Annotated in this window: 58 protein-coding genes, 1 tRNA gene and 1 pseudogene (1 of these 60 cut by a window edge); 30 read left to right on the forward strand and 30 right to left on the reverse strand. The window is 61.1% G+C overall.

The genetic code is table 11. The features are described from left to right. The first annotated feature begins 28 nt into the window (after positions 1 to 28). Together A6U87_RS26880 and A6U87_RS26885 are read left to right on the forward strand one after the other, a co-directional pair. Complete coding sequence (locus A6U87_RS26880) at positions 29 to 970, forward strand: electron transfer flavoprotein subunit alpha/FixB family protein (protein WP_065694385.1); 942 nt, start codon at positions 29 to 31, stop codon at positions 968 to 970. Between the two features lie 147 nt (positions 971 to 1117). Next, complete coding sequence (locus A6U87_RS26885) at positions 1118 to 1999, forward strand: 3-hydroxybutyryl-CoA dehydrogenase (protein ID WP_065694386.1); 882 nt, start codon at positions 1118 to 1120, stop codon at positions 1997 to 1999. Between the two features lie 19 nt (positions 2000 to 2018). Here the strand turns inward: A6U87_RS26885 and A6U87_RS26890 are convergent, their stop codons facing one another. After that, positions 2019 to 2294, reverse strand: a complete 276-nt coding sequence (locus A6U87_RS26890) for a DUF4242 domain-containing protein (protein WP_065694591.1) — start codon at positions 2292 to 2294, stop codon at positions 2019 to 2021. Positions 2295 to 2384: 90 nt separating this feature from the next. Between A6U87_RS26890 and A6U87_RS26895 the strand changes: the two genes are divergently transcribed. Beyond that, a complete protein-coding gene (locus A6U87_RS26895; RefSeq protein ID WP_065694387.1) occupies positions 2385 to 3773 on the forward strand; it encodes a tetratricopeptide repeat protein in 1389 nt (462 codons plus the stop codon). Positions 3774 to 3783: 10 nt separating this feature from the next. On the opposite strand, the gene A6U87_RS26900 is transcribed toward A6U87_RS26895, so the two are convergent. Further along, on the reverse strand, positions 3784 to 4446 hold the full coding sequence (locus tag A6U87_RS26900; RefSeq protein ID WP_065694388.1) for a TlpA disulfide reductase family protein: 663 nt from the start codon (positions 4444 to 4446) through the stop codon (positions 3784 to 3786). A 41-nt stretch (positions 4447 to 4487) separates the two neighbouring features. Between A6U87_RS26900 and argH the strand changes: the two genes are divergently transcribed. The 6 genes from argH (at position 4488) to A6U87_RS26930 (ending at position 11319) form a co-directional block, all read left to right on the forward strand. Next, on the forward strand, positions 4488 to 5888 hold the full coding sequence (gene argH / locus A6U87_RS26905; protein ID WP_065694389.1) for an argininosuccinate lyase: 1401 nt from the start codon (positions 4488 to 4490) through the stop codon (positions 5886 to 5888). Between the two features lie 79 nt (positions 5889 to 5967). Continuing rightward, positions 5968 to 6162 carry a lipoprotein gene (locus A6U87_RS26910; protein WP_065694390.1) on the forward strand — a complete coding sequence of 65 codons (195 nt, stop codon included), beginning with the start codon at positions 5968 to 5970 and terminating at the stop codon, positions 6160 to 6162. 12 nt (positions 6163 to 6174) lie between these two features. Beyond that, positions 6175 to 7443, forward strand: coding sequence for a diaminopimelate decarboxylase (lysA, locus tag A6U87_RS26915; RefSeq protein ID WP_065694391.1), 1269 nt, complete (start codon positions 6175 to 6177; stop codon positions 7441 to 7443). Positions 7444 to 7606: 163 nt separating this feature from the next. Beyond that, positions 7607 to 10255: a TIGR02302 family protein gene (locus A6U87_RS26920; RefSeq protein WP_065694392.1), complete on the forward strand. Its 2649-nt coding sequence runs from the start codon at positions 7607 to 7609 to the stop codon at positions 10253 to 10255. A gap of 126 nt (positions 10256 to 10381) precedes the next feature. Next, positions 10382 to 10690 carry a hypothetical protein gene (locus A6U87_RS26925; protein ID WP_065694393.1) on the forward strand — a complete coding sequence of 103 codons (309 nt, stop codon included), beginning with the start codon at positions 10382 to 10384 and terminating at the stop codon, positions 10688 to 10690. Between the two features lie 176 nt (positions 10691 to 10866). Further along, positions 10867 to 11319 carry a hypothetical protein gene (locus A6U87_RS26930; protein WP_065694394.1) on the forward strand — a complete coding sequence of 151 codons (453 nt, stop codon included), beginning with the start codon at positions 10867 to 10869 and terminating at the stop codon, positions 11317 to 11319. Positions 11320 to 11354: 35 nt separating this feature from the next. Here the strand turns inward: A6U87_RS26930 and A6U87_RS26935 are convergent, their stop codons facing one another. The 3 genes from A6U87_RS26935 to A6U87_RS26945 form a co-directional block, all read right to left on the reverse strand. Continuing rightward, on the reverse strand, positions 11355 to 11714 hold the full coding sequence (locus tag A6U87_RS26935; RefSeq protein WP_007789408.1) for a response regulator: 360 nt from the start codon (positions 11712 to 11714) through the stop codon (positions 11355 to 11357). 118 nt (positions 11715 to 11832) lie between these two features. After that, on the reverse strand, positions 11833 to 12375 hold the full coding sequence (hpt, locus tag A6U87_RS26940) for a hypoxanthine phosphoribosyltransferase (protein WP_065694395.1): 543 nt from the start codon (positions 12373 to 12375) through the stop codon (positions 11833 to 11835). A gap of 62 nt (positions 12376 to 12437) precedes the next feature. Further along, on the reverse strand, positions 12438 to 13094 hold the full coding sequence (locus A6U87_RS26945) for a hypothetical protein (RefSeq protein ID WP_244499577.1): 657 nt from the start codon (positions 13092 to 13094) through the stop codon (positions 12438 to 12440). Positions 13095 to 13275: 181 nt separating this feature from the next. On the opposite strand from A6U87_RS26945, the gene ftsE reads away from it, so the two are divergent. The 4 genes from ftsE to A6U87_RS26965 all read left to right on the forward strand — a co-directional run bounded on the left by ftsE (position 13276) and on the right by A6U87_RS26965 (position 16601). After that, the gene (gene ftsE, locus A6U87_RS26950) at positions 13276 to 13935 is read left to right on the forward strand and encodes a cell division ATP-binding protein FtsE (RefSeq protein WP_065694396.1); all 660 of its coding nucleotides are present in this window, start codon (positions 13276 to 13278) and stop codon (positions 13933 to 13935) included. Then, positions 13928 to 14938, forward strand: coding sequence for an ABC transporter permease (locus A6U87_RS26955; RefSeq protein ID WP_065694397.1), 1011 nt, complete (start codon positions 13928 to 13930; stop codon positions 14936 to 14938). Before ftsE ends, A6U87_RS26955 begins: the two co-directional genes overlap by 8 nt. An 84-nt stretch (positions 14939 to 15022) precedes the next feature. Continuing rightward, positions 15023 to 15724: a YdcF family protein gene (locus A6U87_RS26960; RefSeq protein WP_244499578.1), complete on the forward strand. Its 702-nt coding sequence runs from the start codon at positions 15023 to 15025 to the stop codon at positions 15722 to 15724. A gap of 79 nt (positions 15725 to 15803) precedes the next feature. Then, a complete protein-coding gene (locus A6U87_RS26965; protein WP_065694399.1) occupies positions 15804 to 16601 on the forward strand; it encodes a 1-acyl-sn-glycerol-3-phosphate acyltransferase in 798 nt (265 codons plus the stop codon). A gap of 2 nt (positions 16602 to 16603) precedes the next feature. Here the strand turns inward: A6U87_RS26965 and A6U87_RS26970 are convergent, their stop codons facing one another. Further along, on the reverse strand, positions 16604 to 17134 hold the full coding sequence (locus A6U87_RS26970; protein WP_065694400.1) for a gamma-glutamylcyclotransferase: 531 nt from the start codon (positions 17132 to 17134) through the stop codon (positions 16604 to 16606). Between the two features lie 51 nt (positions 17135 to 17185). On the opposite strand from A6U87_RS26970, the gene A6U87_RS26975 reads away from it, so the two are divergent. Then, entirely contained in the window at positions 17186 to 18187 is a 1002-nt protein-coding gene (locus A6U87_RS26975) for a DUF2125 domain-containing protein (RefSeq protein ID WP_065694401.1), read from the forward strand. A 3-nt stretch (positions 18188 to 18190) separates the two neighbouring features. On the opposite strand, the gene A6U87_RS26980 is transcribed toward A6U87_RS26975, so the two are convergent. From A6U87_RS26980 to A6U87_RS26990, 3 genes are all read right to left on the reverse strand, one after another. Continuing rightward, on the reverse strand, positions 18191 to 19120 hold the full coding sequence (locus A6U87_RS26980; protein ID WP_065694402.1) for a prephenate/arogenate dehydrogenase family protein: 930 nt from the start codon (positions 19118 to 19120) through the stop codon (positions 18191 to 18193). Then, on the reverse strand, positions 19117 to 20226 hold the full coding sequence (gene hisC, locus A6U87_RS26985) for a histidinol-phosphate transaminase (protein WP_065694593.1): 1110 nt from the start codon (positions 20224 to 20226) through the stop codon (positions 19117 to 19119). Before hisC ends, A6U87_RS26980 begins: the two co-directional genes overlap by 4 nt. A gap of 90 nt (positions 20227 to 20316) precedes the next feature. After that, on the reverse strand, positions 20317 to 21093 hold the full coding sequence (locus A6U87_RS26990) for a class I SAM-dependent methyltransferase (RefSeq protein WP_065694403.1): 777 nt from the start codon (positions 21091 to 21093) through the stop codon (positions 20317 to 20319). Positions 21094 to 21146: 53 nt separating this feature from the next. Between A6U87_RS26990 and gloB the strand changes: the two genes are divergently transcribed. Together gloB and A6U87_RS27000 are read left to right on the forward strand one after the other, a co-directional pair. Continuing rightward, positions 21147 to 21917: a hydroxyacylglutathione hydrolase gene (gene gloB / locus A6U87_RS26995; protein ID WP_065694404.1), complete on the forward strand. Its 771-nt coding sequence runs from the start codon at positions 21147 to 21149 to the stop codon at positions 21915 to 21917. Next, positions 21917 to 22333: a cupin domain-containing protein gene (locus tag A6U87_RS27000; RefSeq protein ID WP_065694405.1), complete on the forward strand. Its 417-nt coding sequence runs from the start codon at positions 21917 to 21919 to the stop codon at positions 22331 to 22333. The genes gloB and A6U87_RS27000 overlap by 1 nt, the downstream gene beginning before the upstream one ends. 3 nt (positions 22334 to 22336) lie before the next feature. Here A6U87_RS27000 and A6U87_RS27005 read toward each other — a convergent pair whose 3' ends face one another. Beyond that, entirely contained in the window at positions 22337 to 23233 is an 897-nt protein-coding gene (locus A6U87_RS27005) for a DMT family transporter (RefSeq protein ID WP_065694406.1), read from the reverse strand. A 30-nt stretch (positions 23234 to 23263) separates the two neighbouring features. Beyond that, positions 23264 to 24040 (reverse strand): DUF3108 domain-containing protein, encoded by a 777-nt coding sequence (locus A6U87_RS27010; protein WP_065694407.1) that lies wholly within the window; start codon positions 24038 to 24040, stop codon positions 23264 to 23266. A gap of 239 nt (positions 24041 to 24279) precedes the next feature. Here A6U87_RS27010 and rpmB point away from each other — a divergent pair, with 239 nt between their 5' ends. The 3 genes from rpmB (at position 24280) to A6U87_RS27025 (ending at position 26931) form a co-directional block, all read left to right on the forward strand. Beyond that, positions 24280 to 24579 (forward strand): 50S ribosomal protein L28, encoded by a 300-nt coding sequence (gene rpmB, locus A6U87_RS27015; protein WP_065694408.1) that lies wholly within the window; start codon positions 24280 to 24282, stop codon positions 24577 to 24579. Between the two features lie 114 nt (positions 24580 to 24693). Then, positions 24694 to 25329: a queuosine precursor transporter gene (locus A6U87_RS27020; protein WP_065694409.1), complete on the forward strand. Its 636-nt coding sequence runs from the start codon at positions 24694 to 24696 to the stop codon at positions 25327 to 25329. 153 nt (positions 25330 to 25482) lie between these two features. Continuing rightward, positions 25483 to 26931, forward strand: a complete 1449-nt coding sequence (locus tag A6U87_RS27025) for an amidohydrolase family protein (protein ID WP_065694410.1) — start codon at positions 25483 to 25485, stop codon at positions 26929 to 26931. A gap of 21 nt (positions 26932 to 26952) precedes the next feature. On the opposite strand, the gene A6U87_RS27030 is transcribed toward A6U87_RS27025, so the two are convergent. Then, positions 26953 to 27906, reverse strand: a complete 954-nt coding sequence (locus tag A6U87_RS27030) for an AraC family transcriptional regulator (protein WP_065694594.1) — start codon at positions 27904 to 27906, stop codon at positions 26953 to 26955. A gap of 127 nt (positions 27907 to 28033) precedes the next feature. Between A6U87_RS27030 and A6U87_RS27035 the strand changes: the two genes are divergently transcribed. Continuing rightward, complete coding sequence (locus A6U87_RS27035) at positions 28034 to 28924, forward strand: SDR family oxidoreductase (RefSeq protein WP_065694411.1); 891 nt, start codon at positions 28034 to 28036, stop codon at positions 28922 to 28924. Between the two features lie 33 nt (positions 28925 to 28957). Here A6U87_RS27035 and A6U87_RS27040 read toward each other — a convergent pair whose 3' ends face one another. The 5 genes from A6U87_RS27040 to A6U87_RS27060 all read right to left on the reverse strand — a co-directional run bounded on the left by A6U87_RS27040 (position 28958) and on the right by A6U87_RS27060 (position 34600). Next, the gene (locus tag A6U87_RS27040) at positions 28958 to 29650 is read right to left on the reverse strand and encodes an LssY C-terminal domain-containing protein (RefSeq protein ID WP_244499580.1); all 693 of its coding nucleotides are present in this window, start codon (positions 29648 to 29650) and stop codon (positions 28958 to 28960) included. A 116-nt stretch (positions 29651 to 29766) separates the two neighbouring features. After that, entirely contained in the window at positions 29767 to 30759 is a 993-nt protein-coding gene (locus A6U87_RS27045; protein WP_065694413.1) for an esterase-like activity of phytase family protein, read from the reverse strand. 6 nt (positions 30760 to 30765) lie between these two features. Continuing rightward, entirely contained in the window at positions 30766 to 32667 is a 1902-nt protein-coding gene (gene cobT / locus A6U87_RS27050; RefSeq protein WP_065694414.1) for a cobaltochelatase subunit CobT, read from the reverse strand. A gap of 12 nt (positions 32668 to 32679) precedes the next feature. Beyond that, positions 32680 to 33672: a cobaltochelatase subunit CobS gene (gene cobS, locus A6U87_RS27055; RefSeq protein WP_065694415.1), complete on the reverse strand. Its 993-nt coding sequence runs from the start codon at positions 33670 to 33672 to the stop codon at positions 32680 to 32682. 313 nt (positions 33673 to 33985) lie between these two features. Beyond that, a complete protein-coding gene (locus tag A6U87_RS27060) occupies positions 33986 to 34600 on the reverse strand; it encodes a J domain-containing protein (RefSeq protein ID WP_065694416.1) in 615 nt (204 codons plus the stop codon). 105 nt (positions 34601 to 34705) lie between these two features. On the opposite strand from A6U87_RS27060, the gene A6U87_RS27065 reads away from it, so the two are divergent. Beyond that, positions 34706 to 34987, forward strand: coding sequence for a BolA family transcriptional regulator (locus A6U87_RS27065; RefSeq protein ID WP_065694417.1), 282 nt, complete (start codon positions 34706 to 34708; stop codon positions 34985 to 34987). Between the two features lie 59 nt (positions 34988 to 35046). On the opposite strand, the gene A6U87_RS27070 is transcribed toward A6U87_RS27065, so the two are convergent. From A6U87_RS27070 to A6U87_RS27085, 4 genes are all read right to left on the reverse strand, one after another. Next, complete coding sequence (locus tag A6U87_RS27070) at positions 35047 to 35526, reverse strand: DUF2938 domain-containing protein (protein WP_065694418.1); 480 nt, start codon at positions 35524 to 35526, stop codon at positions 35047 to 35049. Between the two features lie 125 nt (positions 35527 to 35651). Next, positions 35652 to 36962 (reverse strand): HlyC/CorC family transporter, encoded by a 1311-nt coding sequence (locus A6U87_RS27075; protein ID WP_065694419.1) that lies wholly within the window; start codon positions 36960 to 36962, stop codon positions 35652 to 35654. Further along, positions 36959 to 38086 (reverse strand): 3-dehydroquinate synthase, encoded by a 1128-nt coding sequence (gene aroB, locus A6U87_RS27080; RefSeq protein WP_065694420.1) that lies wholly within the window; start codon positions 38084 to 38086, stop codon positions 36959 to 36961. The genes A6U87_RS27075 and aroB overlap by 4 nt, the downstream gene beginning before the upstream one ends. Then, positions 38086 to 38673 carry a shikimate kinase gene (locus A6U87_RS27085; protein ID WP_065694421.1) on the reverse strand — a complete coding sequence of 196 codons (588 nt, stop codon included), beginning with the start codon at positions 38671 to 38673 and terminating at the stop codon, positions 38086 to 38088. The genes aroB and A6U87_RS27085 overlap by 1 nt, the downstream gene beginning before the upstream one ends. A 146-nt stretch (positions 38674 to 38819) precedes the next feature. Between A6U87_RS27085 and A6U87_RS30275 the strand changes: the two genes are divergently transcribed. From A6U87_RS30275 to A6U87_RS27105, 5 genes are all read left to right on the forward strand, one after another. Then, positions 38820 to 38996: a hypothetical protein gene (locus A6U87_RS30275; protein WP_198928773.1), complete on the forward strand. Its 177-nt coding sequence runs from the start codon at positions 38820 to 38822 to the stop codon at positions 38994 to 38996. 4 nt (positions 38997 to 39000) lie between these two features. Then, a complete protein-coding gene (gene xerD / locus A6U87_RS27090) occupies positions 39001 to 39954 on the forward strand; it encodes a site-specific tyrosine recombinase XerD (protein ID WP_065694422.1) in 954 nt (317 codons plus the stop codon). A 63-nt stretch (positions 39955 to 40017) separates the two neighbouring features. Then, positions 40018 to 40971, forward strand: coding sequence for an acetyl-CoA carboxylase carboxyltransferase subunit alpha (locus tag A6U87_RS27095; RefSeq protein WP_065694423.1), 954 nt, complete (start codon positions 40018 to 40020; stop codon positions 40969 to 40971). Between the two features lie 196 nt (positions 40972 to 41167). Next, the gene (locus tag A6U87_RS27100) at positions 41168 to 42421 is read left to right on the forward strand and encodes a murein L,D-transpeptidase family protein (protein WP_065694424.1); all 1254 of its coding nucleotides are present in this window, start codon (positions 41168 to 41170) and stop codon (positions 42419 to 42421) included. A 4-nt stretch (positions 42422 to 42425) separates the two neighbouring features. Next, complete coding sequence (locus tag A6U87_RS27105; protein ID WP_065694425.1) at positions 42426 to 42650, forward strand: sulfurtransferase TusA family protein; 225 nt, start codon at positions 42426 to 42428, stop codon at positions 42648 to 42650. Between the two features lie 6 nt (positions 42651 to 42656). Here A6U87_RS27105 and A6U87_RS27110 read toward each other — a convergent pair whose 3' ends face one another. Continuing rightward, positions 42657 to 43871, reverse strand: coding sequence for a GTP-binding protein (locus A6U87_RS27110; protein WP_065694426.1), 1215 nt, complete (start codon positions 43869 to 43871; stop codon positions 42657 to 42659). Positions 43872 to 43883: 12 nt separating this feature from the next. After that, a complete protein-coding gene (locus A6U87_RS27115; RefSeq protein WP_065694427.1) occupies positions 43884 to 45008 on the reverse strand; it encodes a D-alanyl-D-alanine carboxypeptidase family protein in 1125 nt (374 codons plus the stop codon). Between the two features lie 153 nt (positions 45009 to 45161). Here A6U87_RS27115 and A6U87_RS27120 point away from each other — a divergent pair, with 153 nt between their 5' ends. Together A6U87_RS27120 and A6U87_RS27125 are read left to right on the forward strand one after the other, a co-directional pair. After that, positions 45162 to 46325, forward strand: a complete 1164-nt coding sequence (locus A6U87_RS27120; protein WP_065694428.1) for a M20 aminoacylase family protein — start codon at positions 45162 to 45164, stop codon at positions 46323 to 46325. 70 nt (positions 46326 to 46395) lie between these two features. Next, positions 46396 to 46472: transfer RNA gene (locus tag A6U87_RS27125), tRNA-Arg, on the forward strand. Positions 46473 to 46500: 28 nt separating this feature from the next. Here A6U87_RS27125 and A6U87_RS27130 read toward each other — a convergent pair. Together A6U87_RS27130 and A6U87_RS27135 are read right to left on the reverse strand one after the other, a co-directional pair. Next, positions 46501 to 46719, reverse strand: coding sequence for a DUF982 domain-containing protein (locus A6U87_RS27130; protein ID WP_065694429.1), 219 nt, complete (start codon positions 46717 to 46719; stop codon positions 46501 to 46503). A gap of 166 nt (positions 46720 to 46885) precedes the next feature. Then, positions 46886 to 47908 carry a porin gene (locus A6U87_RS27135; RefSeq protein ID WP_065694430.1) on the reverse strand — a complete coding sequence of 341 codons (1023 nt, stop codon included), beginning with the start codon at positions 47906 to 47908 and terminating at the stop codon, positions 46886 to 46888. Positions 47909 to 48189: 281 nt separating this feature from the next. Between A6U87_RS27135 and A6U87_RS30280 the strand changes: the two genes are divergently transcribed. Further along, on the forward strand, positions 48190 to 48342 hold the full coding sequence (locus A6U87_RS30280) for a hypothetical protein (protein WP_198928774.1): 153 nt from the start codon (positions 48190 to 48192) through the stop codon (positions 48340 to 48342). A gap of 57 nt (positions 48343 to 48399) precedes the next feature. Here the strand turns inward: A6U87_RS30280 and A6U87_RS29485 are convergent, their stop codons facing one another. After that, the gene (locus A6U87_RS29485; RefSeq protein WP_083199695.1) at positions 48400 to 48642 is read right to left on the reverse strand and encodes a BON domain-containing protein; all 243 of its coding nucleotides are present in this window, start codon (positions 48640 to 48642) and stop codon (positions 48400 to 48402) included. Between the two features lie 6 nt (positions 48643 to 48648). After that, a pseudogene (locus A6U87_RS29490) lies at positions 48649 to 48849 on the reverse strand (hypothetical protein); the annotation flags it as partial. 333 nt (positions 48850 to 49182) lie between these two features. Between A6U87_RS29490 and dxr the strand changes: the two are divergent. Beyond that, a complete protein-coding gene (gene dxr, locus A6U87_RS27145) occupies positions 49183 to 50376 on the forward strand; it encodes a 1-deoxy-D-xylulose-5-phosphate reductoisomerase (protein ID WP_065694432.1) in 1194 nt (397 codons plus the stop codon). Positions 50377 to 50409: 33 nt separating this feature from the next. Here dxr and hemA read toward each other — a convergent pair whose 3' ends face one another. The 3 genes from hemA to A6U87_RS27160 form a co-directional block, all read right to left on the reverse strand. Then, the gene (gene hemA, locus A6U87_RS27150; protein ID WP_065694433.1) at positions 50410 to 51624 is read right to left on the reverse strand and encodes a 5-aminolevulinate synthase; all 1215 of its coding nucleotides are present in this window, start codon (positions 51622 to 51624) and stop codon (positions 50410 to 50412) included. Between the two features lie 183 nt (positions 51625 to 51807). After that, the gene (locus tag A6U87_RS27155; RefSeq protein WP_065694434.1) at positions 51808 to 52605 is read right to left on the reverse strand and encodes a xanthine dehydrogenase family protein subunit M; all 798 of its coding nucleotides are present in this window, start codon (positions 52603 to 52605) and stop codon (positions 51808 to 51810) included. A gap of 12 nt (positions 52606 to 52617) precedes the next feature. Next, positions 52618 to 54493: the 3' portion of a xanthine dehydrogenase family protein molybdopterin-binding subunit gene (locus tag A6U87_RS27160; RefSeq protein ID WP_065694435.1), read on the reverse strand. The gene runs 470 nt beyond the window's last position; only the last 1876 of its 2346 coding nucleotides appear in the window; its start codon lies off the right edge, out of view; the stop codon is at positions 52618 to 52620.

The following is a 54493-nucleotide window of genomic DNA, read 5'->3' on the forward strand; positions in this document are numbered from 1 at the left end:
CCTCTAAGGTTCGAAAGGAAACATCACCATGGCCATTCTTCTTCTGGCTGACCACGACAATGCCAGCCTTTCCGACCAGACCGCCAAGACGCTGACGGCCGCTTCCAAGATCGCCAAGGAAAAGGGAAGCGATGTCACCGTTCTCGTCGCCGGCAAGGGTGCCAAGGCTGCCGCCGATGCCGCCGCCAAGCTCTCGGGTGTCTCCAAGGTACTGCTCGCCGAAAGCGACGAGCTTGCCAACAATCTGGCCGAGCCGCTGGCCGATCTGATCGTCTCACTGGCAGCCGGCTATGACACGATCATCGCCGCCGCCACCTCGACCGGCAAGAACGTGCTGCCGCGCGTGGCAGCGCTCCTCGACGTCGCGCAGATCTCGGAGATCATCGAGGTGGTCTCCGCAGATACCTTCAAGCGCCCGATCTATGCCGGCAATGCCATCCAGACGGTGCAGTCGACTGACGCGAAGAAGGTCATCACCGTGCGCACGGCTTCGTTTGCCGCAGCCACAGAAGGTGGCTCGGCTTCCGTCGAGGCGATCCCGGCTGTTTCCGATCCCGGTCTCTCGACCTTCATCAAGGATGCGCTATCGGCCTCCGACCGTCCGGAACTGACCTCTGCCAAGATCATCATCTCAGGTGGTCGTGCCCTCGGCTCTGCCGAGAAGTTCCAGGAGGTCATCCTGCCGGTGGCCGACAAGCTCGGTGCCGCCGTCGGTGCAAGCCGCGCCGCCGTCGATGCCGGCTATGCCCCGAACGACTGGCAGGTCGGGCAGACCGGCAAGGTGGTTGCCCCCGACCTCTACATCGCCTGCGGCATCTCGGGTGCGATCCAGCACCTTGCCGGCATGAAGGATTCGAAGGTCATCGTCGCCATCAACAAGGACGACGAGGCGCCGATCTTCCAGGTTGCCGACTATGGCCTCGTCGCCGATCTCTTCGACGTCCTGCCGGAATTGCAGAAGGCGCTATGATCGCGACGAACCTTGTTTTTCGCACTTGCGAATGACTGGAAAATTATCCTTTTAGGGTCTACTACTGCTGCCGGGCGATGTTTTGCCCGGCAGTTTTGTTAGAATAATGCGGCAGCGCGGGGGCGACCGCCGATCGGGGGTTTGGAGATGAGTTCGGTGTTGAAAACGATCGGTATTATCGGCGCAGGCCAGATGGGTTGCGGCATCGCGCAAGTTTCGGCGGACGCAGGCTACAAGGTCCACATCTACGACCTCTCCCAGGAACGCATCGAGCACGGCCTTGCCACGATCAACGGCAATCTCGCACGCCACGTCACCAGCGGCAAGATGACGGACGAGGAGCGCTCGGCCACACTCGCCCTGATTTCCGGCTCATCCGATATCAACGATCTCGCTGCCTCCGATCTGGTCATTGAAGCGGCAACGGAAGATGAGAGCGTCAAGCGCAAGATCTACGCGCAGGTCTGCCCGATCCTGAAGCCGGAAGCCATTCTCGCGACGAATACGTCGTCGCTCTCCATCACCCGCCTGGCATCGGCCACCGATCGCCCCGAGCGGTTCATGGGCATTCACTTCATGAATCCCGTGCCGGTGATGAAGCTCGTCGAACTCGTGCGCGGCATCGCCACCGAAGAAGGCACCTTCAGCAGCGCCAAGGCGTTCGTTGCCTCTTTGGAGAAGACGGTAACGGTCGCCGAAGACTTCCCTGCCTTCATCGTCAACCGCATCCTGCTGCCGATGATCAACGAGGCGATTTACACGCTCTATGAAGGCGTCGGCACCGTCGATGCGATCGACACCGCCATGAAACTAGGCGCCAATCACCCGATGGGCCCGCTCCAGCTTGCCGACTTCATCGGCCTCGACACCTGCCTGTCGATCATGCAGGTGCTGCATGACGGCCTGGCGGACAGCAAATACCGACCGTGCCCGCTGCTGGTGAAATACGTCGAAGCCGGCTGGCTCGGCCGCAAGTCCGGCCGCGGCTTCTACGACTATCGCGGCGAAGTGCCGGTACCGACGCGCTGAGGCGCGTTCTCCCGCTCTCTCAGCCCAGATCGTCTGCGGCGATATGCTGGACTTCGGTGATGCGCAGCAACGGAAGCTGCGCCAGCTCGTTGGCCTCCTTCACGCGCTCCGCCGACGGCGCATCGAAAAGACAGAAGGACTTGTCTTCCGACGGCACGAACGTGGAGCGCAGATAGCGCACAGGCTTGCCTTGTTGTGTCATCTCGGTCGTGACGGTTTTTGCGCGACCCGCGGCCGCGGCAAGTTGTTCAGGGGTAATTCCCGGCAAGTGTCTTTCAACCATATACTGTGGCATGATGACTTCCTCTTGCATCCAGCGAATTCAGCAGTTCTGATCGACCCAGACAGGCCCGTCACAAGATAGCGTTCTCCGGTGGTAAACGGAATGAATATCTATTTCGCTGCCATATTCACCGATTTGGTTCGGCAGTCCGTGGTTTGGAACAGGGTGTCGCGAGACACCGTTGCAAACATCATGGCCGAACATCGTTATCTCTCGCAGTCTCTGGCCAGCCAATACGGGCGACGGCACGAGAATTTTACAGGCGACGGGCACCTTTACCTGTTCGAGTCCGCCGATGCTGCCGTGCATTTTGCGCTGAAGCTGATTGCCTATTGGAAACAACGCCGCCGGTCGCTTGTGGGAGAGAAAATTGGACAGGATCTGCCCATCAGGGTGGGTTGTCATTTCGGCGAGTGTTCGCGCATGGCAGACGAAGACGCCTGGATCGGCCGGGCGATCAATATTGCCAAGCGTGTGGAATCCACAGCCGACCCTGACACGCTGTTCGTGACGCAAACGATTCTCGAACTGATCGACCTACCGATCTACGACTTCAGCGATGCCGGAGACCACGAACTGAAAGGCGACTTTCTGCCGCGGCGGCCGCTCTACCGCCTATCCTCGGTCGACCGGGCGGCACTTGCGGCGAGGCCAGAGGAGAAAATGACCGCTGAGGACTGGTTTCTCAGAGGCGTGGGCCTTGAGGGCGGGCAATGCATCAAATTCAACGAGGAACTGGAATGCTACCAGCACGCAATCCGGCTACGCTCCAATTACCCTGAAGCGCACAACAATCTGGGAATCCTCCTCAAAGCTGCCGGCGATACGGCAGCCGCAGCCCAGCATTACCAGGAGGCACTTCGCCTGTGGCCGCAATATCCGGAGGCCCACTACAACTACGCCATTCTTCTTGAACGGCTGGAGGACAAGTCGGGCGCGGCGGCTCACTACAGCGAAGCCATCCGACTGCGCCCGGACAATGTGGATGCACGCCTGAGATATGCAGGCTTCCTCGATACGAGGGGAGACTGGGCTGAGGCGAAGCACCACTATCGGGAAGCGCTACGACTACGGCCCGGCTTCGCCGAAGCCCACAACAATTATGCGATCTTTCTGGAAAAGCGCGGAGATCTCACCACCGCCGAGTCTCACTACTCTCAGGCACTGCAGCAGCGTCCAGACTATGCGGAAGCCCACTACAACTACGCCATGCTGCTCGAGCGCCTTGATCGGCCGAGAGCCGAGGAGCACTATCGGGCCGCGATCAGAGCCCAGCCCGGATACGCCGAAGCCCATAACAACCTAGCGGTACTTCTGCATGAGAGCGGCGAGCTGGCAACCGCCGAAGAACACTACCTGACCGCCCTTCGGCTACGACCGTCTGACCCGGAGACGAACTACAATCTGGCTCTGCTGGCGCAAGCGCGAGGTGACGATCACTCTGCGGAGCAGTATTTTCGTCGAGCCAGGGAATTGACCGCCGCCGGGTGAAGCCTAGGCCTTATATCCCGACAGCGCCCTTGATCAGCGCCTTCGCATCTTCGCTGTCCCAGGCCGCGGGCCCGTTCATCGCGGAGATCAGGCAACCCTTGCCATCAATCAGCAGCGTCACAGGAAGGCCAAACGCCAACCCTTCCTTTTTCAGGCTGTTGAAGACTTCGATCGTGTTGTCGCGATAGAGCTGCAGCGCGTCGACGCCGATTTCGCTGAGAAAGCCCTTCGGCTTCTCGTCGTCGCCGGTATCGATGTTGACAGGCACGACCTGGAATTTGTCGCTGCCCAACTCCTTCTCGAGTGCATTCAGCGCCGGCATCTCCTCGCGGCACGGCACGCACCATGTCGCCCAGAGATTGAAGAGCACGGTCTTTCCGGCGAAGTTGTCGAGCGTCATCGGCTTGCCGTCGGCGCCCTTGAAGGCAATTGTCGTAAGCTTCCTGTGCTGGTCGGGAGCAACCATGGCGGCCACCTGCCCCTTGAGTAGCGGCGCAATCCGGGTTGCGATTTCCTTCGTCGCCGCGCATTCGCCCGACGCTGTTTGCGTCCCGCCATTGCCAGACCCGGCTTCCCTGATGTAAACCGCTGCCGCACCGGCAATAATACCTGCGACGGCCGCGATCCCGATCAGCTTCAGGGATGGCAGGCGCAGGGGCGTTCTTGTCGTCATTTCATTCTCCGAGACACGCGTTCTTCAAGGCAGGCATCTTCATGGCCGACAGCACGGACACCAAATCCTCCAACCAGATGTGGGGCGGCCGTTTCGCCTCCGGTCCCGATGCGATCATGGAGGAGATAAATGCCTCGATCGGTTTCGACAAGAAGCTGTTTGCCCAGGACATCCGCGGCTCGATTGCCCATGCCACCATGCTTGCCCACCAAGGCATCATTTCGGCCGAGGATAAAGACAAGATCGTTCAAGGGCTAAACACGATCCTGTCAGAAATCGAGAGCGGCAATTTCGAATTCTCGCGCAAGCTCGAAGACATTCACATGAATGTCGAAGCCCGTCTCGCAACGCTGATCGGCCCGGCCGCCGGTCGTCTGCACACTGCCCGCTCGCGCAACGACCAGGTGGCGCTCGATTTCCGCCTTTGGGTCAAGGAAGAGCTGCAGAAGACGGAACGGATGCTGACGGATCTGATCGCCGCCTTCCTCGACCGTGCCGAAGAGCATGCCGAGACCGTCATGCCGGGCTTCACGCACCTGCAGACCGCCCAGCCCGTCACCTTCGGCCATCACTGCATGGCCTATGTCGAGATGTTCGGCCGCGACCGCTCGCGCGTGCGCCACGCCATCGAGCATCTGGACGAGAGCCCGATCGGCTCGGCAGCGCTCGCCGGCACCGGCTATCCGATCGACCGCCACATGACGGCCAAGGCCCTCGGCTTCCGCGAGCCGACCCGCAATTCGATCGACACCGTCTCGGACCGCGATTTCGCGATCGAATTCCTGGCGCTCGCCGCGATCTGCTCGATGCACCTGTCGCGTCTTGCCGAGGAGATCGTCATCTGGTCGACGCCGCAGTTCGGCTTCGTGCGCCTGTCGGATGCCTTCTCGACCGGCTCCTCGATCATGCCGCAGAAGAAAAACCCGGATGCCGCCGAGTTGGTGCGCGCCAAGACCGGCCGCATCAACGGCTCACTGATCGCGCTGCTGACGATCATGAAGGGCCTGCCGCTCGCCTATTCCAAGGACATGCAGGAAGACAAGGAACAGGTCTTCGACGCCGCCGAAAGCCTGGAACTGGCGATAGCAGCCATGACCGGCATGGTCCGCGACCTGACGATCAATACCGCCCGGATGAAGGCCGCCGCCGGCTCCGGCTATTCGACCGCGACCGACCTCGCCGACTGGCTCGTGCGTGAAGCAGGCCTTCCCTTCCGCGACGCCCACCATGTGACCGGTCGCGCCGTGGCGCTGGCCGAGAGCAAGGGTTGCGATCTTGCCGAGCTGCCGCTTGCCGATCTGCAGGCAATCAACGCTGCGATCACGGACAAGGTCTACGACGTCCTGACGGTCGAGGCGTCGGTTGCCAGCCGCAAGAGCTTCGGCGGCACGGCACCTTCGGAAGTGCGCAAGCAGATCGCCTACTGGCGCGCTCGCAACTGACCTCAACAATCAGGGTGCACAAGGTGGATAAACTTCGCTATGAAGGTGTCCACCCGTGCCGCTTCCCAAGAGGAATTCCATGCAGACCAGCTTGCCGCAGTTCATCCGCCTGACGGTTGTTTTCGCCGTGATCGGCCTTGCCGTTGCCGGATGCGGCCGCAAGGGGGATCTCGATCCGCCAAGCGCACAGGCAACGAAGGGTGGCGATTCGTCGAAACCGACGAAACAGCCCGGCACCGTAGATCGGCCCTTCATCCTCGATCCGCTTCTGTAACAGGCTACTCCAGTGAACCATTTCGAGTATCGCGACGGCATCCTCTACGCCGAGAACGTTCCCGTTCCCGAGATCGCCAAGGCTGTCGGCACACCTTTCTACGTCTATTCCACTGCGACGCTTGAGCGTCATTACAAGGTCTTCTCGCAAGCCTTCAGCGATGTGGACTCCATGGTCTGCTATGCCATGAAGGCGAATTCGAACCAGGCCGTACTGAAGACGCTGGGCAACCTTGGCGCAGGCATCGACGTGGTCTCCGAAGGCGAGCTTCGCCGCGCACTGGCCGCCGGCATCCCGGCCAACCGCATCATGTTCTCCGGCGTCGGCAAGACGCCGCATGAGATGGACTATGCGCTCGAAGCCGGCATCTACTGCTTCAACGTCGAATCCGAGCCGGAGCTCGAGATCCTCAATCAGCGCGCCATCAAGGCAGGCAAGAAGGCACCGGTTTCCTTCCGCATCAATCCCGATGTCGATGCCCGCACGCACGCCAAGATCTCGACCGGCAAGAAGGAAAACAAGTTCGGTATTTCCTGGGAACGCGCCCGCGCTGTCTACGCACGCGCAGCGAGCCTTGAGGGCATCGAAGCCACCGGCATCGACATGCATATCGGCAGCCAGATTACCGAGCTGCAACCCTTCGACGACGCCTTCAAGCTGCTGCGCGAGCTGGTCAGCACGCTGCGCGCCGATGGCCACGACATCCACCATGTCGATATCGGCGGCGGCCTCGGCATTCCCTACAAGGACGACAACAACCCGCCGCCGCTGCCCGACGCCTATGCAGCGATCGTCAAGAACCAGCTGCGCGAGCTGAACTGCAAGATCGTCATGGAGCCCGGCCGCCTGATCGTCGGCAATGCCGGTATCCTGGTGACCGAAGTGCTTTACGTGAAGGACGGCGGCGAAAAGACCTTCGTTATCGTCGACGGCGCCATGAACGACCTTATCCGCCCGACGCTCTACGAAGCCTATCACGAGATCCGCCCCGTCGTGATCTCCGCCGCCAATGCGCCGCGCATCAAGGCCGATGTCGTCGGCCCTGTCTGCGAGACCGGCGATTACCTGGCGCTCGACCGCGAAATGGCAATGCCGAAGTCGGGTGATCTCTTCGCCGTAAGCTCCGCCGGTGCCTATGGCGCGGTACAGGCCGGCACTTACAACAGCCGTTTGCTGGTGCCGGAAGTGCTGGTCAGGGGCAGCGAATTCCACGTGATTCGCCCGCGCAGGAACTACGAGGAACTCATCGCTCTCGATTCCGTGCCCGCCTGGCTCGACTAAGACGATCATCACTTTTTGGCGAATGCGGCGTGAAAAACAGCCATAACAGGCGGCACGCCCTCGCCTTCGCCACAAAGAATGCTATCCTTTTCCCGAGAGCGAATTGCCCCGCAATCGCCGGAAGCGCCCTCTGCCCCGTAAACGCCAGATCGCGGAGACCGGATTGAAGAAGAGCTCCAGCAGGGACAAGACTGGTGCATTTGCCCTAAGGCCGTCGTTGGCGCGGCTGGTTGCCGCAAAGCGTTTTCTGGCGCGTCTTGTCCTGCTCTCGGAACAGATCCTGCCTGCCGTGCTGCCGCTCTTGTCGGTCGCCGCCCTGTATCTGGCGGCGTCCTGGTTCGGCATCTTTCGCCTGACGCCCGATTGGGCGCGCCTGACGCTGGTCGGTATTTTCGCCCTTGCATGCCTCGTTGCACTCTTCCCGTTGCGCAAGCTGCATTGGCCGACTGCGGCAAGTGCCGACCGTCTGCTAGAAGTGCGGAATGGCTTGCACCACCAGCCGGTCACCGTTCAGGAAGATGAGCCTGCCTTCGACACCCCCTTCGCGCGCGCTCTGTGGCGCGAGCACCAGACGCGCATGGCGGAAAAGATTGCCACGCTCGACGCCGGTTTTCCGCAGCCGGACATTGCTGCCCACGACCGCTGGGCATTGCGCGCCGTGCCCGTGCTCCTCTTGTCCGTTGCGTTCGCCTACTCGCTCTCCAGCAGCGGCGGGTCGATCGCGGATGCATTTCTGCCGCGCCCCGAGGCGCCGGCGACCGATCCTGCCGTCCGTATCGACGCCTGGATCACGCCACCGGCCTATACCGGCCGCGCACCAATTTACCTGACGACCACAGGAACCGAACAAGCTGCAATCAGCATCCCGCAGCTCTCGAATCTCACCGTCCGCATCAGCGGTGGCAAGGCCGACGAGAAGGTCGTCTTCCAGCGGGAAGACGGGCGCACGATGGAGATCGCAGCCGAAGGCGACGCCAGGCCGCAAGCAACGCCGAATGAGGCAAAGCCCGAGGGTGCGCCGGCGCCGACCTTTGCCAGCACGCATCTGATGAAGATCGAGGAAAACGGATCGCTGCTCGTCAATGGCCGCAGCTGGACCTTCGACGTCATCCCCGACAAGGCACCCGAGATCGCGTTCAACGGAATGCCGAAGCAGACCGTCAACGGCGCGCTGGAAATCGGCTTTACCGTCAAGGATGACTACGGCGTTCAGGAAGCCCATGCCCAGATCCTGCCGGTTGAATCCGATCGGGCGGCAACCCCTCTGTACCCGCTTCCGGACTATCGCCTCGACGTTCCGCGGCGCAATTCGCGCGACGCCAAGGGCGTGACGAGCAAGAACCTGACCGAGCACCCCCTCGCCGGCAAGCGGGTGAGTATTACCTTGATTGCCAAGGATGCCGCCGGGCAGACAGGACGCAGCCCGCCATACGAAATGACGCTGCCGATGCGGCCCTTCAACGAACCGCTTGCCGCAGCCGTCGCCGAAGAGCGCCAGGTGTTTGCCCTCGATACCCGCAAGATGCCGGAGGCAATCGCGCTCAACGAGGCGCTGACGATCCGTCCTGAAGAAACCATTCCGAAGCTGACCAATTACCTGCTGCTGCAATCCGCGCTGACGCGCATGAAGCTGGCAAAGGGCGAGGAAGCGCTGAAGGACACCGCCGCCTACCTCTGGGACATCGCCATCGGCATGGAAGACGGAGACCTCTCCCAGGCAGAACGCAACCTGCGCAACGCCCAGCAGAATTTGGCCGATGCACTGCAGCGCAATGCGCCGGACGCCGAGATCAAGAAGCTCATGGACGAGCTGCGCAAGGCGATGCAGGACTACATGAAGGAGCTCGCCCAGCGCATGCAGAATGCGCCGACGCAGCCCAACCAGAGCGCCCAGAACATTCTTCGCCAGCAGGACCTCGAACGGATGATGGACCAGATCGAGAATCTGGCGCGTTCCGGCAACCGCGACGCAGCACAGCAGATGCTGTCGGAGCTGCAGCGGATGATGAACAACCTCCAGGCCGGCAGGCCGCAGCAGGGACAGCAGCAAGGGCGCGACAACAGCGAGATGCGCCAGCAGATGGACAAGCTTGGCCAGATCCTGCGCGACCAGCAGAAGCTGATGGAAGAAACCTTCAAGCTGGACCAGCAATTGAAGGATCGCATGCAGCGCGGCGATCCGGATATGGGAATGAACGATCCGCTCCTCAACGACATGCCGATGGACAATGACGGCCTGCCGGAGGACCAGCAGCAGGGCCAGCAGAACCAAAAAGGCCAGTCCCCCTCCGATCAGATGACGGAGGAGCAGTTGCGCGACGCGCTCAAGCAGCTGCAGTCACGTCAGGATCAACTCGGCAAGCAGCTCGGCGAACTGCAAAAGGGCCTCGGCGACATGGGCATGAAGCCCGGCTCCGGCTTTGGGCAGGCGCAGCGCGAGATGGAAGGTGCTGGACGCGAGCTTGGCCAGGGCCACGGCGAACCTGCCATCCAGGGGCAGGGACGCGCTCTTGAAGCCCTCCGTCAAGGCGCACGCGACATGATGAGCCAGATGATGCAGGCACAGCAGGGCCAGAACCAGGGTCAGGGGCCGCAGGGTCAGGTTGGTCGGGGAGACCAGAACGGTCGCGATCCGCTCGGACGGCCGCGCAGGGCCGACGGTCCTGATTTCGGCGACCAGGTCAAGGTGCCCGACGAGATCGATGTCCAGCGCGCCCGCGAGATCCTGGACGCGATCCGCGATAAGCTCGGCAACAATCCGCCGCAGGAGATGGAACGCCGCTATCTCGAGCGCCTGCTCGATATTCAGTAGGCATCTCAGTTTCGGTCGGCCACGCCATCACAACCGCGTGAAAATCCACAACCGAAGGCCGCGTGGTACCTATCTCTGCTACGGCGCGAAGAAACGCGCCGCTCGACAAGCGTAGAGGGTATTCCCATGAAGACGGAATGGAAGCTGATCGCAACCGCCGCTCTCGGCCTTGGCATCGCCTTGAGCACAGCGGATGCAATGGACATCACCGGATTTGGAACTACTCATAGCGGCGGCAGAAATATCGCCGCTGAAAACTACTCATCGAGCCGACCCCAAGCGGCCGCGCCCGACTACCTGACGACGGGAAGTATCTCCGGCGGCGAAATGAGACGTCCGGCTGATTGCCCGCCACCACCGAGACCGGGCTCCCTGCGCACGCAGGGCGGCAACAGTGGCGCCAGCCAGAACATGGCCTGCCCGGACTACCAGTGACTGCAGGATAAATCGCGCGCCACCGCTTTCTTCCCGGAAGGCGGTGGCTCTCGGGTCCGCCGCATTGACAAAGCTTGCAAGCGCATATAGCGCCAAGGATCGATTGAGAGACACTCTGCCTCCACACCCCAAGCTTCGCAAGGTTTCCGAAACAAGCGACTAGTGATAGCGACTCGATGCCAATTCTCTTCAAGACGACAATCGGTGAAAACGCGGCATTCGAATTGATCGGAAATGCCCTTGCGGGCCACGGCAACGACTACGACGGCTATATGAACGTTGTGGCCGACGAGGGAGAGCAGACGCTGACCTGGGCACCGGGCGCGCATCCTGAACAGTTCCAGGCAGAGATCACAGAAATCCTCCGCGCGACATGGGACATCAGCCGCTTCTGGATCATCTATGAGCGGCGGGATGACCGGCAGGATGCCACCGCGAACGAGATCCGCAATGCGGCGTTCAAACTGACGCGAGGCTATACCAGCGTGGTTGTCGTGACGCTCAGCTTGCTATCCAAGCATGATAGCGCCTCGGACATCGAACTGATCTTCGTCTGCTTTCAGCAGGACTTCCAGCGCAGGAATTTCCGGGTGCGCTACGAAGGAAAGTTCATCCCCGACCAGCCCTGAGGGCCGGCGGGGCAAATTCTGTCAGTTTTCGGTGGTCAGGCGGCCAAGGCGCGCGCCACGGCCTTGCGGATATCCGGCAAGGCAAAAGGCTTCGACACGACATCAACGATCTTTTCAGCAAGATCATCCGCCCGCTCGCGCTGTTCGGCATAGCCGGTCATCAGCAGGATCTTCAGGGCTGGGAAAGCCGACTTGGCCTGGTGTGCAAGCTCAATGCCGTCCATGACGGGCATCCGGATGTCGGAAAGCAGAAGGTCGTAGACGCCGTCTCTCAGCTTTTCCAGTCCCTCCGCACCGTCAGCGGCTTCTTCGGTCTCATGACCGTCAAGACGCAAAGCGCGGGCTACGAAAGAACGCAGGGAATCCTCGTCTTCCGTAATCAGAATTTTTGCCATGGTGTGCACTGCTCCGTTTCATGCCCTGCAACGGAAATCACACGACTTTCCTTTGCGATCGGTAAACGGCGGCAAGCGATGGACGGGATGGTTAACAACCCGTCTTGTTCCGGCACATTCAGGCGTCGCCGGTGACGACGCCGACAAAGGGAAGCTCGCGGAACGCGTAGGCGACGTCCATGCCGTAGCCGACCACGAAATAGTCCGGGCACTCGAAACCGACATAGTCGGCCTCCAGCTTTTCCTTGCGCTTCACGCTCTTGTCGAGCAGGACGGCGATCGTGACGTTGCGGGCGCCACGCTCATACAGCAGTTCCTTGGCAAACAGCAGCGTACGGCCGGATTCGAGAATGTCGTCGATCAAGAGAACGTCGCGGTCCTTCACATCGCTGTCGATGTCCTTGACGATCCGCACGCCTTGGGAAACCGTGCCTGTGCCATAGCTGGAAAGGGTGATGAACTCGACTTCAGGCGCCAGACCGCTGTCGTGCAAGGCACGGATCAGATCTGCCGCGAAAATGAAGGAGCCCTTGAGAACCGCGATGACCAGGAGATCCTTGGTGGGTCCCTGCGCGATCTGCTTTGCAATCGCGTGATTGCGCTCGGCAATCTGCTCGGCAGTGAAGAGGGGTTCGATGTTCTTTCCGCGCACGACGGGCATTAACGCTTGCTCCATGAAAACAAGCACAAGCCGTTACCACAAACAGCGCGGCGAAACACCCCTTACGGCATGAAGGAGAGGCGGACTTCCGGCATTTTTCCACCGGCATACTGCACTCTCGTGGAAAAACCGCGGCTCTGCCCTCCGTAGATGACATCAATCGGCGGGTTGATGATGACACTCGCGGTCAACTGATCGTCCGAGACGAGGTCGGCGCGGATCGGCCGCACGATTTGGGTGGTACCGCTCGCATTGTCGATGATGCCGTTGATCAGAAGCACGCGCATCCCGTTGGCATCGCGCTGAGTGGCAGTGACGTGCGTGAAATGCAGCGGCGTCCCGGCAATCGCGACATCCGGCTGGGAGAGGCTGGAGAACCCTCCTGAAAGGCTGAAGGCAAGAACCGACAGTGCAAGTACAAGCCCTGCAAAGCTCTTTGCGGATGCCTGCTGCAACCAGGACTCGCCGACGCGCAAGATCGACGACCCGAGACCGAGGCGGGGTGTGCTGCGTTGCCGGTTGTCATTGGTTCCGCGGGCGCGAGATTCCTGCGGCCGACCTGCTCCAATCACCACGAATTCGGCATCGGCGACATCGACGGAATGACTTTGACGCACTTCGCGTTTCGTTGGCTCCGGCGGCAGGAAATCGTAGACCCGGCTCGATGGCTGGCGTTTGAACGACGAGGATATCATGATGACGGCCTTTCCGGTGTCCACATGGTTTCGGGCCGGACGGGAAATCCGGCATTGAAACGAATCCTGCTCAGTCGTAAATTTTATTGGTTAATGCTTCGCAAAGATCGCCATCAAAGCGGCGCCTTTTCAGCGAAATTTACCGCTTGTTAACGGAGTTGGTTAACAAGTCCTGCGGTGACACAACAAAAGACTGAGCTGCCCGTTGATCCACTTCGAGAACGTCGGTTTGCGCTATGGAATGGGACCGGAAATTCTCCGGGATCTGACCTTCGACATCCCGAAGAAATCCTTCCAGTTCCTGACCGGCCCCTCCGGCGCCGGCAAGACGACGTTGCTCCGGCTTCTATTTCTGTCGCTGCAACCGACACGCGGCCTGATCCGCATGTTCGGACGTGACATTTCGGATATCCCGCGGCCGGAATTACCACTGCTGCGCCGCCGCGTCGGCATCATCTTCCAGGAGTTCCGTCTCCTGGACCACCTGACCACCTATGAGAACGTGGCCCTGCCGTTGCGGGTGCGCGGCAAGGATGAGAGCTCCTACAAGACGGATGTGCTCGAACTGTTGAAATGGGTCGGCCTTGGCGAACGGATCAACGTGCTGCCGCCCGTCCTGTCGGGCGGTGAAAAACAACGCGCCGCCATCGCCCGCGCACTGATCGACCGCCCGGAGATCCTGCTCGCGGACGAGCCCACCGCCAACGTCGATCCGCCGATGGCACGCCGCCTGCTCAATCTTTTCCTCGAATTGAACCGCCTCGGTACCGCCGTCGTGATCGCCACCCACGATCTGACGTTGATGGACCAAGTGGAAGCCCGCCGAATGATCCTGTCGGAAGGGCATCTCGATATCCATGACTGAGCCCACACCCCGCCCATCCGCACAGGCTGCAGGACAAGACCGGAAACGGCCCGAGCTGAAGGTGCGCCCGACGGCGGCAATTCTTCCGTCGGCCAACATCCAGGGCAATGCGCTGATGGTGGTGATCGCCATCATGGCCTTCCTGGCCTGCCTGACCCTTGGCGGCGTCAGCATGGTGCGCTCGACCGCTGCCAGCTGGGAAAGCCAGATCTCTCGTGAGATCACCATACAGATCAAGCCGGATGACGGGCTGGATATGGACAAGGCGCTGGCCCAGGCGCGCGAGATCGCGCTCACCTTCGTCGGCACCAAGGATGGCCAGATCGTCGATGAAGCCGCGACGGCGCGCCTGCTCGAGCCATGGCTCGGCGCCGGCCTTGATATCAAGGAACTTCCGGTTCCCCGCCTCGTCATCGTCACCATCGACGAAAGCAATCCGCCGGATTTCGAGGCGATGCGCTCGCTGCTAAAGGAAAGCATCCCGCAATCGTCTCTCGACGACCACCGCACCTGGGTCGATCGCCTCGTTTCGATGGCTCACACGACTGTATTGATCGGCACCGGCATCCTCTTGCTCGTCTTCTCCGCCATGGTCCTGACGGTCGTTTTCGCCACACGCGGGGCGCTGTCGGGCAATCGGCACATCGTCGAGGTCCTGCATTTCGTCGGCGCCGAAAGCTCGTTCGTAGCCACCGAATTCCAGAAGCATTTTCTCAAGATCAGCCTCAAGGGATCGGCCGTCGGCAGTGCGCTTGCTGCACTGTTCTTCCTCAGCGCCGGGTTCCTGCAGAGCCGGACGCTTGCGACACCGCAGACGGATCAGGCGACAGCTCTCTTCGGCACCTTCTCGGTCGGCGCACTGGGCTATGCCGGCATATTCGCCACGATGATCGTTATCGCCCTTCTCACCACCGTCACCGCCCGGCTGACCGTCATGCAGACGATCTACGAAATCGACACGTTGCGCTCCGATCCGACGCGCGCCGACGGGCTGACCAATTGAAACTTCCGATGCTCATTTTGCCATGAAAGCGTCTGTTCGCTGCCTCAATCTGGGTATATTTTTTGATTCATGAGCATGATCCGCATGTCGCGCAATATGATTCGCCCCAAAACGGAGCTTAATCGCTTCGGCAGCGAACCTGCGCGCCGCGGTCCAGTGCGCCGGACATTGCGCTGGGGCGGCTTCGCGGTCGTCATCATTGCCGCCATCATTTTCGGCGGATTCCTGCGCTTCGCCGACTCGGTCACGACCTTGAAACCGCCTGTGGAACCGCGTGCCGATGCAATCGTCGTTCTGACGGGCGGCTACCAGCGCATCGACCAGGCCGTGGAACTGCTTCAGAAAGGCGCCGGAAAGCGCCTTCTCATCTCAGGTGTTCATCCCACGACGACGAGCGCGCAGATCCGCAAGATGACCCAGGCGACGCCGGAGCTTTTCTCCTGCTGCGTTGACATTGGCTATGACGCACTCGACACCATCGGCAATGCCGAGGAAGCATCGAACTGGATCCACGCGAAAGGCTACAAGAGCGTTCTCGTCGTCACCAACAACTACCACATGCCGCGTAGCTTGGCCGAACTTGCCTATGTCGATCCCGAGACGCAGTTCATCCCCTACCCGGTCGTCAACACCGACCTGAAGACCAGCAACTGGTTCACCGACCCCAATGCCATGCGGGTGATGCTCGCGGAATACGGCAAGGTGCTTCTGGCGGGCGCACGAAATCTGACCGGCCTCGGCCGCCATCCGGGCCTGCGCTCGGCCACTCCTGCCGGACAAAGCTGATCACCGCTTTTTATGACGGCCAAATTCGTGTAGGAGGGCGCAACCGCCATCCGTGCGGACACTGGCCTCGGGAAATTTCATGATCGCCCTGCGTTCCGTTCTCTTCAACACGATCTTCTACGCCAATCTCATCATCCGGATGATCGTGCTATCGCCCTATTATTTCCTGGCACCCCGCAAGGCTGCCTATCAGATCCCCAAGAACTGGGCGCTATCGAACCACTGGCTGATGGAAAAGATCGTCGGGACCACCTTCGAGATCGAGGGCATGGAGAACCTGCCCGAAGGCGGCTACATCCTCGCCCCGAAGCATCAGTCCTTCTGGGACACCTACGCGCTGCTGCCCTGGCTGAAGGACCCGGTCTATATCCTCAAGCGCGAGCTGATGTGGATCCCGCTGTTCGGCTGGTACGCGAAGAAGCAGCGCATGATCCCGATCAACCGCGGCGCGCGCGGCAAGGTGATGGTCGAGGCCATGAAGCGGACGAAGGAAGAGCTCGCGACCGGTCGCCAGCTGATCATCTATCCTGAAGGCACGCGCCGCCCGCCGGGCGCCGAACCGGTCTACAAATACGGCATCGCCCGCATGTATCGCGACCTCCAGCTGCCGGTCGTGCCCGTAGCCATGCAGCCTGGCCTGTTCTGGCCGCGCCGGAGCACCATGCGCTATCCCGGCCACTTCAAGGTCAGGATCTTGCCGCCGATCCATCCGGGCATGGATCCTGACGAATTCTTCGCCCATCTGATCGATGTGACGGAACGAGCAAGCGACGAACTGCTGATTGACGCCGCCGAGCGCAATCCCGAGCTGCCGCTGCCGCCCACAGCCGTGGAACGGCTGGCGGAACTACGCAAGGCCAGCGCCGCAACGGCCTGAGATCAGGCCGCCCGCAACCGCTCGACTTCGCCGACCACCTGCTCCAGCCAGTGGTCCCGAATGCCCATTTCCTCGAGATGCGCCAGTGTGTTGAACACATAGGCATCGTTTGGACCTGACTGGCCCTGAGCCTCGTGAACGATCCGCGCAGCGGCATGCGCATCAAGCGCACCGCCATACTGCACGTGCTTGCGATCGACGATGTAGGCGACAGCCTTGACGCTACGCCCACCCTCAAGCTGAAGCGTCACGTTGCGTTCGAGATAAACGTTGGTCACGAGCTCGCGCGCGCGCAGATACTCGATGACATCGTCCCACTGATCGCCGCCGATGCGGAACGCCATGCCGCGGCATGAACCGCCCCGGTCGAGCCCCAGCACTAGGCCGGGATTTTGCTGCGTTCCCCGATGCACCCAGGAGCGGACGCAAAGCGACCGGCGGTAGCCGTAAACAAGCGCTTGAGACCGCTCAACAAACTCGAAGCCCGGATTCCACATGAGCGATCCGTAGCCAAACACCCAAAATTCGTCCATATCGCACGCCAGACCGAGATTCCCATTCGCGATTCACCATTGGAGAACATCATGTCAGCGTCAAGCCAAACCCGCAGCGGCAGGAAATTCTGGTTGCTGGGTGGCGGCATCGTCCTGGTGATCGCCATCTACGCCGGTGGCTGGTTCTACGCTGCCTCGGAGCTCAAGAACACCGTCCTGAAAGCGATAGCGCCCCGCGATGCCGCCGGCGTGACCGGCGAATGCGCGGACATCGATTTCCGAGGCTTCCCCTTCCGTATTGGCATGTTCTGCTCGAAGGTCGATGTTGACGACAACGTCAACGGCGTTTCGGCAAGCTTCGGCGCGCTCCGCTCGGCAGCCCAGGTCTATGCGCCTGGCCATATCGTCTGGGAGCTCGATTCGCCGGCGGAAATCCGCAACACTCATGGCCTGTCCGTCAACGCGCAATGGGAAAGCTTGCAGTCGAGCCTAGTCACGAAGTTCAAGGGCATTGACCGCTCCTCCACCGTCATAGAGGGCCTGAAGGCCACGGCCATCTCCTCCGAAACCGGCCAGACGATCAACTTCAATGCCGCGCACACGGAAATTCACCTCCGCCAGAACGGCGCTGATCTCGACGCCGCCATTTCGGTGACGGATTCCAAGACTGAAATCAAGGACTGGCCGCAGGTCTTTCCCCAGCTCTCGGCGAGCGCCGACGTTACGCTGGTCGACAAGGCGGGCATGATCGACGGCAGTGACCGGCAGGGCCTTCGCGGCGCAAGCGGTGAATTGCGCAAGGCCGTGGCCGACATCGGCGACGGCAAGGTCATGACACTGAGCGGACCCTTCTCCTTCGACGAGAACGGCTATCTCTCGGGCAAGTTCAAGCTGGAGATCGAGCGCCTTGGCCCCTGGCGCGACAGCGTCAAGAAGACCTTCCCGGACTTTGCCAAGACCGTCGATACCGCAGCCAAGCTGCTGAAGGCCCTGGCAGGCGGCGGCGACAAGGTTTCCGTCGACCTCGTCGTCGCACGTGGCAACGCCACCGTGAGCGGTTTCATCCCGCTCGGTGCGATCCCGCCGATCTGAAGATCAGGGTTTCTTGTCGAGCGGGTGCGGACGTCCGAAGTCCGGCGCATCGACATCCTGGCCAGCCTGGATGATCGAACGACGTACGGCGCGGGTGCGGGTAAAGAGATCGAAGATCTTGTCGCCCTCACTCCAGCGGATCGCACGCTGCAGGTAGGCCAGATCCTCGGAAAACCGCGCCAGCATCTCAAGGATCGCATCCTTGTTGTGCAGGCAGACGTCGCGCCACATGGTCGGATCCGATGCCGCAAGACGCGTGAAGTCGCGAAAGCCCGAAGCGGAATACTTGATCACTTCTGATTCCGTCACCGTCTCCAGATCGTCCGCCGTGCCGACGATGTTATAGGCGATGAGATGCGGCAGGTGAGAAACGATCGCCAGCACCTTGTCATGGTGCTCCGGGTCCATCTCGTCCACCTTGGAACCAAGCGTCTCCCAGAAATGGCGCAGCGTCTTCAGGGCCGTTTCGTCGGTTCCGGCAAGCGGCGTGAAGATACACCAGCGACCTTCGAACAAGCCGGGAAAGCCGGCGTCCGGTCCTGACTTTTCCGTCCCGGCCAGCGGATGGCCGGGAATGAAATGGACATTCTCGGGCATATGCGGCGCCATCTGCGCGATGACGGAGGCTTTCGTCGAACCGACATCGGTCACGATTGCGCCCGGCTTCAGGCTGCTCGCGATTTCCTTTGCAACGCTTTCGGACGCCCCGACGGGCACCGACACGATGATCAGATCCGCGTCCTTGACTGCCTCGGCAGACGACGTCGTATAGCGATCGCCGAGCTGCAGCTCTTCCGCCCGCTTCAGCGTATCCGCGCTCCGCGTGGCAATGACCACTTCCTTTGCGAGGCCGAGCCGCTTGATGTCGTGAGCAAGCGACGAACCGATCAGACCGATCCCGATCAGCGCAATGCGATCAAACTGAGCCGTCATGCCTTGCGTCCCATAAACTCGCCGAGCGCCTCGATGACCCCGCGGTTCGCCTCTTCCGGACCCACACTCATACGCAGCGAATTGGCAAAGCCGTAGCCCCTGACGGCGCGCAGGATATAGCCGCGACTCGTGAGGAATTCATCGGCCTCCGCAGCGCGCTTGCCGTCAACGTCGGGGAAATGGATGAGCACGAAATTGGTGACCGATGGCGTGATCTTGAGGCCGATTGCCTCGAACGCCCCCGTCAGCTTCTCGATCCACATCTGGTTGAACGCAACGGCTTCCTGCACGAAGGCCTGGTCGCGGATAGCGGCGGCCCCCGCGGAAATCGCGGCCGAGTTCATGTTGAATGGTCCGCGCACGCGGTTGAGCGCATCGATGATCTCGGCGGGCGCATACATCCAGCCGACGCGAAGCGCCGCAAGTCCATAGGCCTTGGAGAAGGTGCGGGTCATCACGACGTTGGGATTGGACGAGACGATCTCGATGCCGGCCTCGTAATCGTTGCGGCGAACATACTCGGCATAGGCCGCGTCGAGAACCAGCACGACGCTCTTCGGCAGCTCGGCCTGCAGGCGACGAATCTCGCTGACCGGCACGTAGGTCCCTGTCGGATTGCCTGGATTGGCGATAAACACCATCTTGGTCTTCGGCGTCACGGCAGCCAGGATCGCGTCGACATCGACTGTCGCGTCCTTTTCCTTGACAGTAACCGGCGTCGCGCCCGCGCCCATGATCTGGATCTTGTAGACGAGAAACCCGTGCTCGGTAATGATCGCCTCGTCGCCGGCGCCCAGATAGACGTGGCAGAGCAGGCCGAGCAACTCGTCCGAGCCGTTGCCGCACATGATATTAGCCGGGTTAAGACCATGAACGCCGGCGATCGCCTCACGCAGTTCAATCGCCTGACCATCAGGATAGCGCTCGAGGCTGTCGGCTGCGGCACGGAACGCCTCGATCGCCTTCGGGCTCGCGCCGAGCGGCGTTTCGTTGGAGGAGAGCTTATAGACGCGGGCGACGCCCGGCGCATGTTCCTTGCCCGGTACATAAGCTGCGATATCAAGAATACCGGGACGCGGAACAGGCTTGCTCATCTCTACGCTCATGGGTTCAACCTTGGAAAAGGCCGGGAATTCCGGCTGAAAATTGCCCAGAGGCAATAGAACGGAAACTCAAGCTTGTCGAGTGCCGCGGGCCTACCTGCTGCGGGTGGTCGGAACGCCGTGAGGCGCAAGAACCGGCACGAAGACACGCCTCGAAGCGCGCGCCGCAACCGGCAGCCCCTGATAGAGCCTCTTCTGGGCCTCGACGATGATAACCCCCGAGAAAGCCGGCCACAGCGTTCTCCCGATCCGCTCGAACCCGCTGCGCAGTCGCATCATCGTCCGCAGTTTGGACGGCGGGAACAGAAGCGCTTCGGCGGTGGCACCCGGCGTGAAATTCGTCTCGCGCAGGAGATGCGTCAGCTGGCCGCGCGAATAGGGGCGCCCCGAGCCGAACGGCGTATATTCCATCCGTGCCCAGACACCGCGGCGGTTTGGCACGACGATGACAAGTCGCCCGCCCGGCGCCAGCACGCGCCAGAGTTCCTTCAATGTCTCGCGCGGGCTTTCGGCGAATTCCAGCGAATGAACCATCAGTACGCGGTCGATCGACGAGTCTGGCAAAGGCAGCTCTTCGTCGAAAATCAGCGCCGTGGACGACAGCGACCCCATCGGCCAGTTCACCGCTCCCTGCCCGGCCGGCATGAAGGCAAAGGTGCGCTCGGTATCCGCCCGAAAACGATCGAGGAACGGCACGGCATAGCCGAGCCCCACCAGCCGCTCCTGCGGCAGCCGCACCCATAGCGAGGACAAGGCCATGGCAATCGACTGCTCGGCAATACGGCCGAGGTCGGAATGATAGAATTGGCGTAGGTCAACAATATCGGCGTGCATCGCAACAAATGTTATCAGCGGGCGGTTGGACTTCAAGGGCGGACCCTCTACATTCCGGGTATGTCCGCGATAAAGAGGTATTTGAGACTATGAAACCTTTGGAATTAGACGTTTTTCTCTGCCGTTCGGATAATTTCGGCGTGCTTGTACATGATCCGGAAACCGGATTGACCGCCTCTATCGACGCGCCGGACGCGAACGCGGTGATCGCCGCAGCCGATCGCCGAGGCTGGTCGGTGAGCCATATTTTCACCACGCATCATCATACCGATCACGTCGAGGGCAACCTGGCGCTGAAGGAGCGATATAATTGCGAAATCGTCGGCCCGATCAACGAAGCGGTCGCGATCCCCGGCCTCGACAAGACCATGGCCGACGGCGACACTTTTCTGTTCGGCGACCATACGATCGACGTGATCGAAACACCCGGCCACACGGCGGGTCACATCTGTTACCACTTCGTCGACGACAAGATCCTCTTTGCCGCCGATACGCTGTTTGCGCTGGGCTGCGGCCGCCTGTTCGAGCGTCCCGCCGCCGACATGTGGCATTCGCTGCAGAAACTCGCTGTTCTGCCGGATGAGACCGCGATCTATTTCGGCCATGAATACACGCTCTCCAACGCCCGCTTCGCGTTGACGATCGATCCTGACAATGCGCGCCTGAAGAGCCGCGCCGCCGAGATCGAGCAATTGCGCGCCGACGGCAAGTTCACGATCCCGACCACGCTCGCACTGGAAAAGGAAACAAACCCCTTCCTGCGGGCCGCCGACCCGGCCATCCGCCGCAACCTGCTGATGGAGAGCCGGACGAACGAAGAGGTCTTTGCCGAGATCCGCAAACGCAAGGACAATTTCTGATGTCGCCAGACGATATTATCCGCGAGCTTTCGATGCAGCCGCACCCGGAAGGCGGCTGGTACGTGCAGACGTTTCGCGACACCGAAGGCGGCGCGCGCGGGCATTCGACCGCGATCTACTACCTGCTGAAAGCTGGGCAGCGCTCGCACTGGCATCGGGTCCATGACGCAGCCGAGGTGTGGCACCACTATGCCGGCGCGCCGCTTGCCTTGCATCGAGCCGACGGCGGCACGCGCGAAACGCTGAAGCTCGGAACCGATATCCTAAACGGAGAGCGTCCGCAGGCGATCATCCCGGCCAACTGGTGGCAATCGGCGGAAACGCTGGGCGACTATACGCTGGTCGGATGCACGGTTTCGCCGGGCTTTGAATTCACAAGCTTCGAAATGGCTCCGCCAGATTGGGAGCCTGCCTGAGGCCTATTCTGCGGCTGCAGGCCGTTCAGCCGTCGCAGCCTTTCGCCGAAACATCTCCTGCGCGGCAAGCACGGCACCGCCGGTGACGAGAAGGCAGGCGAGAGCGATCCGCCAGCTGGGCTCCGCGAAGCCAAAGATCGTCAGGATCAACGTCGACAACAGCGGCGCGGCATAGCTTGCCGCGCCCAGGATCTGGATATCGCCGTTCTTGACGCCATGGTCCCAGGCGTAGAAGGCGGCACCGACAGGAAACAGGCCGAGACCGATGACGGCAATCCATTCAAACGTCGTCGCGGGCCATACCGTCGTTTCAAGGCCGAGGTGGCAAAGCAGCGACAACACGGATGTGGCTAGGCAGAAACCGGTAACGACATCCGTCGATACGGCATCGAACCGCCGCGTCAGCAGCGAATATCCCGACCACGTAAAGGCGCACAGAAACGCCGCCCCATACCCGACGGCATAGGCGCCATCAAAATTGATGCCATTTCGCCCGACGATCAGGAACGTGCCGCTCAGCCCAGCAAGTGCGCCGACGATGTGATACCAGCGCAGCCGCTCGCCCGGTAGCAGCGCCGAGCCGACGACGATCAGCAGCGGCCACAGATAGGCGATCAACCCTGCCTCCACGGCCGGCGCGTTGCGAAGCGCCGTGAAATAGAGGAAGTGATATCCGAACAATCCGGCAATGCCGACAATCCAGACTTTGGCCGGCTGCTTGAGGAGAGCAAGGCGCGATGGGTTGGCGATCAGCACGACAATACCGGGAATGCTGCCGATGGCAAAGCAGATGGCGGAGAGCTGAAATGGCGGCATCTTACCTGAGGCAGCCGTAAACAGCGCCAGGAACGCCCACATGATAATCGCCGTGAACCCGATCAACGTAGCCCGAAGCTTCACTCGTCCCCCTTTACGGAGATCGTTGCTCCGTCAGCTTGCGCCGTATTTCACCGCCGTGATTGTAACCGGTCCGTATTGCGTGGGAATGCGGACGTAGACTGGAGCATATACATTCGCGGCATCAGCCTTGGCAAACCAGATTTCCATGCGGTTGCTCTTGCGCAGATACTCGATGTCGGTACGGCCCTTCTTGTAGCCGGATCTCGGTACGAAGCGGACGTTGCAGACGGTCGCCTTGCCATTGAAGCCGTCGGTGGAGAAATCTTCCGATCCCTTGGGCGAGAGCACGAGGTCCATCCGCATCTCGCCGTCATAGATCGGCAGCTTCTGCGCGCAGACATTCGTGTCGCCGGGGAAGATCAGCCCTGAAATCGGGTCGAGCACCGAGTGCATGTCATTGGGCGAAACGTTGATCCAGTTTTTGGGCTGCCGCCGCGGCGGCTTCACCGTCGTCGAAGTGATATTGCCGTTGCTGTAGCGCACCTCGTAGGTTCGCGCCCGCTTGCCGCTCTTGTAATAGAGGTAATAGCGGGACGCCTGCAGGCGATCGCCGCTCAAAGTACCATCGACGCTGGTCTTCGCGGAAATATCCGTCACCAGATCGGCAAGCCCGGCAGAGCTTATGTCGCCGGAAACCCTGTAGCTCTTGTCATCCTCGATCTTCGTCAGGAAGGCAGCGCGTGCGATCGTCAGGATGCCAAGAGAAACCTTGTATTCGGTGCGATGCACGATCTCGCCCGCGCTGGCCGGGATGGCGGCAAGCGCGGCGATGGCCGAGATGAGAATGCGTCTGCGCAAGTGAAGCATGAAATAAACCTTGTTCCAGCGAGCTGGTCAGGCCGCAAATCACGGTCTATACGCTTGTCGCAGTCCGAAGCAAACACGAGCTTTTTGACAGAATTGCGGGAAACGCCAAGGTTTGGCTTGACGCGCGCGGCCTGTCTGACTATAGAACCGCAACTTTCCAATCATGGCCTGTTGGATTGCAAGCCCGGTTTTGCGCGGGTACGCAATTGATGGCCGAGAAAAACAAGAATAGGTGTTCCATGTCCCGCATGTGCGAATTGACCGGCAAGGCAGTCCTCGTTGGCAACAATGTCAGCCATGCCAACAACAAGACCAAGCGCCGGTTCCTCCCGAACCTGTGCCAGGTTACGCTGATCTCCGACGCCCTCGGCCAGCGTTACCGTCTTCGCGTTTCGGCTGCTGCTCTTCGTTCCGTTGAGCATCGTGGCGGCCTCGATGCTTTCCTCATCAAGGCAAGCGAAAACGAACTGTCGATGCGCGCTCGTCTGCTGCGCCGCCAGATCGTCAAGAAGGCTGCTGAAGCTGCCGTTGCTGCCTAAGCAACGACTGATCTTCTGTTATAAGGCTTAAAAGGCTTGCACGGATGACCTCCGGACAAGCCTTTTGCTTGCCTGCCGATCACTCCAACTGGTGGCATACCCCAGGATAAAAAAATGCTGAAGACACGCTATACCCTTATCTACGTCGCCCTGATGACTCTCGTCGTCGTCGCCTCGAACTTCCTCGTCCAGTTTCCCTTGAACGCGGAACTCGCCGGCATCAATCTGGCGGACCTTCTGACCTGGGGTGCCTTCACCTATCCGGTCGCCTTCCTGATCACCGACCTCACAAACCGCCAGTTCGGCCCGCAGGCCGCACGCAAAGTGGTATTTGCGGGCTTCGTGGTCGGCGTCGCGCTGTCCTTCTTCACCTCCGTTCCACGCATCGCCATCGCTTCCGGCTCGGCCTATCTTGCCGGCCAGCTGCTCGATATCGCTGTGTTCAACCGCCTGCGCCGTCAGGCCTGGTGGCGCGCGCCCCTGGTCGGCTCGCTCATCGGCTCGATGCTGGACACGCTGATCTTCTTCTCATTCGCGTTCGCGGCCTTCTTCGTCTTCTTTGGGCCGAACGATCCATTCGCGCTGGAATCGGCTCCCGTCCTCGGCGTCTTTGCGGCGCAAGCGCCTCGCTGGATCTCCTGGGCAATCGGCGATTTCTCCGTGAAGCTGATCGTGGGATTGGTGATGCTGCTGCCCTACGGCGCCCTGATGAGCGTGTTGCGACCGAACCAGGCCGTACGCGCCAACTGATCGATGGCGCCCCTTGTGGCGCCATCACAGACAGCTTACACCCATTCTTGATGCTACCTCGCTGGACAACGTCCGGCTATTTGATCATGCTATCCCCCTATAGTTGCATAAACTTATCGCCATCGGCCGCCGAGTTGAGGAGGAGAGTACGCAATGATCCGTTTGGGTGGGAAATACCAGCATCTCGTTCATGGCTTCGGCTGTGGTTGCCTTTCACCTGAGGTCCAGCATGCCTCGCGCAGGCTCGAAGATCTCAGCCGGCGAGGCGTTCTCGCCGGTTTAGGCGCAGCCTTCTTTGCCGCCGCAGCACCCCCGATCGCCTTCGCGCAGGCTCCCGCCTCCCCATCCAAGATCCTGCTGAAACAGGCAAAGGTGTTCGACGGAAAATCTGCCACGGCGCAATCCGGTGTGCAGGTCCTGATCGAGGGCAGCCGGATCACCGCCATCGACACCACCAACAGCGCGCCGCCGGCGGACGCCACCGTCATCGACTGCGGTGGACGTTTCCTTATGCCCGGTCTGATCGACGCACACTGGCACAGCCTCTTTGCCGCCGTCCCCGTTGCAACGGCCGTAACGGGCGATCCCGGCGTGATCTTTACCGCGTCAACGGCGGAAGCGCAGCGCACTTTGTTGCGCGGATTTACGACGGTCCGCGATGTCGGCGGTCCGGTCTTTACATTCAAGCAGGCAATCGACACCGGCATCATACCCGGTCCACGGATCTATCCCTCAGGCGCCATGATCACGACTTCGGGCGGTCACGGCGACCTCAGGATGCTGACGGACATACCGCGCACCCCCGCCCAACTCAGCATCGTCGAAAAGTCGGGCGGCGCCATGATCGCCGACAGCGCGGCCGAGGTGCAGCTTCGCGTTCGCGAGCAATTCATGCAGGGAGCATCGCAGATCAAGATGGTCGGTGGCGGCGGCGTTTCGTCCCCACGCAGCCCGCTCGACATGACCACATTCAGCGAAAGCGATCTCCGGGCCGGCATCGCAGTGGCGCAGGATTGGAATACCTATGTCACCGTCCATGCCTATGCGCCAAAGACCGTACAGCGCGCCATTGCGGCCGGCGCAGCCTGCATCGAGCACGCCCACCTGATGGACGAGGACACGGCAAGGCTGATGGCGGACAAGGGAATCTGGCTCAGTATTCAGCCGTTCCTCAGCGTGGAAGATTCCGTACCCCTCACCGGCCCCTCCGCCGAACGTCTGCAACAGGTATTTGTCGGCACCCTCACCGCTTATGAGTTCGCCCGCAAATACAAGATCAAGACGGCATGGGGCTCCGATATGCTGTTTTCGCCTGACATGACGGCACGGCAGGGAACGATGTTGACGCATCTCAGTCGCTGGTATTCCAACGCCGAGATCCTGCAGATGGCCACGTCGACGAATGCAGAACTGCTGGCGCTCAGCGGCCCGCGCAACCCGTACCCGGGCAAGCTGGGCGTGCTGGAGGCAGGCGCCTTCGCCGACATGCTCGTCGTGGATGGCAATCCCCTCGAAGACATCAATCTTCTGAACCAGCCCGAAAAGAGCCTGGCTGTCATCATCAAGGACGGCAAGGTCTTCAAGAACACGTTGGCGGCCTAGCCCAGCGACCAGGGTTCGCCGTCAATCAGCCACAAGCAACGTCTCCTCGTCCGCAGCCGAGACCGCGTGCTGGCCGCGGCTATATTGCCGTGGCGAGCAGCCCATGACGCGCTTGAAAGCCGTGCTGAAGGCCGCTTCGGACTCGTAGCCGAGGGATGGTGCGATAACCGAGATCGGATCCCTGGAATTTTCGAGCCTGTCGCTGGCGAGCAGCATCCGCCAATGCGCCAGATATTCCATCGGCGAAGTGCCGACGGTCTCCTTGAATCTCTGAGCGAAAGTAGACCGCGACATGCCGGCACGGGCGGCCAACGCCTGCAGCGTCCAACGCCTTGCCGGATCGTCGTGCATCGCATTCATCGCCACGCTCATCTGCCTGTCGGCGAGCGCAAAGAGCCAGCCGACACCGTTTCCCGATTGCTCGGCCAGATGCAGACGCAGCGCCTGCACAAGGATCATGTGAGCAAGATGCTGCACGACCAGGTAGCCACCCGGCTGCTGCTCGCGCAACTCCTGCATCATGCGTTCGACAGACCAGCGCAGCGCCGCCTGGCTCGCCTCGTCCCGAAGAAGAACGATCGGCGGCAGCATCCGCAGCAGGATGTCGGCGTGATTGCCCGATAGGCCGAAGCGACTGCTGACCAGAGAAAAATCCCCACCGCCATTCAGTGTGGCGATACCGCCTTTGCGCAGCGGCGAGAAGATCGTGCTTGCGGCAACCGGTGTCAGACCGAGATCCGTCGCGAGACGAAAGGGCCGCCCGCTCGGCAAAAGAAAGCAGTCTCCAGCCTGAAGGCGAACCGGCTCCGCGCTTCCCTCGACCGAAAGCCAGCATTCGCCGGAGACGATGGCACCGCACTTGATGCCTCCCTGCTGGTCAGGAAACTGTATTGCCCAAGCTCCGCCAGCCTCGAAACCGGCCGAAAGATGATTGCGAGGCTTAAGCAGCGACAGCACATTTGAGAGCGGATCCATCGGCATCCCGGACGATTGCGAAGATAATACGGACAATACAGCATAGACCGTATTTCCTCAGTCGCCTAGCCTTGGGTCAACACGGCGCCGCCAGCGGTCGCCGGACAGCAACCAAGGAGAGATTATCATGCGCGTTTTCGTCACCGGCGCCACCGGTTTCGTCGGCTCTGCAGTCGTCCAGGAACTCATTCGGGCGGGCCACCAGGTGGTCGGGCTTGCCCGCTCGGACACGGCCGCCGCGTCTCTTGCGGCCGCTGGTGCCGGCGTCCACCGCGGCCACCTGGAGGATCTGGAAAGCCTGCGTAGCGGCGCCGCAGCCGCCGACGGCGTCATCCACACCGGCTTCATTCACGACTTCTCCAAATTCAAGGAGAACTGCGAGATCGATCGGCGCGCCATCGAAGCGCTCGGCGACGCGCTTGCCGGCAGCAATCGACCGCTGGTCATCACCTCAGGAACAGGGCTTCTCCCGCACGGGCGGCTGGCGACCGAAGACGATATGCCAGCGTCAAAGTCGATCCCGCGCGTCGCTTCCGAGGAGGCCGCCGCAGCGGCGGTCGCCCGAGGCGCACCGGTATCGGTCGTCCGCTTGCCACCATCCGTCCACGGCGATGGCGATCACGGATTCGTCCCGCTTCTGATCGGCATCGCCCGCGAAAAGGGTGTTGCGGCCTATATCGGTGAAGGACTGAATGTCTGGCCAGCCGTCCACAGGCTGGATGCGGCGCAGCTCTACAGGCTGGTCCTCGAGCACGGTTCGGGAAGCGCCCGCTATCACGGCGTGGCCGAGGAAGGCATACCGTTCCGCGATATCGCCGCCGTCATTGGTCGTCGACTGGGCGTGCCGGTCGTCGCCAAATCCGCTGAGGAAGCGGCCGACCACTTCGGCTGGTTCACGCATTTCGCAGGGATGGGAAATCCTGCGACAAGCCAGCGGACAAGGGAACTCCTGGGCTGGCAGCCGACGCATCCCGGGCTGATTGCCGATCTCGACCGGCCGGCCTATTTCAACGCCTAGCCTGTCGCCGTAGCGGCAGCGCGCCCGCTGCCGCTACGGCGTGTTGTCCTTGACGGCCAAAACCCCAATCAGCGCCTTGCCATCGGTGAAGTAGGGATCGCCGCCGCCGTTGCGGCCCGTCTTCGTTGCCCCGACACCCGCAATCTCGTAGGTCGAGGCCAACTGTCCTGCCTTGAGAAGATCGCCGATCAACAGGTTCCGCTCGGCATCGACATCGGCGCCGATGTGGTGGGTGATCTGGCCGGTATCGTGACTGAAGCCAACGCCGCGATCGAAGCTCGCCGAGCCTAACCAGATCGGGCGGCCGTCGTCACCGATCTCCTTGGTCTGCCAGAAGCGCACATGGTTGCGCTCGTCGGCACTCTTTCCAACGGCCTTCTCGAACGCCAGATCCTGCTTGCGACCCTCGAAAAGCAGCGGGCTGACCGGAGCATCGAGGTCGGGCCGATCAAGCACGACACTCAGGCCGATTTCGGCCGAGGTGCGCAGCGTCACCTTGTCGGCGGGGTCCCATCCGGCGGCGGTGAATGCCCGGAGGATCTGCTCCTTGGACCCGACAAGCCCGACATTGATCGGATCGCCGGGAATGTCCTGTTCGGTGCGCGTGACCATGGGGCCGAAGTCGGCGACCCGGCTGGCATCACGGAAAATCCAGATCTCCGGAACCACGAAATAGGCAAGCATCAGATAGGCTGCCAGCAGCACCAGCAAGCCGCTCATCGCCATTCGCGTTTTTGTTCGCTGTCGCATCCCCGTCTGCGCCCCGCTCCACCCTGGCGCACCATACATCATTCCGGTTGTCCGATCGAACACCGAAATTTGGTGGAGCGAACCGCCTCCGGCTACTCCACCAGACGGAACTCAAGCATCAGGTTGCGCTGAAGGATGGAATGATTGTCGTCGGAGACGATTACGACGTGCGTGGTGCCGTCGGCTGCCGTAAAGGCGTCGATACCTTCCATGTTGTCGATCTGATAGCCGAAGTCAGCCTGCATCAGAACCTCACCGTCCATGACGGCATCAGGCTTGATATCGGTCGACTTTATGCGACGGATGCGCATGCCGATGCCCTCCGCCATGTTGAAGCGACGCTCCAGCAACAGCAGGTCGCCGCTCGGCAGAAAGACACCGTCCGTGGCGTCATAGTCGCCGTAGTGAGCGAGCGCCAGACGCCCCTTGAGCGGACCGTCGAGAATGGCCGCATAGGCATTGCCATCGACATCCAGGCTGCGCTCGGCAACGATCAGCGTTCCACCTTTCAGCGGGCTCTCCTGCGGCGCCACGGCCACCGTTTCAAAGCCGCGATTGGAGCGCAAGGAGCGTCTCTGGAAGGGAATGGGGATCGTGTCGATGGCGCGGGATGTTTCGAAGCCTGGGTTTGGGTAGACATCGACACGGTGGTCCTGCTCGAAGGAGACCAGCACGCGATCGCCATGCAGCGCCAGTCCCTCCGCGTCCATATGACCCTTGCCTTCGAAGCTCTGCGCAGCCCGGTTCTTCATCGGCGTGATGTCCACTTCCGCCAGGCCGGAAAGACGTCCCTTCGCATCGCGCTCGACGCGGCCCGTCATCCACTGGCCGGTGTCCAGAACGCCGACGAAATGAGTCTGGTCGCTCTCAAAGCGGATCGATGACAGGGAGCCGAACAGGCGGTTGGGAGAAACCATCTCCAAGCCACCCAAGAACTCGAAAGGCCCGAACCGTGTCTCGTTCGAGCCTATCTTGAAAGCGGAAATGACCGAACTCTTGACCACGGCCTCGTCAGCCAAAGCCGGCGGCATCCCCGCCGCCAGGCCGAGAACGATCACCGCCGCTCGGGCGAAGGTAGCGCCCATCCGCAATCAGCCGGCGCGACGGGCACGCCCGCCGCGTGGCTGCGCAGTCTTGTCCTCGAAGAGCGAGGCAAGCTGCTCGGTCATGGCGCCGGCCAGTTCGTCCGCATCGACGATGGTGACGGCGCGACGATAGTAGCGCGTCACGTCGTGGCCGATGCCGATAGCCAGAAGCTCGACCGGAGAGCGGGTCTCGATGCGATCGATCACGGCCCGCAGGTGCCGTTCCAGATAATTGCCCGGATTGACCGACAGCGTCGAATCGTCGACCGGCGCACCGTCCGAAATCATCATCAGGATCTTGCGCTGCTCGCGCCGGGCAAGAAGGCGATTGTGCGCCCAGATCAGCGCCTCGCCGTCGATGTTTTCCTTGAGCAGCCCCTCGCGCATCATCAGGCCAAGATTGCTGCGGGCGCGACGCCACGGAGAATCGGCGGACTTGTAGATAATGTGGCGCAGATCGTTGAGGCGGCCCGGGGTCTGCGGCTTGCCGTTGGCGAGCCACTGTTCGCGCGCCTGCCCGCCCTTCCAGGCCTTGGTGGTAAAACCCAGGATCTCGACCTTGACGCCGCAACGTTCGAGCGTACGGGCCAGGATATCGGCGCAGGTGGCGGCAACGGTGATTGGACGACCACGCATCGAGCCGGAATTGTCGATCAGCAGCGTCACGACGGTATCGCGGAACTGCGTGTCCCGCTCCATCTTGAAGGACAGCGCCTGCATCGGGTCGATGATCATGCGCGTCAGGCGCGCCGGATCGAGATAGCCCTCTTCCAGGTCAAAATCCCACGAGCGGTTCTGCTGCGCCATCAGGCGGCGCTGCAGGCGGTTGGCCAGACGACCGACGGCGCCCTGCAGGTGCGCAAGCTGCTTGTCGAGGAAAGCCCGCAGGCGCTCCAGCTCGGCGGCGTCGCACAGCTCCTCGGCTGTGATCGTCTCGTCGAACTCCTCGGTGAAGACGTGATAGTCGACCTTCTCGTTGAAGTCGTCGAAGGGCGTATTCGGACGGCGGGTTTCGCCCGGCGTTTCCGAATCGTCGTCGCCTTCTTCCATCATGTCGTCGTCGGAGATCTCGGCGCCTTCGGTCTCGCCGTCCTCCATCTGCTCGTCGGCAACTTCGCTGTCTTCGACGGGCGCGGCATCCGAACCGGCGTCGTCGTCGACTTCGTCCTGCTCCTGCTCGTCGCCGCCGGGCTTGTCTTCCTCGTCCTGCTGGTCGTCGGAATCAGGATCGCTGTCATCGTCGCCATACTCCTCCGCCATTTCCATGGCGGAAAGCATGTTGCGGATGACCTTCGAAAAGGCCTGCTGGTCGGTGATCACCTCAGCAAGATTGTCGAGTTCAGTCCCGGCCTTCTCCTCGATGAAGGGTCGCCAGAGATCCAACACCTTGCCTGCCGATGCCGGCGGCTTCTGGCCGGTCAATTTCTCGCGAACCATCATGGCGACGGCTTCGCCGACGGGAGCGTCTTCCTGCCGCTCGATGCCGGAAAAATTCGCCTTGGCGTATTTCTCTTCGGTCATGGAGCGCAGGTTGGCGGCCACGCCTTCCATGCGCAGGGCGCCGATCGATTCCACGCGCGCCTGCTCGACGGCGTCGAAGATGGCGCGGGCGTCGGAGCCCTGTGGCGCCATCGTCGCATGCACTTTCTCGTCGTGGCAGGCGAGACGCAGCGCCATCGAATCGCCGAGCCCGCGGGTTACCGCCAGCTCGTGCATCGTCGGGCGCTTGGAAAGCTCGGGCAGGCGAATGCGCTCCGCCGTCATTCCGGGGCGTTCGTTGGCGAAGGTCACCTCGACCTCACCGTCGCCGGCAATTGCGCGCACGCTGCCAGTTATCGCCCGGCGCAACGGCTCCACGTCGACGGGCGCACCGGGCTTTGCTTTCGAATTGTCACCACGAGCTGCCATGATCGATCGGCCTTAGGCCTCCAGAACGATATTGGCAGCGCTTTCCTTCAGCTCGACGCCAAAGGCGCGCTGATAGTGTTCGGCAACCAAGGGGCGCTCCAGCTCGTCGCACTTGTTGAGGAAGGTGACGCGGAAGGCAAAGGCGATATCACCGAAGATCTCGGCGTTCTCGGCCCAGGTGATGACCGTACGCGGGCTCATGACGGTCGAGAGATCGCCGTTCATGAACGAAGCGCGGGTCAGATCGGCGACGCGCACCATCTTGGAGACGGTATCGCGACCATTCTTGTCCTTGCCGAAGCTCTTCACTTTGGCGGCAACGATGTTCACTTCGTGGTCGTGCGGCAGGTAGTTCAGCGTCGAGACGATCGACCAACGGTCCATCTGCGCCTGGTTGATCTGCTGCGTGCCGTGATAGAGGCCGGTGGTGTCGCCGAGACCGATCGTGTTTGCCGTCGCAAACAGGCGGAACGCCGGGTGAGGACGGATGACGCGGCTCTGGTCGAGCAGCGTCAGGCGACCGGACGATTCCAGCACGCGCTGGATGACGAACATGACGTCAGGGCGGCCGGCGTCGTATTCGTCGAAGACGAGCGCGACATTGTGCTGGTAGGCCCAGGGCAGAATGCCGTCCTTGAATTCGGTAACCTGCAGGCCATCCTTGACGACGATGGCATCCTTGCCGACGAGATCGATACGGCTGACATGGCTGTCGAGGTTGATACGCACGCACGGCCAGTTGAGGCGCGCTGCGACCTGTTCGATGTGCGAGGACTTGCCGGTGCCGTGGTAGCCGGAGATCATCACGCGTCGGTTATGAGCAAAACCGGCAATAATGGCGAGCGTGGTTTCGCGGTCGAAGAGATAATCGGGATCGAGATCCGGAACATAGGCGCTGCCCTGGCTGTAGGCCGGAACGCGGATGTCGGAATCGATGCCGAAGACCTCCCTGACCGAAACGGTGGTGTCCGGAAGCTCCGAAATATCAAGGTCAATCTTGCTCATCATGTCTCCAAGGCGGGTGACCGACACCCGACCAAATTGTCTAGCCCATTTCGCAACCATGACGCCGCAGAGAAACTCCGCGCCCGCTCATGTCGGAACGTCGGCGATGCTTCTCCGGGACTGAAACGAAACCTCGGGGGCGAACACGTCGATCGCTAGCGAGCATTCTTGAACATAGTCCCGGACAAGAAACGCCGCGTCCGGAAGTGACCGAGGCGCCTGTGGGACAAACGCAGAAACACATGCCGCGGTTGCCTGCGGCCTCAGCCGATCTGGACCATACCTGATTGAAGACCAAGAGCAAGGACGGGAATTAACAAAAACCGTTCTGCTTCAATAATTGATAGGCCTGGATGACGGCGCGGAAGCGCTCTTCGGAACCGCGGTCACCACCATTGGCGTCCGGGTGATGCTTCTTCACCAGTTCCTTGTAGCGGCTCTTGATCTCCGACGATGTGGCATTGGCAGCCAAGTTCATCGTGTCGAAGGCCTTGGCTTCCAAGCTTTTCAGCTTGCGCTGTTCGGGAAAGCGCGGACCGCTGCTTTTCGCATCCTTGACGAAGCCGAAGGGATCACGAACGCGGGTGTAGGCACCGGAACGGACCTCAGACTGGATCGGGCTGTCTTTGGCCGACTTGTTGACCCCAACCGTCCAGGTCGGACGATGCCCGGTGATGGCTTCTTTCTGGTAACGCGCGATCTCGCCGTCCGACAGGCCGGAGAAGTAGTTGTAGCCCTTGTTGTACTCTTTGACGTGCTCAAAGCAGAAGAGAAAGAACTGTCCCTCGGCATTGCGCCCGACGGGCGCGCGATGCACGCCCTTCTTGTCACAGCCGTCCCACTGACAGGATGGGGGAGCCTGTTCGGGTTCCTGCTCGCGTTTGCGGCGGGTGCGGATGCGGTCGAAGTATTTGGAATCGAGTCTCATGACGGCGCTAATTATGGGGCCCAGAAGAGTGGACGACAAGAATTGACAAACGGGAATGTTGCTGGCTTGGTGGGAACCTTTTTTCGCAAGCGGCAAGATCGGACCATGACCCTGCAATCCTCCATCGAAGAAAAGCTGGTGGCGGCTTTCGCGCCCGAACGCCTGAGCGTCATCAACGAAAGTCATCTGCACGCCGGTCACCAGCCCGACATCACGGGAACCGGCGAGACCCACATGCGCGTACGCATCGTATCCGCCCGATTCGCCGGCATGACACGGCTGGCGCGTCACCGCGCCATTACGGAATTGTTGAAGCCGGAGCTGGATGCCGGATTGCATGCGTTGGCCGTGGAGCCGGCAGCGCCCGGCGAGCCGGTGCGCTGGTAGGCGGACAGAACGCTATATGGGGATGCAGCCGCCTTTTCCCAAGGCCGCTGCCCATCGACTTAGCGGATGATCAGCGCCGTCGCATAGAGGCCGAAACCGAAGACCGTGTGGGCGACGAGACCGAGGAAACGAGCCTTGGTGGGGTTCGGCGTCTTGGATGCCGCCCAGCCGATGCCAAGGCCGGGCTGCAGCAGGAACCAGCCGGCGGCGATCGTCACGATGCCCCAGATCCAGGCAGGCAGGAACGTCGGCGCGTCCAGCCAGCCGGGGCCGGTCAGGATCACCAGGATGATGCCGTAGAGAATGCCGACGACGTAATGAAAGACCCAGCCGAGCGCGACTTCGTGCTTATAAGGCTCGGCCTTGCCGATGTCGTCGTGAAAGACCTTACCCTTGGCGAGATGCCAGACCCAGCGACCGGGCGGCCCCCAGTTGGGCAGGCCGTCGCCCGTCAGCTTGCCGAGGATGACTGCCCAGATGTCCATGAGAACAGTCGCGCCGATGCCGATGACGACAGAGCGCAAAAAAATATCAAACATATCAAATCCATAATGATGCTGCTCGCCTTGAGAACTCCTCCCCGCAGCGCGCAATGATGGTGGTCAATTCTGTGTCTTGCGCAATTCCGGACGGAAAACCGCCACGCACTTTTCCTGGAATTGCTTCACGCCGGATTGGCCTCGTTCTCCTCGGCCGGCCGGATACGCAGTTTGGTGATGCGATTCTTGTCCCGCTTCATGACGATAAAGCGCTTGCCATAGAAGGTGAAGGCCTGCCGCTCCTCGGGGATCGTCATCGACTCGTGGATGACCAGCCCGGCAATCGTGGTCGCCTCTTCATCCGGCAGGTTCCAGTCGAGAGCGCGGTTCAGGTCGCGGATCGGAACATTGCCGTCGACGACGATCGAACCGTCGGCCTCCTGCCGCACGCCCTGCATCTCGATGTCATGCTCGTCGGAAATGTCGCCGACAATCTCTTCCAGGATATCCTCGAGTGTAACGATGCCCTGCACTTCGCCATACTCGTCAACGACCACTGCGAAATGCTGCTTGCGGCGCAGGAAAGCGTTCAATTGCGCTTCGAGGTTGGTGCTGTCGGGAACGAACCACGGCTTCTGGGCGATCTTGACGATGTCCAGGTGCTCCGGCTCGGCGTCGCGCTCGGCGAGCGCACGCAGCAGATCCTTGGAGTGGACGACACCGATAATGTTGTCGGTCGAGCCTCGCCACAACGGCATGCGGGTGAACGGGCTTTCCAGGATCGTCCGCACGACCACCTCAGGCGGATCGTCCGCATTGATCCCGCGCATGGATGTGCGGTGAACCATGATGTCGGAAAGTTCCAGTTCACCAAGGTCCAGCACGCCGCCCAGCCGGTCTCGGTCGGCCTTGACTACCGACCCCTCGCGATGCAGCAGGTCGACGGCCCCCCGCAGCTCTTCGTGGGCCGAAAGCATCGAAGTCTCGCGCGACAGGTTGATGCCGAAGAGCGAGAGGATCCAGCGTACGATGAGATTCACGAAGGACGACAGCGGTCCGACGACGGCAACGAATACCTTGACGGCAAATGCCACCGCGAGCGCAAACCGCTCGGGTATCGAGATTGCCCAGCTTTTTGGCAGCACCTCGGCAAAGATCACGAGAATGACCGTCATCGCAAGGGTGGCGAGCGCGACGCCAGAGCTGCCGAAGAGCCCGAGAAACAGACTGGTCGCAATCGAGGACGACAGGATGTTCGCAAGGTTGTTGCCGATCAGCAGAGCACCGATCAGCCGGTCACGCCGCTCGATCAGCTCGCGAACGATGCCCGCACGCTCCTCACCGTTGGCTTCAAGCGTGTGGATGCGACTGCGCGACACAGCCGTCAGGGCTGTCTCCGAACCGGAAAAGAACGCCGACATGAGAACGAGGGCCACGATGGAAAGGATTTCCGGCCAATATGCGGAAAGAAATGCCAGCGTGCCTTCGACGGTCATTGTGGATGTTTTTCCTTCAGAAAGCTCAACACTTCGGAGGCGGGAACGTCATTTGCGACGAAGGACTGACCGATGCCACGCGTCAGGATAAAGGTGAGCTGGCCGCCCTTGACCTTCTTGTCCTGCGCGATCGCATCCATCAGCACCTCCGCGGGAGGCAGCGCACCGGGGATCTCGGACATCCGCGTCGGCAGGCCGACCTCTTTCAGATGGCGTTCGACGCGGCGCGCATCGTCGGGGCTTGCCAGGTTCATGCGGGCCGAGAATTCATGCGCCAGCACCATCCCGATCGAAACACCTTCGCCGTGGACGAGACGCGCACTGTCATAGGCGGTCGCGGCTTCCAGCGCATGGCCGAAGGTGTGGCCCAGATTGAGCAGCGCCCGCTGACCGGTCTCGCGCTCGTCGGCAACGACGACATCTGCCTTTGCCTGGCAGCTCGTCGCAATCGCCTCGATGCGTGCGGATCCGCCTGCGAACACTGCCTGCCAGTTCGCTTCCAGCCAGGCGAAGAAGTCGGGCTTGTCGATCAGGCCGTATTTCGCCACTTCGGCGTAGCCGGCACGGAATTCGCGTTCGCTGAGCGTGTTGAGGACATCCGTATCGGCGAGCACCAGATCGGGCTGATGGAATACGCCGATCAGGTTCTTGCCATGGCGGCTGTTGATGCCGGTCTTGCCCCCGACCGAGGAATCCACCTGCGACAGCAGCGAAGTCGGAATCTGGACGAAGCGCACGCCACGGCGCACGATGCCCGCGGCAAAGCCCGACAGATCGCCAATGACGCCGCCGCCAAGCGCGATCACATAGTCGTTGCGCTCGATGCGCGCCTCAAGAACCTTGTCGCAAACGGTCATCAGATGCTCGAAGCTCTTTGTCTTCTCGCCAGCCGGAAGCACCAATGTCGCCGACGCGATCCCCGATGCATCAAGGCTCTGCACCAGCGCTTCGAGGTAGATCGGCGCCACATGCTCGTCGGTTATGATGGCAGCCTTGCGCCCCTTCACCCGCGAGGCGATTTCGATGCCCGCCCGCGCGATAAGACCAGGGCCAATCAGGATGTCGTAGGCGCGCTCACCGAGCGGCACATGGACTTTGCGTTCGGCGGCGGCAACGGCATTCATCAGGCTGCACTTTCAGTTTGAGAGTCGACCACGGCCTTGAGCACTTCGTCGGCCATGAGTTCCTTGCGGACATCTCGCGACATGACCGTGAGGTCCGCGAGCGCGTAAATCGGATAGCGGGCGTTCATCAGGTTTTCGAGCGTGGTCTTCGGGTTTTCCGTCTTTAGTAACGGCCGCGTGTCGCGCTTGTTGACACGCTCCCACAGGACGTCGAGCTCGGCCTTCAGCCATACCGAAACGCCGCCCTTCTTGATATGCCTGCGGGTACGGTCATTGATGAAGGCGCCCCCGCCGGTGGAAACGACGCGAGGGCCACCCTTGAGCAGCCGCTTCATCACCCGGGTCTCCAGAGCGCGAAACTCTTCTTCCCCGTAGGCAGCAAAGAGCTCGCTGATCGACATTCGCGAAACACGCTCGATTTCCGCATCGCTGTCGATGAAGGGGATACCAAGTTGGCTGGCAACGATCCGTCCGACCGAGGACTTGCCGGCGCCCATCAATCCCACAAGGATCAGATTGCGTGAACCGAGCGCAGCGCGAGCTCTGTCTTTCAGGCTATCGGCAACGGTCAGAACTGGGTCGCTCATTGGTCCATTCACACTTTGTTTGCGAACGGTATCGACAAATGCAGGTGTAGCGTCAAGTCGCGGGCAAGGGAATCATGGTTCAAAAGCTCCTTCTTGCACTTGCAAACACGCTTCTTCATAAAGAAGCAAAGCCATGGAGTTGTTGAATGCCGAGCCTGTTCCGTTTTCTGGCCGTATTGGCGGTCATCGCCGGAGCGATATACGGAACGATGTGGGCACTTGTTACTTTCGTCGAGCCGCAGGAGCGAGACGTGACAATCCGTATTCCGTCGGAGCGGATCAACCCTCCGGCCACGGGCGCGATCAACCCGACCAAGAAGTGATGCGATGAAGGACCTCAGCCGCGTTCACGTCGAGTCTTTTCTGGAGATGATGAGCGCCGAACGCGGAGCGGCAGCCAATACGCTTTCCTCCTACGAACATGATCTCGACGATCTCCACTCCTTCCTGAACGGCCGGGGCATACGCTTGACGGAAGCCTCATCTCCTGATCTTGCGGCCTACCTCTCCTCGCTTGCAGCGCAAGGGTTCAAGGCCTCCTCCCAGGCGCGGCGCCTGGCCGCGATGAGACAATTCTACAAGTTCCTTTACGCCGAGGGCCAACGAATCGACGATCCGACGGGTATTCTCGACGCGCCCAAGAAAGGCCGAGCGCTGCCGAAGACCATGGGCGTCGACGAGGTGGGCAGGCTGCTCGAGCAGGCCGAGACGGAAGCGCAGGATCCGACGCCCGGGCAATTGCAGCGACTTCGCATGCTGGCGCTTCTGGAACTTCTCTATGCCACCGGAATGCGCGTCAGCGAACTCGTCTCGCTTCCCGCCCGCGTCCTCGACCAGGATGGACGCTTCCTGATGATCCGCGGCAAGGGCAACAAGGAGCGCCTCGTCCCGCTGTCGCAGTCGGCTATCGCCGCATTGAAGCTCTATGGTCGCATGCTGGCTGCCGAACAGGCAGCCGCTAAGCCCCCGCAAGAGAGCCCCTGGCTCTTTCCCGCAGCCTCGAAAGAGGGCTATCTTCCGCGACAGGTCTTTGCACGAGATCTGAAGAATCTTGCAATCAGGACCGGCCTGACACCATCTATGATATCGCCGCACGTGATGCGGCACGCTTTTGCAAGCCATCTACTCGCCAACGGCGCGGACCTTCGCGTCGTCCAGGAACTGCTCGGCCATTCGGACATTTCCACCACACAAATATACACGCATGTGCTGGAAGAAAGGCTCCAGCAACTGGTCCAAACGCATCACCCTCTTGCCAAACAGGCGAAAAAGCAGGAATAGGACCGGCGACAAAGGGCATGCCTACGAAAATTGCCCTGGGCACAAGGAACGGAAACGCACCTCATGCACAACTATCTCGACTTCGAAAAGCCGATCTCCGACCTCGAAGGCAAGATCATCGAACTGAAGAAGCTCGCGACGGAAGACGAGAGCATCGACACGTCCGATGAAATCGGACGGCTCGAAGTTCGCGTTCGCGAAGCGATGGTCGACATCTATTCGAAACTCAACGCCTGGCAGAAGACCCAGGTCGCGCGTCATCCGCAGCGGCCGCACTTCGTCGATTATGCCAAGACGCTGTTCCAGGAATTCACGCCGCTCGCCGGCGATCGGAAGTTTTCCGAAGACGCCGCGATCCAGGCAGGTCTTGCCCGTTTCCGTGGTCAGCCGGTTGCCGTGCTGGGCCAGGAAAAGGGCAACGACACCAAGAGCCGCCTGAAGCACAACTTCGGCAGCGCCCGTCCGGAAGGCTATCGCAAGGCGATCCGCGTTCTTGAAATGGCAGACCGTTTCGGCCTGCCAGTGATCACGCTGGTCGATACGGCAGGCGCTTATCCCGGCGTCGGTGCCGAAGAGCGCGGTCAGGCGGAAGCGATCGCCCGCTCCACGGAAATGTGTCTGGGCGTCAAGGTTCCGATCATCTCCGTGGTTATCGGCGAAGGCGGCTCGGGCGGCGCGATTGCGATCGCGACCGGCAACCGCGTCTACATGCTCGAGCATGCGATCTACAGCGTGATCTCACCGGAAGGTGCGGCTTCGATCCTCTGGCGCGATTCCGCGCGCGCCAAGGAAGCCGCGACCAACATGAAGATCACCTCGGACGATCTGAAGTCGCTGGGCATCATCGATGGCATCATCACCGAACCGCTCGGCGGCGCACATCGTGATCCGGACAGCGTGATTGCGGCGACCGGCGACGTGATCGCCAACGCGCTTGGCGAGCTTTCGAGCCGCTCCGGCGATCAGCTTCGCAACGATCGACGCCAGAAATTCCTTAACATGGGCCGCAATCTCTAACACAGGTTGCGGGGGCGGGGTGATTGGGGCCAAACCTTGGCCACAATAATGTTATCAATAACTTTCTGACTTGCGGGGGACGCAGGCGCGCGGCATTAGGCTGGTAAGGTTTTCTCAACCATAATGGGCCAATGATTCGCTTCGTCCCCGGTTTGCAAAGCGAATTGGGTCGCATCTCGTTATTGGGCTAGTTTGAATGCGCATTCGTCATTTTGCCTATGTTTCCCTGATGGCGCTGGTCCTGGCCGGCTGCAATGACGCGTTGGAATCGACCACGCAGGTCGACCTGTCGAAAGTGAAGAACAAGGTCGAAGAGCCGCTGCCGCCGCGCATTCTGTCCGAGATCGCGGCCAAGGGCATGGACCGCAACTCGCCGATCATGATCCGCATCTTCAAGGAAGAAGGCGCGCTCGAGATCTGGAAGGCCAAGACCGATAACCGCTTCGACAAGATCGCCGATTACAAGATCTGCGCCTGGTCCGGCCGTCTCGGTCCCAAGGTGAAGCAGGGCGACCGGCAGGCGCCGGAAGGTTTCTACAACCTGACGCGAGCCAACCTCAACCCGAATTCGAAATACTATCTGGCGATCAATACGGGCTTCCCGAACAAGTACGACGCCGTCAACGGCCGCAGCGGTACGGACCTGATGATCCACGGCGCATGCTCGTCTTCCGGCTGCTATTCCATGACGGACGAGCAGGTGCTGCAGATCTACGCCTTTGCCCGCGACGCCTTCAAGGGTGGTCAGTCGACCGTGCAGCTTCAAGCCTTCCCCTTCCGCATGACGGCGGAGAACATGGTGAAGCACCGCATGAGCCCGAACATCGAGTTCTGGAACATGCTGAAGGTCGGCTACGACAATTTCGAAGTGACCAAGCGTCCGCCCGAGGTCAATGTCTGCGAGAAGAAATACGTCTTCAATCAGCAGTCGGCCAATGGCGACTTCAATCCGGCCGGAAAATGCCCGGAGATGTCGACCCCGCCGGCGCTGACAGCAGCACTCGCATCCTACGGCAAGACGTATGACATGGCCTACGCCAAGGCCATGAAGCAATTCGACGGCATGGCCTGGTACGATCCGAGCGAAGCCGAGCGCAAGGCCGTCGTGGCCAAGCAGCGCAAGGGACATGACATTGCCTATGCGCCTACGGGCACGTCGCTCGAAGCCGGCCGCATGGTAAAGATCGCCGACCTCGAAGACATGATGGCCAGCAAGACGGCAACGACCATTGCCGCCAACGCGGCTCCGGGCTCCACGCCGGCAACCGCAGCCATCCCTGCAAAGACAGCCGAAGTCGCGATTGTCGATCCGGCGACCGTGCCGGTGCCGACTCCAAGCCCACTGGCACCGCAGAGCGCGATGGCGACGGCCTTTGCTCCGGTCGAGCAGCCTGAATCGATCGAAGTCGCGTCGAAGAAGCCCTTCTGGAAGTTCTGGGCCAAGGACTGATGGCTTGAACGCCATCTCCTACGATCTGCGCGGGCTGAAATGCCCCCTGCCCGTCCTCAAGACGCGCCGCAAGCTGCAGTCGCTGGAAAGCGGCGCGCTGATCCGCGTCGAGACAACCGATCCCCTGGCAGGGATCGACATCCCGCATCTCTGCAACGAAGACGGTCACGACCTTGTCGAGATCGAAAAGACCGAAGGCGGCCACCGCTTCCTGATCCGCAAGCGGTAGTTTTTCTCAGAACCGCATCCCGGGTACGGCGAGCGGATTATCCGCGAGCGCTGCACGATCCGGCGTATCGATCCGCGGCTTGCCCAGAAACGCGTCGAACAGATCCTTGACGAAGGCTTCCGGCAGATCCTTGGTGATCAGCACCATGCGCGTGCGCCTGTCCTGTGGATCCGGCCACGCCGGCAGCCTTGTCGGCAGATGGAAGATGCTTTGCACGCCATGCAGCACAAGCGGGCGGTCGGGCCGGTCCGACATGGAAACGATGGCCTTCATCCGGAGCAGCTTTTCGCCATGTGCCGAGCGCAGCAGGTCGACAAACATGTCGAGCGCCATCGGATCGATCGGTTTCTCCTCCACGATCGAGAATGACCGGATCGCCGCATCGTGACGGTTCACGTCATGGGGATCCTGGTGATCGTGACCATGGTGGTGATGATGGCCGTGGCTGTGGTCATGATGGTCATGATGGTCATGATGGTCATGATGGTCATGATGGTCATGATGGTCATGATGGTCATGATGGTCATGATGGTGGGCATCATGTTCGTCTTCGTCGCGCAACCACCGGCCGACGTCAGCGCTCTTCGTCGTGACGTCGTAGAGGCCGTTCACCAGTGTCGCCGCCGTCCCGCTTTCGGTATCGTCGGCATCCATCAGCAGAGCGCGTGGATTGAGAGCACGCAACCGCGCCTCAAGACCGGAGACCACATCCGCCGAGGCAAGCGACTTCTTCGAAAGGATCAGCCGGTCCGCAACGGCAACCTGCTTGACCGCCTCTTCATGATTGTCGAGTGTCTTCGCGCCATTGACCGCGTCGACGACGGTAACCACCCCATCCAGCTCGAAATTCGTGGCGATGATGGGATTGCCCATGATCGCCTGCATGACCGGCGCCGGATCGGCAAGACCCGTGGTCTCGATCACCACGCGCTTGACTGGCTTCACGCGACCGGTCTGGATGGCATCCATCAGATTGGCAAGCGTATCGACAAGCTCGCCACGGACCGTGCAGCACAGGCAGCCGTCGGAAAGCTCGATGATGGCATCCCCGGAACTCTCGACCAGCAGATGGTCGATGCCGACATCGCCGAACTCGTTGATGATGACGGCAGCGTCCTTCATCGCCGGATCCTTGAGGATCCGGTTCAGCAGCGTCGACTTGCCGGCACCGAGAAAGCCGGTGAGGATGGTGACCGGGATCCGGCCCTGGGGCACGCTCATCTGCCTATAACCTTAGAACGATGCCGGACGCGGCAGCGGCACAGGGACCTTGGAGATCGTGCCTGCGGTGTCGGCTGTTGCCAGCTTGTCCGGCTCGGGCTCGTTCTGCCCAGGGATCAGGCCGGCATAGACGAAGTTCGGCTCGTGGTTCATTTCCTGGATATAGGGCGAATGGATCTTCATGCGACCAACCTCGTCGCGGGTTTCGCTGCGGATCTTTGCGCCCTTGGCGCTGCAGATCTCGGCGGTGATATCGGCAACCTGATCCTGGCCCTCTCCATAGGGCTTCAGCGAACCGAGCGTGTCGGTGGCAGGAAACTGCGAGGTGAAGCCCTTCTGCAGCAGATCGGCCGAGGCATCGGCGCGCGCTGCCAGACTGTCGGTACCGAGAACGACCGACACCAGCGTGCGGCCGTCGCGCGTCGCCGAGCCGATCTGGTTGAAACCGGAAGCGCAGATGAAGCCCGTTTTCATGCCGTCCGCACCGGCGAAACGACCGATCAACAGATTGATACTCGGGACGTTCTTGGTCCCGGTCGTGATTCCTTCCAGCGAGAAGTAGCCGGCATATTGCGGGAAATCACGGCGCAACGCGACCGACAGGATCGCGAGGTCGCGCGCCGTCGTGTACTGGCCCTTGCCGGGCAGGCCGTTCGGATTGACGAAATGCGAATCCGTCATGCCGAGCTTTGCGGCTTCGGCGTTCATCCTCAGGACGAAAGCTTCCTGCGTGCCGCCGACGGCTTCCGCAACGGCAACGGCGATGTCGTTGGCCGACTTGACCATGAGAATCTTGAGCGCGCTGTCCAGGGTCAGCTTCTGGCCCGGCTTGAAATACATCTTTGCCGGCGGCTGGGCCGCGGCCCGCTTGCTCATCACGATCGGCGTATCGAGGCTGATCTGACCCGAACGAACAGCGGCGAAAACGGTGTAAACCGTCATCAGCTTGGTCAGCGAGGCCGGATACCACTTGCGAAACGCTTCTTCGTGCTCAAGGACGCGGCCACTCTGAACATCGACCAGGATATGCGGATTGGCATAGGCCTGGGAGGCGGCGGAAAAAGCAATGGCGGCTGCGGAAGCTGCGATTGAAATCGGCCGCAAGGCGGCAAACAAGCGATTCTGGCGCGTCGACACGGTTCGTCCTCAAAGATGTCAGGAAGTCTCGAAAGTTTCCCCTATTTAACGTATATGGCCATGACATGGCAAAGGTCATTGTCTAACTTATTTCGCGGCATCGTGTCCCTGTGGCCAATGCCGCCGTCTTCGATTTCATCAAGGAAAGCAAGCATGCCGATTTTGAACAGAGCCGCCGAGCTTCAGGACGAAGTCACAGGATGGCGCCGGCATATCCACGAGCGGCCGGAACTCCTCTTTGCGGTGGAGAACACGGCAGCTTTCGTGGCGGAAAAGCTCAAGGAATTCGGTGTCGATGAAATCGCGACCGGCATCGGCCGCACCGGCGTCGTCGGCATCATCAAGGGCAATGGGCCGGGCACGCGGGCAATCGGCTTGCGCGCCGACATGGACGCCCTGCCGCTCACGGAAATCACCGGCAAGCCCTACGCTTCCAAGACGGCGGGCAAGATGCACGCCTGCGGCCATGACGGCCACACGGCCATGCTGCTCGGGGCTGCAAAATACCTCGCCGAGACACGCAATTTCAACGGCAGCGTCGCGGTTATCTTCCAGCCGGCCGAAGAAGGCGGCGGTGGCGGCAACCTGATGGTCAAGGACGGCATGATGGAGCGCTTCGGCATCGAAGAGGTCTATGGCATGCACAACATGCCCGGCCTGCCGATCGGCCAGTTTGCGATCCGCAAGGGCCCGATCATGGCGGCGACAGACGAATTCACCATCACCATCAAGGGCCGCGGCGGCCATGCAGCCCAGCCGCACCGCACGATCGACCCGATCGCGATCGGCTCCCAGATGGTGGGCAACCTGCAGATGATCGCCTCGCGCAACGTCGATCCGCTGCGCTCGGTCGTCGTCTCGGTCACCAAGTTCATTGCGGGCTTCGCCCACAACGTCATCCCGAACGACGCGATGATCGCCGGCACGGTGCGCACGCTCGACGACGAGGTTCGTACGCTCGCGGAAACCAAGTTGAAGCAGATCGTCAACGGTCTGGCCGCCGCCCATGGCGCTGAAGTCGATATCGTCTTCAACCGCAATTACCCCGTCACCTTCAACCACGCGACGGAAACCGGCCATGCGATCCAGATCGCCAGCGACATCGCCGGCGCGACCAACGTCAACGCGGATATCGATCCGATGATGGGCGGTGAGGATTTCTCCTACATGCTCAACGCCCGCCCCGGCGCCTTCATCTTCATCGGCAACGGCGATACGGCAGGCCTGCACAACCCCGCCTACGACTTCAACGATGAAGCCATCAGCCACGGCATTTCGTACTGGGTGCGCCTGGCCGAACAGCGCCTCGGCTCCTGACGTTCCTTTTGTTCAAGCTGCAAAAAGGCTTGGCTTCTTGCCGAGCCTTTTGTATGCATGACGCTCAAGTGGTCCCGTAGCTCAGCAGGATAGAGCACCAGATTCCTAATCTGGGGGTCACGCGTTCGAATCGCGTCGGGATCACCATCGAATTCCACAGAATGCGGGAAGTCCCCTAACGCCCAGCGACTCGTTGAACAGCCGATCGTGCCTCGTCCGCAGGCATGCGGCCTTCGACGGCGGCAAGGCAGGCGCTCCATGCGCCCTGCCATTTGTCGCTATTGTGATTGGGCTCGTGTGTTAGCCAGTTCATCGCCTCTTCCGGAGAGCCGACGGTGATACGGATCCGGTTATCCGAGACGACGAGGGGCTTCTTCCATCTGTGAACCAACATGGCTGCTCTCCCTTACCCTGGAAGACAGTATAGCCGACACGTGGCAACTCCACAGCACCTCTTTCAGTGGAATGGAGGTGGCGCAGGGAATAAATCTCGTGGCCCGAAAGGGGACGCATGAGGCAATATCCGGCTGCTTCGCGCAGCCGGATATTGCTGGCTGTTGCTAGAAATTGCGCTGAAGGCGCACGAAGCCTTCCACGAAATCGTCGGCGCCGTCGGGATCATCGTACTGGACACTCACTTTGGTGGTGAGGTTCGTGGCGATCTTGTAGTCGACCGTCACGCCTGCCCGCCATTCGTTGCCGCCGGTGAATTCTCCATCCGTATCGAGAGCAATCTTGCTGAGATACTGGTAGCCGGGCGTTACGGACAGCTTATCGGTGATCTTCGCCACGTACTGGCCGCCAACCGTCCATTCCGATCTCTCGTAATAGTAGTTGGCGCCGCTGGCCCAGATGCCATAAAGGCCAAGCTGACCGGGTCCGATGTCGGCAAAAAGGATGCCGCGAATGGCAGCTTCCTCGGTGTCTGTGTCGTAACTTGCCAGCAGGTTACCACTGACGCCACCGACCTTGCCGGACAGGTAAGCTTCGATGCCGATATTGTTCGGCCCCTCGCCGGGCTTTGTCTTGTAGGCCTCCTCAAGCTCATCGACCATGACACCGGCACTGAAGTCCGGTGTTTCGTACAGATAGCGGATGGCGTTGTGGATGGTCGAGTTGCTCGAGATGATATCTGTTTCGCCCGGTGCAAAGCTGTTGTCGTTGTCCCACCAGCTGTATTGCATACCGGCACGCAGACCAGCGATGTCGATGTAGCCTTCCTGCAGAAGGGCCGTCTGGTTTGTTGCGTTCTCGGCGTTCACGCGCAAGGTGATCACGCCCGTCAGCGTACCGAACTCGGTCTCGCTCTTCGACTTCAGCGTCGTCTGCCCGCGAGTCCACGACGACCAGTCGGAGGTTCCCGAGCGGTTTGGACCAAAACGTTCTTCGGTGCGGATGTAACCGCCAATCGAAAGACAGGTCTCGGTTCCTGGAATGTAGAAATAGCCGGTCCCGTAGGCGTCGCAAACGCGGACATATTCGACGGGCTCCGGTTCGGCGGCGACGATGGCATCGGCCGCATATGCGCCGGAGGTTACCGTGATCGCGGCAACGGAGCTGAGGATGATGGCTCGGATATTCATAGGGGGGTCCTATCTGCTGTTGATAGGGCCCGACCTATGAAGCCATCCTAACAGTCAGATGACAAAATCATGGCAACCGCATTCTGGGCGGACGTCATCGCCGGCTGTTGTAGAAGCGCAACGCGTTTCGGCGTATACTTCTGACGTGGTCGATGGAGCTACCCTTCTTCGCTGGGCTTCGTCTTGGCCATGAATCGCTTGCGGAAGAGTGGCATCTCTATCGCACGCCTGCGGAACCGCTCTGCCACTCGTACGTTAAAGCGAAAAGAGGAGCGCTTGTCATGCGTACGAAGTTAACGTTCCTAGCCCTGGCTTATCTGATCGTCAGCGGACTTCTCCTGTCGACGTCCTACCACTCGGCAGGGCCTATCACGACGCCAAAGACAGACCGCATCGCAGGATCAACGTTTCTGATCGAGCGTTTTGCCGGATGATGACGTCTTGATTGATGGTAGCGTCGGCATCGCGCTTTGATCGATGCCGACGGTTTATCAACCTAAAATGATGTGATTTCGGACAGTTGTCACACCCGCCACGTTGGCGGCGACCGCCGTCGCGCGCTCTATCTCAGCCTGCGTCGCAACAGCGCCGTCAAGTGTGACAACGCTGCCCTCGGCGACGACATTGACGTCAGCGGCGTCGAGGCCGCCGGCGACCGCGCAAGCGGCTCTTTGGGGCAGTCTCAGCAAGGTCAGTGTCACGCCCGCATCCCGGATCGAGCAGAAATTCTGCATCAATTCACCGCCGTTCGTCGAAGCCAAAGCAATATCCGCGCCGGCGCTGGTCTCCCACTCCGCCGGCAGCCGAAATCCCATGGTCGCCTTGTAGGAATTGTCCGAGAGCTTTACCGGCGCCCAGATCAGCAGGTTGTCAGCGCGCGTCGGCAGGGCGGGCAGTGCAAAGGCGGCAGAGAGCAACAACACGCTGCGTTTCGTTCTCATGTTTCGTGACTTCCTTCCGACAAGGGAACGGACCGGGCATGGTGGCGCCTTGATGGCCTATCGTTGCTCGCCGGGGGCCGCGTTCGTTGTGTGAATAACATCCGGCCTTGGCCGCGATGTCGGTTTCCGTGCGCCAGAAGCGCGCGGCGAGTGCCACGGTTTGCAACCATCAGGCTGCGGCGACTCTCATTCCAAAGAATGTTAGAAGGTTCACATGTGCTGACAGCCGTGTAAACCCCTTGCGGTTAAAAATCTGCTGCAGCGCACACTTGCCGCCCCTTTCAAAGCCCTGTAGAGCCGAAGCAAAATAGCAATAATCTGGCAAAAAAGCGCATGATGATCGGTAAAGACACGCCACGGCGCCTCAGCATCTTCGGTTCGACGGGCTCGATAGGGCAGAACACGCTTGATGTCGTGCAGCAGCTGGGCGGACGGGAAAGCTTCGATATTTCCGTCGTGACCGGCAATGAAAATGTCGAACTTCTCGCGCAGCAGGCAAAAGCGTCAGGAGCCCGACTCGCTGTTACCGCCAGCGACGGCAAATACGAGGCTCTCAAGGCCGAGCTTTCCGGCAGCGGCATTGCGGTCGCCGCGGGCGTCTCCGGGCTCGGCGAAGCCGCCGATATGGAAGCCGACTGGGTGATGGCGGCAATCGTCGGCACGGCCGGACTTGCACCGACGCTTGCCGCGGCGCGAAGAGGCGCAACGATCGCCCTTGCCAACAAGGAATGCCTCGTGTCCGCCGGCGATCTGTTCGTCGATGCCGTAAAGGCGGGTGGCGGACAACTCATTCCCGTCGACAGCGAGCACAGCGCGATTTTCCAGTCGCTTGACGAAGGTCAGAGGCATGCGGTCGAAAGGATCATCCTGACAGCCTCCGGCGGTCCGTTTCGCACGTGGTCCCGCGCCGAGATGGCGAATGTGACCGTAGCGACCGCGCGCGCCCATCCGAACTGGTCGATGGGGCTGAAGATTTCGATCGGCAGCGCCTCAATGTTCAACAAGGCGCTGGAGATGATCGAGGCGAAGCACCTGTTCGATGTTCGCGCCGACCAGATCGAGGTCATCGTTCATCCGCAGTCGATCATCCATTCCATGGTCGGCTACACGGATGGATCCGTCATCGCCCAGCTCGGCAGCCCCGACATGCGCACGGCAATCGGCTACGCACTGGATTACCCGCGTCGGCCGCAGCTCAACGTCGAGCGGCTCGATTTTGCCAAGCTGTCCCGGTTGGATTTCGAGGCTCCCGATGAAGAGCGTTTCCCGGCGCTTCGCCTGGCGCGGACGGCGCTGGAGCGCGGCGGTCTGCAGGGCGCAATCATGAATGCAGCCGAGGAAGTGGCCTTCCACGCCTTCGTCGACGAGCGCATCGGCTTCCTTCAGATGGCCGATATCGCCGAAGCCGTCATGGATCGCATGATCGCAACCGGCGGTGCGCGCAGCATGGACGACGTCTTTGCAGCCGACGCGGAAGCCCGCCGCCTTGCCGCCGAAGTAGTAGCCCTCAACGAAAAGGCCGCCTGACGGCGGCCTTTGGTCTGATCTGTACGAAGCGCCTCAGGCCACATGCCGGGCCAGCGCACACCGTGACCACAGCGAATGCAATGCCTCGACGAGATGCTCGATATCGGCATCGCTATGCAGCGGCGTCGGCGTGATGCGCAGACGCTCGGTCTTCTTCGGCACGGTCGGATAGTTGATCGGCTGTACGTAAACACCGCAATTGTCGAGCAGCAGGTCGGAGATCCACTTGCACTTCGCAGCATCACCGACCATCACGGGCACGATATGGCTCGGGTTCGGCATGTGCGGAATACCGCGCTTGTCGAGCAGTGCGCGCAGCGTCCGCACGCGTTCCTGGTGGCGGGCGCGCTCGAACTGGCTCACCTTCAGGTGCTGGATCGAGGCGACGGCGCCAGCAGCCAAGGCCGGCGGCAACGCTGTCGTAAAGATGAAGCCCGAGGCAAACGAGCGGATGAAATCACAGAGGGCCGTCGACGCGGCGATGTAACCGCCCATGACGCCGAAAGCCTTGCCGAGCGTGCCTTCGATAACGGTCAACCGATCCATCAGGCCTTCGCGCTCAGCGATGCCGCCACCGCGCGGACCGTACATGCCAACGGCATGGACTTCGTCGAGATAGGTCATCGCGCCGTACTTGTCGGCGAGATCACAGATTTCCTTGATAGGGGCGATATCGCCATCCATCGAGTAGACCGATTCGAACGCAATCAGCTTCGGCGCCTTCGGATCGGCCGCAGCGAGCTTGGCTTCCAGATCCTGCAGGTCATTGTGTTTCCAGATGACCTTGTCGCACTTGGCGTAGCGAATGCCCTCGATCATCGACGCATGGTTCAGCGCGTCGGAGAAAATCACGAGGCCGGGGATCTTGGACCCGAGCGTACCCAGAGCCGCCCAGTTGGAGACATAACCGGAGGTGAAGATCAGCGCCGATTCCTTGCCATGCAGATCGGCAAGTTCGCGCTCGAGCAGCACGTGGTAGTGGGTGGTACCAGAAATATTCCGGGTGCCTCCCGCACCCGCGCCACAGTGATCGATGGCGTTCTTCATCGCCTCGATCACCTTGGGGTTCTGGCCCATGCCGAGATAGTCGTTGGAGCACCAGACGGTCACATCCTTGGGGCCATCGGCCGTATGCCGGGTCGCGCGTGGAAAGCTGCCCCGGTGACGCTCAAGATCGGCAAAAACGCGGTAGCGGCCTTCCACATGCAGGCCATCCAGCTCGTTTTTGAAGAATGCTTCGAAATCCATCATATGCTCCAGTATCGTGCGAGCGTTTTTGCGAACCGACGCGCACACGTCAACCCTTCGTCGCTGCTTTAGCATCAACTGCGGCAAATGGCCCATAGTCTTGAATTATTTTAATTAGAAAATGACCGCCGTGCCAAGGGGATGGTGATCGCGAGACTGGTGAGCCTCGCGATCAAGCTTTCGTCAGCCGGCGTCGGCAACGGCGCGCTTCGCCATCACCTTGACGAGATTCGCCCTATATTCCGCACTGGCGTGCAGATCGGACATCAGCCCCGAGGCATCGACATTGACCGCAGCAATCGCCGAGGGTGCCCAGTTGCCCCCCAACGCCGCCTCGATACCGCGCTCGCGGAACACGCCGTTCGAACCTGCACCGGTCACGGCCACCCGAACACCGCTGCCCGCTTTCGCCACGAAGACGCCGGTCATCGCGTAGCGCGAAGCCGGGTTCGGAAACTTCGCATAGCCCGCCTTCTCCGGCGCGTCGAAGCCGATCGCCGTGATCAGCTCACCCTCTTCCAGAGCCGTTTCGAACAGACCGGTAAAGAAGTCCTCGGCCCCAATTTCCCGCTTGTTCGTGATGATCCGCGCGTTGAGCGCCAGCATCGCGGATGGATAATCGGCAGCCGGATCGTTGTTGGCGACCGAACCGCCGATCGTCCCCATGTGGCGCACATGCGGATCGCCGATCATGCCTGCGAGATTGCAGATCGCGGGACAGACCGCCCTCAGCGACGAGGAAGCGGCGACGTCGGCATGCGGAGTTGCCGCACCGATCGTGACCTTGCGCCCGTCGACCTTGATTCCCGTCATCGCAGTGACCCGCCGGACGTCGACGAGGTCGCTGGGTGCGGTAAGCCGCTGCTTCATGGTGGCGATGAGCGTCATGCCGCCGGAGACATACTTCCCCTCCGACTTGCCAGAGATCATCTTGACGGCTTCATCGACGGAGGAAGCGCGGTGATAGTTGGTTTGATACATCGTCGTTCCCCTTCAATGAACCGCGCGTGCTGCCATCCACACCTTCTGCGGCGTGGCCGGCATGGTCAGCATGTTGTTGCCGATGGCATCCGTGATGGCGTTGATCAGCGCCGGTGGCGAGCCGATGGCGCCGGCTTCACCGCAACCCTTGATGCCCAACGGGTTGCTCGGTGACGGCGTGACCTGGTGCGACACCTGGAAGGACGGCAGGTCATCGGCGCGCGGCATGGCGTAGTCCATGAAGCTTGCCGTCAGGAGCTGGCCGTTTTCATCATAGTGCACGCCTTCGAGCAGCGCCTGGCCGATCCCCTGGGCGATGCCGCCATGCACCTGACCTTCGACGATCATCGGGTTGATGATATTGCCGAAATCGTCGGCCGCCACGAACTGGATGATGTCGGTCTTGCCGGTTTCCGGATCGACTTCCACTTCGCAGATGTAGCAACCAGCCGGGAAGGTGAAGTTGGACGGATCGTAGAAGGCCGTTTCCTTCAGGCCCGGCTCCATGCCGCCCGGTAGATTGTGCGCCGTATAGGCCGCCAGTGCCACCTGGAACCAGGGCAACATCTTGTCGGTGCCGGCCACCTTCACTTCGCCGTTCTCGATAACGATATCGCTTTCATCGGCCTCCATCAGGTGTGCGGCAATCTTCTTGGCCTTGGCCTCGACCTTGTCGAGCGCCTTGACGATGGCCGACATGCCGACCGCACCGGAGCGCGAGCCGTAGGTGCCCATCCCCATCTGCACCTTGTCGGTGTCACCGTGGACAATCGAAACGCTGTCGATCGGCACGCCGAGCCTGTCAGCGACAAGTTGCGCGAAGGTGGTTTCATGCCCTTGCCCGTGGCTGTGGGAGCCGGTGAGCACCTCGATCGTGCCGACCGCATTGACGCGAACCTCGGCCGATTCCCAGAGCCCAACACCGGCGCCGAGCGAGCCCACCGCCTGCGACGGCGCGATGCCGCATGCCTCGATGTAGCAGCTCATACCGATGCCACGCTTCTTGCCGCGACCTGCCGCCTCAGTCTTGCGGGCCGCAAACCCGTTCCAGTCGGAAGCCTGCATGGCCGCGTTCAGCGATGCTTCGTAGTCGCCGGCATCATAATTCATGATCACAGGCGTCTGATGCGGGAAGGAGCGGATGAAGTTCTTCCGCCGCAGCTCGGCCGGCGAAATGCCGAGTTCGCGCGCGGCTGTTTCCATCGTGCGCTCCAGAAGATAGGTCGCCTCCGGACGACCCGCACCGCGATAGGCATCGACGGGCGCGGTGTTGGTGTAGACCGTACGGACATTGGCGTGGATCGCCGGGATATCATACTGGCCGGAGAGCAAGGTCGCATAGAGATAGGTCGGCACCGCCGACGAGAAGAGCGACATGTAGGCGCCGAGATTGGCGATCGTATCCACTTTCAAGCCGATGATGCGGTGATCCTTGTCGAAAGCCATCTTCACCTTGGACACATGATCGCGGCCATGCGCGTCGGTCAGGAAAGCCTCGGTGCGATCGGAGTTCCATTTGACCGGAACGCCGGTCTTCTTGGACGCCCAGAGACAGACGATCTCTTCCGGGTAGATGTAGATCTTCGAACCGAATCCACCGCCGACATCAGGCGCAATCACACGCAGCTTGTTTTCGGGTGCGACGTTGTAGAAGGCGCTCATCACCAGTCGAGCGACATGTGGATTCTGGCTCGTCGTGTAGCAGGTGTAGTGATCCTCGGCGGAATCGTAGATCCCGAGAGCAGCACGCGGCTCCATCGGGTTGGGCGAGAGCCGGTTGTTGTGGAGTTCGATCTCCGTCACATGCGCCGCATCGGCGATCGCCTTGTCGGTGGCGGCGGGATCGCCCAACTGCCAGTCGAAGATCAGGTTGCCGGCGGCTTCCGGA

This window comes from Rhizobium sp. AC44/96 (assembly GCF_001692185.1).
Classification (GTDB): Bacteria; Pseudomonadota; Alphaproteobacteria; order Rhizobiales; family Rhizobiaceae; genus Rhizobium.

What these genes read in the sequence shown, in the direction of transcription:
- A6U87_RS26880 (WP_065694385.1), top strand. Translation starts at nt 29, where the DNA reads ATGGCCATTCTTCTTCTGGCTGACCACGACAATGCCAGCCTTTCCGAC.
- A6U87_RS26885 (WP_065694386.1), top strand. Translation starts at nt 1,118, where the DNA reads ATGAGTTCGGTGTTGAAAACGATCGGTATTATCGGCGCAGGCCAGATG.
- A6U87_RS26890 (WP_065694591.1), bottom strand. Translation starts at nt 2,294, where the DNA reads ATGCCACAGTATATGGTTGAAAGACACTTGCCGGGAATTACCCCTGAA.
- A6U87_RS26895 (WP_065694387.1), top strand. Translation starts at nt 2,385, where the DNA reads ATGAATATCTATTTCGCTGCCATATTCACCGATTTGGTTCGGCAGTCC.
- A6U87_RS26900 (WP_065694388.1), bottom strand. Translation starts at nt 4,446, where the DNA reads ATGACGACAAGAACGCCCCTGCGCCTGCCATCCCTGAAGCTGATCGGG.
- argH (WP_065694389.1), top strand. Translation starts at nt 4,488, where the DNA reads ATGGCCGACAGCACGGACACCAAATCCTCCAACCAGATGTGGGGCGGC.
- A6U87_RS26910 (WP_065694390.1), top strand. Translation starts at nt 5,968, where the DNA reads ATGCAGACCAGCTTGCCGCAGTTCATCCGCCTGACGGTTGTTTTCGCC.
- A6U87_RS26925 (WP_065694393.1), top strand. Translation starts at nt 10,382, where the DNA reads ATGAAGACGGAATGGAAGCTGATCGCAACCGCCGCTCTCGGCCTTGGC.
- A6U87_RS26930 (WP_065694394.1), top strand. Translation starts at nt 10,867, where the DNA reads ATGCCAATTCTCTTCAAGACGACAATCGGTGAAAACGCGGCATTCGAA.
- A6U87_RS26935 (WP_007789408.1), bottom strand. Translation starts at nt 11,714, where the DNA reads ATGGCAAAAATTCTGATTACGGAAGACGAGGATTCCCTGCGTTCTTTC.
- hpt (WP_065694395.1), bottom strand. Translation starts at nt 12,375, where the DNA reads ATGCCCGTCGTGCGCGGAAAGAACATCGAACCCCTCTTCACTGCCGAG.
- A6U87_RS26955 (WP_065694397.1), top strand. Translation starts at nt 13,928, where the DNA reads ATGACTGAGCCCACACCCCGCCCATCCGCACAGGCTGCAGGACAAGAC.
- A6U87_RS26960 (WP_244499578.1), top strand. Translation starts at nt 15,023, where the DNA reads ATGTCGCGCAATATGATTCGCCCCAAAACGGAGCTTAATCGCTTCGGC.
- A6U87_RS26965 (WP_065694399.1), top strand. Translation starts at nt 15,804, where the DNA reads ATGATCGCCCTGCGTTCCGTTCTCTTCAACACGATCTTCTACGCCAAT.
- A6U87_RS26970 (WP_065694400.1), bottom strand. Translation starts at nt 17,134, where the DNA reads ATGGACGAATTTTGGGTGTTTGGCTACGGATCGCTCATGTGGAATCCG.
- A6U87_RS26975 (WP_065694401.1), top strand. Translation starts at nt 17,186, where the DNA reads ATGTCAGCGTCAAGCCAAACCCGCAGCGGCAGGAAATTCTGGTTGCTG.
- A6U87_RS26980 (WP_065694402.1), bottom strand. Translation starts at nt 19,120, where the DNA reads ATGACGGCTCAGTTTGATCGCATTGCGCTGATCGGGATCGGTCTGATC.
- hisC (WP_065694593.1), bottom strand. Translation starts at nt 20,226, where the DNA reads ATGAGCGTAGAGATGAGCAAGCCTGTTCCGCGTCCCGGTATTCTTGAT.
- gloB (WP_065694404.1), top strand. Translation starts at nt 21,147, where the DNA reads ATGAAACCTTTGGAATTAGACGTTTTTCTCTGCCGTTCGGATAATTTC.
- A6U87_RS27000 (WP_065694405.1), top strand. Translation starts at nt 21,917, where the DNA reads ATGTCGCCAGACGATATTATCCGCGAGCTTTCGATGCAGCCGCACCCG.
- A6U87_RS27010 (WP_065694407.1), bottom strand. Translation starts at nt 24,040, where the DNA reads ATGCTTCACTTGCGCAGACGCATTCTCATCTCGGCCATCGCCGCGCTT.
- rpmB (WP_065694408.1), top strand. Translation starts at nt 24,280, where the DNA reads ATGTCCCGCATGTGCGAATTGACCGGCAAGGCAGTCCTCGTTGGCAAC.
- A6U87_RS27020 (WP_065694409.1), top strand. Translation starts at nt 24,694, where the DNA reads ATGCTGAAGACACGCTATACCCTTATCTACGTCGCCCTGATGACTCTC.
- A6U87_RS27025 (WP_065694410.1), top strand. Translation starts at nt 25,483, where the DNA reads ATGATCCGTTTGGGTGGGAAATACCAGCATCTCGTTCATGGCTTCGGC.
- A6U87_RS27030 (WP_065694594.1), bottom strand. Translation starts at nt 27,906, where the DNA reads ATGGATCCGCTCTCAAATGTGCTGTCGCTGCTTAAGCCTCGCAATCAT.
- A6U87_RS27035 (WP_065694411.1), top strand. Translation starts at nt 28,034, where the DNA reads ATGCGCGTTTTCGTCACCGGCGCCACCGGTTTCGTCGGCTCTGCAGTC.
- A6U87_RS27040 (WP_244499580.1), bottom strand. Translation starts at nt 29,650, where the DNA reads ATGGCGATGAGCGGCTTGCTGGTGCTGCTGGCAGCCTATCTGATGCTT.
- A6U87_RS27045 (WP_065694413.1), bottom strand. Translation starts at nt 30,759, where the DNA reads ATGGGCGCTACCTTCGCCCGAGCGGCGGTGATCGTTCTCGGCCTGGCG.
- cobT (WP_065694414.1), bottom strand. Translation starts at nt 32,667, where the DNA reads ATGGCAGCTCGTGGTGACAATTCGAAAGCAAAGCCCGGTGCGCCCGTC.
- cobS (WP_065694415.1), bottom strand. Translation starts at nt 33,672, where the DNA reads ATGAGCAAGATTGACCTTGATATTTCGGAGCTTCCGGACACCACCGTT.
- A6U87_RS27060 (WP_065694416.1), bottom strand. Translation starts at nt 34,600, where the DNA reads ATGAGACTCGATTCCAAATACTTCGACCGCATCCGCACCCGCCGCAAA.
- A6U87_RS27065 (WP_065694417.1), top strand. Translation starts at nt 34,706, where the DNA reads ATGACCCTGCAATCCTCCATCGAAGAAAAGCTGGTGGCGGCTTTCGCG.
- A6U87_RS27070 (WP_065694418.1), bottom strand. Translation starts at nt 35,526, where the DNA reads ATGTTTGATATTTTTTTGCGCTCTGTCGTCATCGGCATCGGCGCGACT.
- A6U87_RS27075 (WP_065694419.1), bottom strand. Translation starts at nt 36,962, where the DNA reads ATGACCGTCGAAGGCACGCTGGCATTTCTTTCCGCATATTGGCCGGAA.
- aroB (WP_065694420.1), bottom strand. Translation starts at nt 38,086, where the DNA reads ATGAATGCCGTTGCCGCCGCCGAACGCAAAGTCCATGTGCCGCTCGGT.
- A6U87_RS27085 (WP_065694421.1), bottom strand. Translation starts at nt 38,673, where the DNA reads ATGAGCGACCCAGTTCTGACCGTTGCCGATAGCCTGAAAGACAGAGCT.
- A6U87_RS30275 (WP_198928773.1), top strand. Translation starts at nt 38,820, where the DNA reads ATGCCGAGCCTGTTCCGTTTTCTGGCCGTATTGGCGGTCATCGCCGGA.
- xerD (WP_065694422.1), top strand. Translation starts at nt 39,001, where the DNA reads ATGAAGGACCTCAGCCGCGTTCACGTCGAGTCTTTTCTGGAGATGATG.
- A6U87_RS27095 (WP_065694423.1), top strand. Translation starts at nt 40,018, where the DNA reads ATGCACAACTATCTCGACTTCGAAAAGCCGATCTCCGACCTCGAAGGC.
- A6U87_RS27100 (WP_065694424.1), top strand. Translation starts at nt 41,168, where the DNA reads ATGCGCATTCGTCATTTTGCCTATGTTTCCCTGATGGCGCTGGTCCTG.
- A6U87_RS27110 (WP_065694426.1), bottom strand. Translation starts at nt 43,871, where the DNA reads ATGAGCGTGCCCCAGGGCCGGATCCCGGTCACCATCCTCACCGGCTTT.
- A6U87_RS27120 (WP_065694428.1), top strand. Translation starts at nt 45,162, where the DNA reads ATGCCGATTTTGAACAGAGCCGCCGAGCTTCAGGACGAAGTCACAGGA.
- A6U87_RS27130 (WP_065694429.1), bottom strand. Translation starts at nt 46,719, where the DNA reads ATGTTGGTTCACAGATGGAAGAAGCCCCTCGTCGTCTCGGATAACCGG.
- A6U87_RS27135 (WP_065694430.1), bottom strand. Translation starts at nt 47,908, where the DNA reads ATGAATATCCGAGCCATCATCCTCAGCTCCGTTGCCGCGATCACGGTA.
- A6U87_RS30280 (WP_198928774.1), top strand. Translation starts at nt 48,190, where the DNA reads ATGCGTACGAAGTTAACGTTCCTAGCCCTGGCTTATCTGATCGTCAGC.
- A6U87_RS29485 (WP_083199695.1), bottom strand. Translation starts at nt 48,642, where the DNA reads ATGCAGAATTTCTGCTCGATCCGGGATGCGGGCGTGACACTGACCTTG.
- dxr (WP_065694432.1), top strand. Translation starts at nt 49,183, where the DNA reads ATGATGATCGGTAAAGACACGCCACGGCGCCTCAGCATCTTCGGTTCG.
- hemA (WP_065694433.1), bottom strand. Translation starts at nt 51,624, where the DNA reads ATGGATTTCGAAGCATTCTTCAAAAACGAGCTGGATGGCCTGCATGTG.
- A6U87_RS27155 (WP_065694434.1), bottom strand. Translation starts at nt 52,605, where the DNA reads ATGTATCAAACCAACTATCACCGCGCTTCCTCCGTCGATGAAGCCGTC.